The sequence below is a fragment of the Metapseudomonas otitidis genome (assembly GCF_900111835.1).
Classification (GTDB): domain Bacteria; phylum Pseudomonadota; class Gammaproteobacteria; order Pseudomonadales; family Pseudomonadaceae; genus Metapseudomonas; species Metapseudomonas otitidis.
In genome coordinates this window covers 222,541-277,809 of record NZ_FOJP01000005.1, presented here as the reverse complement: position 1 = coordinate 277,809, position 55,269 = coordinate 222,541, and the positions used below count along the sequence as shown (strand labels likewise).

Here is a 55,269-nt window from a genome sequence, read left to right as displayed (position 1 = left end):
CTGGCGGTGGCCTGACGGTGCTGGCCAAGCCGGGCGAGGTGATCTTCCCGCAGGTCAACCAGCTCATCCACCAGCGCGGCTGGCGGGTCAAGGAGCTGGACGTGGAGCGCGGCCGCCTCGACGAAGTCTTCCGCAGCCTGACCCGGGGGGAAGCGGCATGAAGCAGTTGCCGGTCATCTTCAAGCGCGAGCTGGCGAGCTATTTCGCCACCCCGCTGGCCTATGTGTTCATCGTGATCTTCCTGGTGCTGTCCGGGGTCTTCACCTTCTACCTGGGCGGTTTCTTCGAAAGCGGCCAGGCCAGCCTGGCGCCCTTCTTCAACTTCCACCCCTGGCTCTACCTGTTCCTGGTGCCGGCCATCGCCATGCGCCTGTGGGCGGAGGAGCGCAAGTCCGGCTCCATTGAACTGCTGATGACCCTGCCGGTCACCCGCTTCGAGGCGGTCACCGGCAAGTTCCTCGCCGCCTGGGCCTTCGCCGGCCTGGCGCTGCTGCTGACCTTCCCCATGGTCATCACCGTCAACTACCTGGGCGAGCCGGACAACGGCGCCATCGTCACCGGCTACATCGGCAGCTGGCTGCTGGCCGGCTCCTACCTGGCGGTGGGCTCGTGCATGTCGGCGCTGGCCAAGAACCAGGTGATCGCCTTCATCCTCGCCGTGGTGGTGTGCTTCCTGTTCATCGTCAGCGGCTTCCCGCTGGTGCTCGACGCCTTCAGCGCCTGGGCCCCGCAATGGCTGCTGGACGCGGTCGCCTCGCTGAGCTTCCTGACCCGTTTCGATGCCATCAGCAAGGGCGTGATCGACCTCCGCGACCTGCTCTACTTCCTCTCCCTGATCGCCGCGTGGCTCGCCGCCACCGCCGTGGTGGTCGATCTGAAGAAGGCCGACTGACATGAAGAAACTGATGTATTCCAGCGCCGGCCTGCTGCTCATCGCCCTGGCCTTCCTGGCGTTCAACATGGTCTCGGGCCTGGCGCTGACCAACGCCCGCCTCGACCTCACCGAGCAGAAGCTCTACACCATCTCCGACGGCACCCGGCAGATCCTCGGGGAGCTGGACGAGCCCATCAACCTGTACTTCTTCTACTCCGACAAGTCCGCCAAGGACCTGGTGGTGCTGCGCAACTACGCCCGCCGCGTGGAGGAGATGCTCAAGGCCTACGCCCAGGCGGCGGACGGCAAGATCAAGCTGCACATCGTCGACCCCGAGCCCTTCTCCGAGGACGAGGACAAGGCCGCCGAGTTCGGCCTCCAGGCGGTGCCGGCCCAGCAGGGTGGCGACGCCATCTACTTCGGCCTGGCCGGCACCAACAGCGTCGACGACCACCAGGTGATCCCGTTCTTCCCGCTGGACCAGGAAGAGTTCCTCGAATACGAGGTCAGCCGCCTGGTGCAGAGCCTGGCGCATCCCCAGCGTCCGGTGGTCGGCGTGCTCTCCGGGCTGCCGCTCAACGGCGGCTTCGACATGCAGACCCAGCAGCCCAGCTCGCCGTGGATGGTGATGGAGGAAATCCGCCAGCTGTTCCAGATCGAGAGCCTCAAGCCCGACGTCGACCAGATCCCCGACAAGGTCTCGGTGCTGCTGCTGGTGCACCCGAAGAACCTGTCCGAGCAGACCCAGTACGCCATCGACCAGTTCGTCCTGCGGGGCGGCAAGCTGCTGGCCTTCGTCGACCCCTGGAGCGAGGCCGACCATGCCATGCCGATGCCCGGCGAGATGGGCGGCGAGGGCAAGAGCTCCGACCTGCCGGCGCTGTTCAAGGCCTGGGGCTTCGAGATGCTGCCCGGCAAGGTACTGGGCGACGGTGCCTACGCCATGTCGGTGAGCATGGGCCAGGGCGAGCGCCCGGCCCGTCATCCGGCCTGGCTGACCCTGCCGCGCCAGGCGCTGGACCCGAGCGACGTGGCCACCGCCAACCTGGAGACCCTGACGGTCGCCACCGCCGGCATCCTGCGCCCGCTGGAGGGTGCCAAGACCCACTTCGTGCCGCTGATCCACAGCTCCGAGTACGCCATGCCGTTCGACGCCCAGCGCTTCGCCATGCTGCGCAACCCGCAGGAGCTGATGGGCGAGCTGAACCCCAGCGGTGACCGCTACACCGTCGCGGCCCGTATCAGCGGGCCGGCACAGAGCGCCTTCCCCGACGGCATCGAAGGGCGCAAGGACGGGCTGAAGTCGGCCGACAACATCAACATCATCGTGGTCGCCGACACCGACATGCTCAGCGACCGCATGTGGGTGCAGGTGCAGGACTTCTTCGGCCAGCGCGTGCCGCAGCCCTGGGCGGACAACTCGGCCTTCGCCATCAACGCCCTGGACAACCTCTCCGGCTCCGAGGCACTGATCAGCGTGCGCTCCCGCGGTCGCTTCACCCGCCCCTTCACCGTGGTGGAAGACCTCCAGCGCCAGGCCGAAGCGCGTTTCCGCGAGCAGGAGCAGGCCCTCAAGCAGCGCCTGTCCGAGACCGAGGAGAAGCTGGCCAGCCTGCAGAACCAGGACCCGGCCAAGGCCCTGGAACTGACCCCCGAGCAGCAGGCCACCCTGCAGCAGTTCATGCAGGAGAAGCTGCGCATCCGCAAGGAGCTGCGCGAGGTCAACTACCAGCTCAACGCCGACATCGAGAAGCTCGGTCGCACGCTCAAGTTCATCAACATCGCCCTGGTGCCGCTGGTGCTGACCCTGGGCGTGCTGCTGCTGTGGGCCTGGCGCCGCCGCCGCGCCTGAGGAGAGGACATGGGACGCAAGGCTTTCATCTTCCTGTTCATCCTGGCCGTCGCACTGGGCGGCACCTACCTGGCGCTGCAGCGCCAGGCGGGCCCGACGCCGGGGACGCAGGCCCAGGCCTGGCTGCCGGCCCTGGAGGGCCGGCTGGCCGACATCGACGCCATCGAGGTGCAGCGGCCCGGTCAACCGCCGGTGCACCTGGCGCGTCGTGACTCCACCTGGGTGGTAGCGGACAAGGCCGGCTACCCGGCCGATGCCCGCGCCGTGGCCGACCTGCTGCGGGCCCTGGGCGAGGCGCGTCGGGTCGAGGCACGCACCGCCAAGCCGGAGCTGCACGCCCAGCTGGGCCTGGCCGAGAAGCCCGGGGAAGGCCAGGCCCTGCGCCTGGTGGTGCGCGGGCAGAACGGCCTGCCGCAGCAGGACCTGCTGATCGGCAAGCCCGGCCAGCAGGGCAAGGGGCAACTGGTGCGCCTGCCCGGCGACGACCAGAGCTGGCTGATCGACCGGCGCATCGAGCTGCCCGAGACCGAGCTGGCCTGGCTTGACCGGCGCATCGCCGCCATTCCCTTCTCCAGCGTGCGCCAGGTCGCAGTCCGCTACCCCCAGGGCAAGGAACTGACGGTGTACCGCGACGCCGAGAACGAGCCGAACATGAAGGTCCGCCAGCTGCCGGCCGGTCGCAAGCTGGCCTACGAGGCGGCGGCCAACGGCATGGCGGCGGTGTTCGCCGGCCTGCAGTTCGCCGACGCCGCGCCGCTGGACCAGGTCCAGTTCAAGGACAAGCCGCTGCTCAGCTTCGAACTGCAGACCTTCGCCGGCGGCCGCCTCACTGGCGAACTGCTGGGGCAGGGCGAGCAGTACTGGCTGCGCCTGACCGGCCAGGAGAAGCTCGACGACCAGGTGCCGGGTCGTACCGATTGGGCCTACCTGATCGAGCCCTTCCAGTACCAGGCACTGGCCCGAAAGCTCGAGGACCTGCTCTCGGCGAAGTGAGCCTCAGGGCGTTTCCGGGCCCTGCCCAGGGGCCCGGAGCGCCTTCGCCGAAATGCCCCATTTTGTGACGCGAAAGCCCCGGAAAAGGGCGTGAACACCTAGTCTCACGGCGTTTTCCGCATGCCGGAAAAAAGTGCTTTTCTGTAGCATTTCCTGTCGTATACTCCGGGCGCGGTGGTTAAAAGAACGCCTTTCGGAGTACCCGCCCACGCCTCGTCAGACCGCGGTCGGATATCGAGAAAAATACGTCTTTACCAACCCGTCTAAGTCCCAGGATTGGGGCCAACAACAAAATTGCGAGTTTGGAGAGAGTAGTAATGGCTGATCGTGAGGTCGGAACCGTCAAGTGGTTCAATGACGCTAAAGGCTATGGATTCATCCAGCGTGAAAGCGGTCCGGATGTATTCGTTCACTACCGCGCTATCCGCGGCGAAGGTCACCGTTCCCTGGTCGAAGGCCAGAAGGTCGAGTTCTCGGTGATCCAGGGCCAGAAAGGCCTGCAGGCGGAAGACGTCGCCCGCGTCTGAGTCTCCAAGCGAAAGGCCCGTCCAAGCGACGGGCCTTTTGTTTGTCCCCTTCTTGCCGCTGTCCTGCGGCGCCCCTTCGTGACCTGCCGTTCTCGCCCGCTCGCTGACTGCTGGCGAAGGCGTTTGCGAGCTGCCGCTCCAGCGCCCGACTGCACGGCATGAATGCTCTGCGCACCTTTTTGCAACGCTTCAGCGCCTTGCAACCGTCCTGCTGCAACGCGCGGCTGGCGGTGCACAGCCAACAAAAAGCCCCGCAGGTGCGGGGCTCTTTCAGGCGCTGTCGATCACAGGTCGAAGTCGTAGTCGTTCAGCTGCTTCTGCAGGCGACGCTCTTCGAGGTAGTTGTCGATGATGCGCCGCTTGGTCAGGTTGGTCTTGGCCACTTCGGCAGGCGCCTCGGCTTCTTCCGCTTCCTCGGCGATGAAGTCTTCCTCGATCTCGATCTCTTCTTTGACAGTGCTCATTCAGGTCACTCCACGATGCGGGGCGGTGATGGCGCACCTTATAGCGACAAAGAATCGGCCGGTAAAAAAGATTTTTTCAATTGAAAACCAGGACTTTGCAGGGTCCGCTCAATCGTCCGAAGTCTTCGCCTTGTACTCGCACAAGTCCTCGATCCGGCAGGCTCCGCAGCGCGGCTTCCGGGCGACGCACACATAGCGCCCATGGAGGATCAGCCAATGGTGGGCGTCGAGCAGGTAGTCCTTCGGCACGAACTTCACCAGCTTCTTCTCCACCTCCAGCACGGTCTTGCCCGGGGCGATGCCGGTGCGGTTGCTGACGCGGAAGATGTGGGTGTCCACCGCCATCACCGGCTGGCGGAAGGCGGTGTTGAGCACCACGTTCGCCGTCTTGCGGCCCACGCCGGGCAGGGCCTCCAGGTCCTCGCGGTTGTCCGGCACCTGGCTGCCGTGCTTCTCCATGAGGATGCGGCAGGTCTCGATGACGTTCTTCGCCTTGCTGTTGTACAGGCCGATGGTCTTGATGTACTCCGACAGGCCCTCCACCCCCAGCGCGTGGATGGCTTCGGGGGTATTGGCCACCGGGTACAGCCGGGCGGTGGCCTTGTTGACGCTGACGTCGGTGGCCTGGGCGGAGAGGATCACCGCGATCAGCAGTTCGAAGGGCGTGGTGTAGGCCAGCTCGGTCTTGGGATAGGGGTTGTCTTCGTGCAGGCGACGGAAGATTTCCAGGCGTTTGGCAGCGTTCATGGCATTCGGCTTTTCACGGTGGATTCAGGGTGGGGCGCGAACCGCGCTCAGGGCAAGGCGCGACGCAGCGGCACCCACAGCAGGGCGAGCAGGATAAGCCCTCCCGGCGCCGAGGCGAAGAGCGGGACGCCATGGCCGGCGAACGTGAGGCTCAGTGCGCCCAGGCCCAGCCAGTCGCCGTGGGCCAGCAGGCTGGCATGGCCGATGCCCTCGCGCAGCGCGCCGAGCAGCAGGGCCAGCAGGCTGAACGCCAGGCCTGCCCTGAGGCCATCGCTGGCCCGGCCCGGTGCCTCCAGCGCCAGGTGCAGGCACGGCAGGGCCAGCAGCAACAGCCAGGGGCCCAGGGCCTGGTGCAGGTCGTAGGCGAAGGCCCGCAGGAGCTGGTCGGCCAGCGCCACGCCGCAGCCAGCCAGCATCAGCGTCCCGAGCCAGAAGGCCCGGCCCGCCAGGTGGCGATGCAGCCAAGGCAGCAGGGCCCCGACTCCGGCCAGCAAGGGCAGGGCGACCAGGGCCAGGCCCAGGGCTTTCACCAGCAGGTCGCTGGCCCCCAGCAGCGGTGCCAGGCCGAGCAATGCAGCGGTGCGTGTAGGCGTGCTCATGGCGTGGCCCCCAGCAAGGCAACGCGGTGGGTGTCGAAGTAGCGCAGGCCCGCCTGGACGCCCGCCACCACGGCGCGGGAGGTGATGGTGGCGCCGGCGATCTGGTCGACATCGCCACCATCCGCGCGGACCCGCCATTCCCCCGGCTGCTCCGCCAGGTTCCGACCTGCCAGGCCGCCCAGCCAGGGGCAGCGGGTGGCCTCGATGCGATCGCCGATACCCGGTGTTTCCCGGTGCGCCAGGACCTTGCTGTGCAGCAGCCGGCCATCCGGCGCGATGGCCAGCAACAGGTCGATGGACCCTTCATAGCCCCGCGCCCGTACCGGCAGCAGCACGGCCACCAGGCGTTCGCCCTGGCGCGCGCGCCAGGCGGTGGCCGGTGAGGGGCTGCCCAGGTCGTCAGCCCCGGTCAGGGGCACGGCGTCCTGCAGGGGGTGGTTGTCATAGCTGCCGGTGGGCAGCAGGTCGAGCAGGGCACGCTCGGCGGAGGCCTCGGCGGCCGCCTGCTGGCGAGGGGCGAGCACGGCGTGCAGCGCCGTGAGCAAGCCCACCGCCAGAGCGGCGGCGGCCAGCAGGCACGCGAGGCTGCGCCCGTTCATGGGGCGGGCCTCGCGCGTTGGGCCCAGCGCTCCAGCGCCGGCACCGCCAGGTTCATCAGCAGCACGGCGAAGGCCATGCCGTCGGCATAGCCGCCCCAGGTGCGGATCACGTAGACCAGCACGCCAACGCCCAGGCCGAATGCCAGCCGCGCCCGGTCGGCACTGGGGCCGGAGACCGGCTCGGTGACGATGAAGAAGGCGCCGAGCATGGTGGCGCCGGAGAACAGGTGCAGCAGCGGCGAGCCGTTGGAGTCCGAGCCGCTGCCGTTCCAGCCCAGCAGGCTGGCGACGAACAGCCCGGCGATCAGCCCCACCGGGGCGTGCCAGCGGATCACCCGGCGCTGCAGCAGCCACAGGCCGCCGGCGAGGAAGGCCAGGTTGACCCATTCCACACCGCGCCCGCCGAGGTGGCCGAAGGCGGCGTTGCGGGCGAACAGTTCGTCGATGGTCAGGCGGTCGTTGTGGCGCAGGCTGTCCAGCACCGTGGCCTGGCTCCAGCCGTCCACCAGGCCGCTGCCCAGGCCCAGCACTTGCTGCAGCGCGGCCAGCAGGCCGTGGGGTTGGCCGGCAACGGGCCATTGGGCCATCTGCGCCGGGAAGGCCAGCAGGGCCAGGGCGAAGCCGAGCATGGCGGGGTTGAAGGGGTTGCGGCCGAAACCGCCGAAGACCGACTTGCCCAACAGGATGGCCGCCGCGCAGGCCATCAGGGTCAGCCAGGCGGGGCCATAGGGCGGCAGGGCCAGGGCCAGCAGGGTGGCCGTCACCAGGGCGCTGCCCTCGGCCAGCCAGGGGCGGCCGAACAGGGCCTCGTCCGGGGCGACGTGCTGCCCGCGCAGGCGCCGCACCAGCGCCTCGCAGGCCAGGGCGCAGGGGATGGCCAGTGCCAGTTGCAGCAAGGTGCCGAACCCGTAGTGCCAGAGCTGGACCAGCAGGCCCGGCAGGCACGCCAGCAGCACCAGGCTCATGGCCGGGCGCGGGTCGAAACCGGGAGCGCTGGCCATGGCCGGCTCAGGCCTCGGGGTGTTCGCCGAGGCGGCGTTCGGCTTCGGCCAGGCGGGCCTGGGCGCGGCCGATGGCAGCCTCGTCGCGGGGTTGGCGGCGCTCCAGGCGGCTGACCTCGGCACGGGCCATGGCCAGCTCGGTCTTCAGCGCGCGCAGGGCCGGGTCCACCGGGCGCTTGTCGATGCGCTGCAGTTCGGGCGGCGCCTTGCCGCAGGCATCCTCGGCGGCATGCAGGGCGGCCTCGGCGTCGGCCAGGGCTTGGCGCAGCGGCGCCAGCTCGGCTTCGTCCGCGCCACGGGCCTCGGCGCTGCGCAACGCGCCCCGACGGGTCACCAGGGCGACCTTGGCCTGCTTGAGCGCGGCCTCGCCCGGGCTGGGCGGCGTGACCGGCTGTGCTGCCTGCAGGCGCGCCAGGGCGGCCTCGGCGTCATCCACCGCCTGTTGCAGGGCGGCCAGCTGGGCCTGCTGCCCGGCATCCGGTTCGGCGCCATAGGCCTTCTGCGCCTTGGCCAACTGGGCGCGGCTCATGGCGGCTTCGATCTTGGCCTTCTTCAGCGCCGCCTCGTCCGTGACCGGCGCGGGGGCGGCGCTGGCTTGGGCCAGGGCGGCTTCCGCCCGCTCGCTGGCGGCCTTGAGCTCGGCCACCTGGGCGGCGAGGTCGGAGGTGCCGTAGGTGGCGTACTGCTTCTCCGCGCGGGACAGCGCCACCCGGGCCATGGCTGCCTCCACCTTGAGGCGCTTCTGTTCGTCGCTGAGGGTGCCGGCGGCGGCCTTCTGGGCCTTGACCCGTTCGATGGCGGCCTGCACCGGGTCGATGCTGGTGGCGGCTTCGTTGCGGGCCTTTTCCTGGGCGTGGGCCTGGCGCTGCGCGCGAGCCTCGCGCTCGGCCTGGCGGCGGGCTTCGTCACGGGCCAGGCGGGCATTGCGCTGCTCGAAGCGCTGGCGGAACTGGTCGGCCCGCTCGCGCTGGGCGCTGGCGTCCGGCTCGGCCAGGGGCAGGATGTCGATGCAGTCCACCGGGCAGGGCGCGACGCAGAGTTCGCAGCCGGTGCACTCGTCGCGGATGACCGTGTGCATCTGCCGCGCGGCCCCGACGATGGCGTCGGTCGGGCAAGCCTGGATGCACTTGGTGCAGCCGATGCACTCGGCCTCGCGGATGAAGGCGACCTGCGGCGGGACCGGGCCATTGGGCGCCTCCAGCGGCAGGACCGGCACCTGCAGCAGGTCGGCCAGGGCGATGATGGTCACCTGGCCGCCGGGCGGGCACTTGTTGATGGCCTCGCCCTTGGTGATGCCTTCGGCATAGGGGCGGCAGCCGGGGTGGCCGCACTTGCCGCACTGGGTCTGCGGCAGCAGGGCGTCGATGCGCTGGACAAGGGCCTGGCTCATGGCGCCACCAGGCCGTTGAAGCCCATCAGCACGACGCCCATGAGGCCGGCGCAGAGCAGGGTGATCGGCGTACCGCGCAGGGGTGCGGGTACATCGGCGGCGTCGACCCGTTGCATCAGGTCGGCGAACAGCCCCAGTGCCAGCCAGAAGCCGAGGCCACCTGCCAGGCCGAGGCCCAGCGCGTGGACGAAACCACTGCTGGCGGCCAGATACAGGCCACCGAGTACCGCACCATTGCCCAGCAGCAGCGGGAACAGGCCGTTCGGTACGTCGGCGGTGCCGGGCAGGTGCTTGAGCAGCGCCAGCGCGGCCCAGGCCAGGGGCGCCAGCAGGGGGAGCAGCACCAGCGGGCGCAGGTGGTCGAGGGCCAGGGGCGCCAGCAGAAGGCGGTCGAGCAGCCAGGCCAGGGGCAGTCCCAGGGCCAGCATCAGGCCGCCGGCACGGGCCAGAGCCTGCAGACGGGGCTGGGCGTCGCCACCCGCTGCCTGTGCCAGCAGCAGGTTGTTGACCAGGGCGGCGCCCAACAGCGCGATGAGGAGATCGGTCATGGATTCGGGACGGGCCGGATCGTTCACAAAGGGCCGCGTATTATCCGGGATGGCGCCGGGCGGGTACAGGGCCGCCCCGGGGCGACCCTGGTCCCAGCCCTTGTTCAGTCTTGGGCAGCGGCCTTGTTGCGGCCCGTGGCGCGGCGCCACAGCCCGCGCACCAGCAGCGCCAGGGGGAAGAGGATGACCACGAAGGGAATGCCGTAGCCGAGCATCTCCAGGGCCTGGGCGGTGCCTTCGGTGGCGTTGTCCAGCAGGCCGGCGGCAGCCTCGCCGATGCGCGACAGGCGGCTCGGGCGCTGCTGGTCGGTGGTGAAGTCCAGGGTCAGCAGGTTGGTGGCGATGCGCCATTGCTGCTGGGCGGACTCCTGGGCATTGGCGGCCAGCTGCACCTCCAGCTCGGCCATCTCCCGGGCCAGGGCCAGCAGGTCGGCGACGGCCAGGTCCTTGCGCTCCTGGAAGGCTTGCAGGGTCTTGTACTGGCGCTCCAGGCGCTCGCGGGTGCGGGCGTTGTCGCCCACCGCCTGGGCCAGGTCTTCGGCGCGGGTGGTGCGGCTTTGCAGCTCGCCACCCTCGGCGGCCAGGGCCACGATCTTCTCCACGCCTTCGGGCACGATGCGCAGCACCAGCTGGCCGGCGCGGTAGCCGCCCTGGTTCTGCTCGATGGCCAGCAGCTCGCAGCTGCCGAAGCGGCCGTCGTTGCAGGCTTCGCGGGTGGCGGCCAGGCGCGGGGCAACGGCCTCGGCGGCGAGGTGGATGGAGACCTGGTGCTCGTAGGCGAGGAAGGCGCCGGGCTTGGAGGCTTCGCCCTGGAGGGCGGCACCGCCGCTCGCCTCGCGGTCCGACGGGGAGCAGCCGGCCAGGGCGGTGAGGGCCAGTAGGAAGGGGAGGGTCCAGTGCTTGATCATGGGCGTTCCTTGCAGGGTGTTCGTGGGGCTGAAACGACGAAGCGCCTGGCCGGTGACCGGGCAGGCGCTTCGCGAAGACGGCGCGGCTTACTTGACGCGCTGGCCCGGCTTGGCACCGTTGTCGGGGCTGAGCAGGTAGATCTCCTCGCCACCTGGGCCGGCGGCCAGGACCATGCCTTCGGAGACGCCGAACTTCATCTTGCGCGCGGCCAGGTTGGCCACGTACAGGGTCAGGCGGCCTTCCAGCTTGCTCGGGTCCGGGTAGGCGCTCTTGATGCCGGAGAACACGTTGCGCTTGGCGTCACCGATGTCCAGGGTCAGGCGCAGCAGCTTGTCGGCACCCTCGACGAACTCGGCCTTCTCGATCAGGGCGATGCGCAGGTCCACGGCGGCGAAGGCGTCGAAGGCGATTTCCGGAGCCAGCGGCTCCTTGGTCAGCTCGCCGTTGCCGGCGGGGGCCGGGGCGGCGTTCTGGGCGGCGAGGTCTTCCTTGGAGGCAGCGATCATGGCGTCGATCTTCACGGGGTCGATCCGGGTCATCAGCGGGTTGAAGGGGTTCAGGTCGTGGTCGGCCAGCAGCACCTGGTGGTCGTTCCAGCTCAGCGGGGCGACGTTGAGGAACTGCTCGGCGGCGGCGGCCAGGTTCGGCAGCACCGGCTTGAGGAAGATCACCAGCTGGCGGAACAGGTTCACGCCCACGGCGCAGATGGCCTGCACCTCGGCCTGCTTGCCGTCCTGCTTGTTCAGGGCCCAGGGCGCCTTGTCGGCGATCCAGGCGTTGGCGCGGTCGGCCAGCGCCATGATCTCGCGCATGGCCCGGGCGAAGTCGCGGTTCTCATAGGCCTCGGCGATGCTCGGTGCGGCGCTGGCGAACTCGGCGAACAGCTCCGGCGCGGCATTCTCGGCCACCAGGCGGCCGCCGTTGCCCTTGTGGATGAAACCGGCGCAGCGGCTGGCAATGTTGACCACCTTGCCCACCAGGTCGGAGTTCACCTTCTGCACGAAATCCTCCAGGTTCAGGTCGAGGTCGTCGACGCTGCGGCTGAGCTTGGAGGCGTAGTAGTAGCGCAGGTATTCCGGGTCCAGGTGGTCCAGGTAGGTGCGGGCCTTGATGAAGGTGCCGCGGGACTTGGACATCTTCTGGCCGTTGACGGTCAGGTAGCCGTGCACGTTCAGCGCGGTGGGCTTGCGGAAGCCGGCGCCTTCGAGCATGGCGGGCCAGAACAGGGCGTGGAAGTTGACGATGTCCTTGCCGATGAAGTGGTACAGCTCGGCGCTGGAGTCCTTGGCCCAGTAGGCGTCGAAGTCCAGCTCCGGGCGGCGCGCACAGAGGTTCTGGAAGCTGGCCATGTAGCCGATGGGGGCATCCAGCCAGACGTAGAAGTACTTGCCCGGCGCGTCGGGGATCTCGAAGCCGAAGTAGGGCGCATCACGGCTGATGTCCCACTGCTGCAGGCCGGCGTCCAGCCATTCGGCGATCTTGTTGGCCACCGACTCCTGCAGGGCACCGCTGCGGGTCCACTGCTTCAGCATGGCGTCGAAGTCCGGCAGCTTGAAGAAGTAGTGCAGCGACTCCTTGAGCACCGGGGTGGCGCCGGAGATGGCCGACTTGGGGTTCTTCAGCTCGGTGGGGGCGTAGGTGGCGCCGCACACTTCGCAGTTGTCGCCGTACTGGTCCTCGGCCGCGCATTTCGGGCAGGTGCCCTTGATGAAGCGGTCGGCCAGGAACATCTGCTTGTCCGGGTCGAAGTACTGGGTCACCGGGCGGGTGGCGATGTGGCCGGCGTCGCGCAGGCGGGTGTAGATCAGGCTCGACAGCGCCTGGTTCTCCGGCGAGTGGGTGGAGTGGTAGTTGTCGAAGTCCACGAGGAAGTCGGCGAAGTCGGTGGTGTGCTCGGCACGCACGTTGTCGATCAGCTGCTCGGAGGTGATGCCCTCCTTCTCGGCGCGCAGCATGATGGCCGAACCGTGGGCGTCGTCGGCGCAGACGTAGATGGCCTGGTTGCCGCGCATCTTCTGGAAGCGCACCCAGATGTCGGTCTGGATGTACTCGACCATATGCCCCAGGTGGATGGAACCGTTGGCATAGGGGAGGGCGCTTGTCACAAGGATCTTGCGGGGCTCGGTCATGGTGCTGGGCTACCGGATACGGAACGAAGGGAAGTTGGCAACTATAAAGAGTCGCCGGCTTTTTTTCACGCCCGGAGGGCCCGGTGGCGGGAGGGCTCGGGTAGGATACCCGCCAGTTTTGCTCGGTCTTTATCTGGAGTCCCGCCATGAGCACCGTTTCCCGCGCCCAGGTCGAAGCGACCCTGCGCCAGTTCACCGATCCCCACCTCAACCAGGACCCGGTCAGCGCGGGTTGCCTGCGTGATGTCGACATCCAGGGCGGCAAGGTCAGCGTGCGCCTGGAGCTGGGCTACGCGGCCGGCCTGTTCAGGAGCGGCTGGGCGCAGACCCTGCAGATGGCCCTGGAGAACCTCGACGGCGTCGACCGCGCCGAGGTCCGCGTGGACTGCGTGATCCAGCCGCACAAGGCCCAGGAGCAGGTGCCGGCCCTGGCCAACGTGAAGAACATCATCGCCGTCGCCTCCGGCAAGGGCGGCGTCGGCAAGTCCACCACCGCCGCCAACCTGGCCCTGGCCCTGGCCCGCGAAGGCGCCCGCGTCGGCATCCTCGATGCGGACATCTACGGCCCCAGCCAGGGCATCATGTTCGGCATCCCCGAGGGCACCCGCCCGCAGGTGCGCGACCAGAAGTTCTTCGTGCCGCTGGAAGCCCACGGCGTGCAGGTCATGTCCATGGCCTTCCTCACCGACGACAACACCCCGGTGGTGTGGCGCGGGCCGATGGTCTCCGGCGCGCTGATCCAGCTGATCACCCAGACCGCCTGGGACGACCTCGACTACCTGGTGGTGGACATGCCCCCGGGCACCGGCGACATCCAGCTGACCCTGGCGCAGAAGGTGCCGGTGGCCGGCAGCGTGATCGTCACCACCCCGCAGGACCTGGCCCTGCTGGACGCCAAGAAGGGCGTGGAGATGTTCCGCAAGGTCAACATCCCGGTGCTGGGCGTGGTGGAGAACATGGCCGTGCACATCTGCTCCAACTGTGGCCATGCCGAGCACCTGTTCGGCGAAGGCGGTGGCGAGAAGCTGGCGGCCCAGTACGGCGTCGACCTGCTGGCCTCGCTGCCGCTGTCCATGGCCATCCGCATGCAGTCCGACGGCGGAAAGCCCACCACCGTGGCCGACCCCGAAAGCCAGATCGCCATGATCTACCAGCAGATGGCCCGCACCGTCGGCGCGCGCATCGCCCAGGCCGGCCTGGGTGCCACGGCGATGCCGAGCATCACCATCAGCGACGATTGACCGAGGGCGCCGCTGCGCGCTTGAGGGCCTCCGGGTCCGCTAGATCGCCAGCAGCGTGCCGCCCTCCGTGGGGAACTGCCGGGCCAGCAGTTCCTCGCGGGTCAGTTCCCGGCCGACCCACAGGTGCACCTTGCGGGCACCGGCGCTGCGGCCCAGTTCATACAGCCCACGGATTTCCACCTGGGTCAGCCCGCCCTCCAAGTGCTCCAGCGGGTGCAGGACCAGCACCGGCGCCGCGCTGGTGAAGGTCCGGGGCGCCAGTTGGCGGATGAACAGGCGCAGGGTGCTCTCCGCGAGGGTGAAATCCGCCAGCAGGGCGCGTGGGTGCTCGAAGCCGTTCACCAGCTCCACCTCGGGCTGGCCGAGCAGTTGCCGGGCTGCGTGCCCGGCCGCCAACACCGTGCGTTTGCCGTTGCGGGTCTGGATCGCCAGCACAGGCGGCTCGTCGAGCACCTGGCCCGATTTCGCATTCAGGCCGCGGAGCTGCTGCGCACGGAGCGTGATGTAGAGCAGTGGGGAGAAGGCGTCGATCATGGCGGCGTTCCAGGCGGGGAGGGCACCAGCCTAGCGGGCGTGCGACCCGCCGTCGGTCGACCGCCTCACAGGGCGCTCAGTCCCCGCCACCGCCACATCCGCCACTGTCGCCGCCGGAGTCCCCACCGCCGGAGTCCCCGTCCCAGCTGTAGCTGATGCTCGAAGAGCTGTCGCTTACGCCACGGCCATCGCCGAAGTCGCTGGAGTCGTAGCTGCTGTCGCTGCCGACGAAGTCGCCACCGCAGTAGATGACGGTGCTGCCCGAGTCGCCCCGGTCGTCACGGCGCACACCCCGGCAATCAGCCACATAGAGGAAGCCGCCGGCGATGCCCAGGCGCCGGTCCAGGTCGAACAGCAGCGGCACACGGCCCGGCGTATGCGGGTCGATGCGTTCCTGCTCGCAGGCGTACCACCAGCAGCGCCGCAGGCCGGCGTCGGCCTGCCGGGCCTTGCCGGACAGCGCCCAGGCCGGGCGGTGGTGGAGGAAGCGGCCGAAGGCGCGCTGGCAGAAGCGCCGGTATTCGCGGGTGTCGAGGATCAGCGCATGCCACAGGTCGTCCACCACCTGGGAGGGCATGGACACATAGCCGAAGCCGCTCTTCAGGTAGCAGAGGAAGAACTGCCGCAGCCCGGCGCAGACCAGCATGCAGTCCTCCAGGCTCAGCTGCGGGTGGCGTTTGCGCAGCTCGTCGAGCAGGCGCGGCGGCGGGCGGAACGCTCGGATCAGGCGTTCCCGGGCGGCGATACGGCGACGCTTCCACAGATTGAAGGCGAAGGCGGCCGCGCACAGGCTGGGGATGACGATCCAGATGGTCATGGTGGGTCCTTTCTCCACGAGGGCGGCCCACAGTGTCCCAGGCGGCCCGGGCGCTTCAAGCCCCTCGCGCTGCCGCTGGGCGGCAGGCCACGGAACCCGACGCTGCCCTTTGCCCGGAACGTGCGCGACCGGTAAGATTCGCGGTCAAATTTCGCCTCACAGGAACACCCGCCATGAGCATCAAATCGGACAAGTGGATTCGCCGCATGGCACTGGAACACGGCATGATCGAGCCCTTCGTCGAGCGCCAGGTGCGCGGCGCGGACGACAGCCGGGTGATCTCCTACGGGGTGTCCAGCTACGGCTACGACGTGCGTTGCGCTGCCGAGTTCAAGGTCTTCACCAACATCCACTCGGCCGTGGTGGACCCGAAGAACTTCGACGAGAAGAGCTTCGTCGACATCAACAGCGACGTCTGCATCATCCCGCCGAACTCCTTCGCCCTGGCCCGTACCGTCGAGTACTTCCGCATCCCCCGCGACGTGCTGACCATCTGCCTGGGCAAGAGCACCTATGCCCGCTGCGGCATCATCGTCAACGTCACCCCGCTGGAGCCGGAGTGGGAGGGCCACGTGACCCTGGAGTTCTCCAACACCACCAACCTGCCGGCGAAGATCTACGCCAACGAAGGCGTGGCGCAGATGCTCTTCCTGCAATCGGACGAGGCCTGCGAGGTGTCCTACAAGGACCGGGGCGGCAAGTACCAGGGCCAGGTCGGCGTGACATTGCCGAAAGCCTGACCCACACCTTCTGTCGGAAAAGCCGGGCATTGCCCGGCTTTTTCGTGAGTGGCGCCCCGCCAGCGCCTTTCCTTGAAGCCAGCCGCCCGCCGAGGGTTTCCCGTGTCCCGATTGCGCCTGTACCTGTTCCTCTGCCTGTCGCTGTGGCTGCCGGCCTGGGCCGCCCAGGCCGAACCGCTGAACGACCTGCGGGCCTGGGACCCGGCACAGGGCGCCCTGCACGTGCTCGACGGCACCTGGCGGCTGACCTGGCTGGAGCCGGCACGGGCAGAGCAGGAGGTGCCGCTGCCCTTCACCTGGAAGGACGGCACCCGCAAGCCCTGGGGCGAGGTGGGCTTCGGGCGCATCGAGCTGACCAGCGAGCTGCTGCTGCCCGATTATCCGGAACCCCTGGCGCTGTACTTCGACGACTTCAAGTCCGCAGCGCGGGTCTGGATCGACGGCGAGCTGGCCTTCGAGCGCGGCCAGCCGGGGGATGCCGAGCACGAGGTGCAGCGCCTGCAGTCGGCCATCGTGCCGCTGCCCGACGATGCCCGGCGGGTGACGGTGCGGATCGAGCTGTCCAACCACTTCCACCATGAAGGCGGCATCGACATGGAGGTGCGCGCCGGCACCCTGGCCGGCCTGGCGCTGGATGCCAGCCGCCAGCGCGCCCTGTACCTGCTGACCCTGGGCGGTGCGCTGATGATGGCGCTGTTCATGGCCCTGATGGACCGCAGCGCGGCGCGGGCGCTCGGTGGCCTGCCGTTCGCCGTGCTGCTGGTGCTGGCCGGGTTGCGCGCGGCGTCCAGCGGCGAGCTGCTGGATCACTACCTGCAATGGCCGTCGGTGTGGATCTACCGCATCGAATACCTCTCCGGGCATCTGTTCTCCCCGGTCTACGGCGTGTTGCTGCTGCGCCTGTTCCCCGACGAGTTGTCGCGGCGGGTGCAGCGCGTGCTGGTCGCGGTGGGCGTGCTGGGGGCGCTGGTCACCCTGGGGACACCGCCGGCCTTCTTCACCCTGACGCGGGACCCCTGTGCCATCTGGCTGCTGCTCTGCGAGCTGTACTTCCTCGGCGCCCTGGTGCTGGCCGTGCGGCGTCGGCGGCCCGGGGCCCTGGTGGCGCTGGGCGGGATGCTGGTGATGGATGTCACCATCGTCAACGACCTGCTGCTCTACTCACTCAGCGTGCCGACCCTGAACCTGATCCCGCTGGGCATCCTCTTCTTCATGCTCTCCCACGGCGTGGTGGTGGGCAGCCGGGTGATCGACGCCCTGCAGCGCAGCAAGCAACTGAGCCGGGACCTGCAGCGCCTCAACGCCTCCCTGGAAGCCCGCGTGGAGGAGCGCACCCAGGCCTTGGCGGTGGCCCGCGACCAGGCCCTGCACGAGGCCCAGCAGTCCCTGGAGCGTCAGGCCATGCTCAGCCACGAGCTGCGCACCCCGCTGGTGGCCATCCAGGGGCACCTGCACCTGCTGCAGGGCGACGGCCTGGACGAGCAGCAGCGCCATCGCCTGGACACCGTGCGCGTCGCCGCCCAGAGCCTCACCGACGTGCTCGACGGGCTGATGCTGCTGTCCCGCGCCGAGAAGCTCGAACTGCCGCCGGCCCAGGTGTTCTCCCCGGAGCGCCTGGTGGAGGAGTGCGCCGCCATCTTCCGGCCCCAGGCCGAGGCTCGCGGCCTGCGCCTGCTCACCCGCTGTGCCGACGACCTGCCCGCCTACGTGCTGGGGCACCCCCAGCCGTTGCGCCAGGTGCTCTACAACCTGCTGGGCAACGCCCTCAAGTTCACCGACCAGGGCCAGGTGCTGGTGATCCTCGAACGCAGCAGCCAGGGCCTGGCCCTGCGGGTGGCCGACACCGGCCCCGGCATCCGCCACGAACTGCAGCCGACCCTGTTCGAGGCCTTCGTCCGCGACCCCGAAGCGGGCCAGCCCGGCATCGGCCTGGGGCTCTACATCAGCGCCCGCCTGGCCGCGCTGATGGGCGCCCGCCTGGCGCTGGACAGCGCCCCCGGCCAGGGCACGCGCATCGACCTCTGGCTGCCCTGGCAGCCGGCCGAAGCCCCGGCAGCGGAGGAGGAAGACGAAGCCGCCGCGTTGCTGCAGGGCCTGCGGGTGCTGCTGGTGGAAGACGTGGAGGTGAACCGCCTGGTGACCGCCGAACTGCTGGAGCGCTGGGGCTGCCAGGTGAGCACCGCCCGGGATGGTCGCGAGGGCGTCGAGGCCTGCGCCACGGGCACCTTCGACCTGGTGCTGATGGACCTGCGCCTGCCGGACATCGACGGCCTCACCGCCAGCCGGCTGATCCTCCAGCAGGCCCGCTCGACACCGCCCCTGCTGGTGGCCCTGACCGCCAACGCGCGGGACCTGGACCCGCGCCAGTGGCGCGAGGCCGGCTTGCGCGCGGTGCTCGGCAAGCCCCTGCGGCGCGAGGCCCTGCTGGCCGTGCTGGAGGACTGGGACCTCCCCGGCGAAGCCCCGCCCACCCAGGCCGAGGAGTTCTCCGAGGCGCGCCTGGAGGCGCTGCGCGGTTGGCTCGGCCACGCCCTGTTCGATCGCCTGCTGCCCACCCTGGTGGCGTCCCTGGAGGAGGTGCGCGACGCCCTGGCGCACCTGCCCGAGGCCCCCGAGGCAGCCCGCCTGGAGCTGAGTGCCCTGTGCCACCGCCTGCGCGGCAGCACCCTGAACTTCGGGCTCGACAGCCTGGCCCAGGCCGCCGAGCGCACCGAACGGCCGGAGCAGGTGCCCGAGCTGCTGGCGATCCTGGAGCGCCACCTGCTGCTGCTCAGGGAACGCCTGCAGCGTGAAGCGGGTCGCGCAATCCCTTGATCCAGGTGGTGGCAACGCGCCTTGGGTTTGCGCCAGAATCCGCCGCCTGACGAAGAGGGGCTGTGGATGGTCGACAAGCTGCTGGTGGTCGAAGACGCGCCGGAAATCCGCGAGATGCTGGCGCTGTACCTGCGCGAAGCCGGGTTCGAGGTGCACGCCACCGACTCCGGGCGGGCCTGCCTGGAGCTGGTCCAGCAACTGCGCCCGGCCCTGGTGCTGCTGGACATCGGCCTGCCCGACCTGGACGGCCTGACCATCACCGCCCAGCTGCGCCGCAGCCAGCCGCAGCTCGGCATCATCCTGGTCACCGTGCGGGACGAGGACTACGACCGCGTGGTGGGTCTGGAGGCCGGTGCCGACGGCTACCTGACCAAGCCGCTGAACCTGCGCATCCTCCTCGCCCAGGTGCGCAGCCTGCTGCGCCGCTGTGGCCAGGGTGAGCGCGAGGCCGACTTCTCCGTACGCCTCGGGCGCTTCCGCGTCGACCTGCTGCGCCGCCGCATCAGCGACGCCGCCGGCCAGGACGTGGTGCTCACCCCCGGCGAGTTCGCCCTGCTGATCGGCCTCATCGAGCGCCGGGGCAGCGCGGTCAACCGCCACGACCTCATGCAGTGCCTGCGCCGGGGCCAGGACGACGACGAGGAAGTCGACGCCCGTACCGTGGACGCCCTGATCGTGCGCCTGCGCCGCAAGCTGGAGGTCAACGCCAACCGCCCGCAACTGATCCAGACCGTCTACGGCAAGGGCTACCGCCTGGCCGCCGAGGACGAGGCCAGCCTGGCCACCCCCTGAACCCACGGACCCGGGAGCTTCACCGATGAAACGCCTCTTCGCCCTTGGCCTCGCCTTGTGCCTGTCCCTGCCCCTGGCCCACGCCCGGACCCTCTCGGTAATCGGTGATCGCGAGGTGTTCGGCCTGCCCGCGGATGCCTCGCCGGAGCGCTTCGTTGAGGCCCTGGGCGAGCCCACTGTCCGGCTGCCCATGAGCGGCAACAGCCAGGGTCTGCTCTACGGCAACAGCCTGCTGCTGGTGTTCCAGGACGGGCGCCTGGCCGAGGTGCGCTGCTGGCGCCTCGACCGCTTCACCGACGAGCTCGGCCTGGGCTGGCTGCGGCGGGTGGCGCCCGGCGCGGCGACCTGGGACTTCGTGGTGGACAAGCAACTGGCCCTCGGCATGGACCGGGAGCGGGCCCTCACCCTGATGCAGGGGCTGGAAGGCGATGGCGACGAGTATTCGGACGTGCGCCAGCGTGGCAGCAGCACCCTCTGGTTGGGCTATGGGCAGTCCGGGAACTACGGCCTGGAAGGGCCGGATCGCCAGGTGGTCACCTCCCTCACCGTTACCTACGACGCCCCCGGCGACGAATGACCCGGAATCCCACGGGCTGCGTGGCGTCCCACAAGGACAACCCCTCCGTGGAGAACCTCGCCATGCCCATCGCCGTACACGAACTCCCGGCCACCCGGCCCTGGCCCTTCTTCGCCCAGCACGTGCCTGGCGATCCCGGCGAGCCGGGTGAACCCACCCCGTCCCGCGAGCCGGGCGAGCCGACCCTGCCGGACGAACCGCCGCCCGACCCAGTCGCCTGAACTCAGTCGGCTGAACCCAGATAGCAGAACGCCCGGCATTGCCGGGCGTTTTGCATCAAGCGCTGGTGCTCCAGAGCTTCAGGGCGCCAGCGGCAGCTCGCGCTTGTGACGGGTGTTGTCGTAGGTGCGGACGATGGCGTCATAGGCCGCCTGGCTGACTGGCTGGCCGTGCAGGAAGGCGTCGATCTCGGTGTAGCTCACGCCGTGGGCCTCTTCGTCCGGCTTGCCGGGGCGCAGCTCTTCCAGGTCGGCGGTCGGCACCTTGTTCACGGCGCTGTTTGGCGCCCCCAGGTAGGCGGCGATGGCACGCACCTGGCCTTTCACCAGGCCGGAGAGCGGAGCCAGGTCGCAGGCGCCGTCGCCGAACTTGGTGAAGAAGCCCATCACCGCTTCGGCGGCGTGGTCGGTGCCGATCACCAGGCCGTTGTTGGCGTTGGCGATGGCGAACTGCGCCACCATGCGGATGCGCGCCTTGATGTTGCCGGTGACGAAGTCGCGGCGGGCGTCGGTCAGGTGGTTGAGGTGGGTGACCTGCTCGGCCAGGCCGACCACGCTGTCGGCGATGTTGACCGTCTCTTCCTCGTCGGCGCGGATGAAGTTCATCGCCACCTGGGCGTCGGCTTCGTCGTGCTGCACGTTGTAGGGCAGGCGCACCGCGATGAAGCGATAGCCGTCATCGCCGGTCTCGGCGCGCAGCTCTTCCACCGAGAGCTGCGCCAGGCGACCGGCGGTGGTGGAGTCGACGCCGCCGCTGATGCCCAGCACCAGCACCTTGAGGCCGGAGGTGCGCAGGCAGTCCTTGATGAAGGCCTTGCGCCGCTCGACTTCCGCCACCAGGGCGGCCTGGTCGGCGAAGGGCGGGACCACGGCGAGGGCTTGGGCGATTTCTTGCTGGCGGTTGCTCATGGGGTGTCTCCTCAGCGTGCGTCCACGCGGAATACATGTTTCAGGTAGGTCACGAAGTTCTCGTCGCGGCACTGGGTCTTGCCCGGCGTGTCGGAGAGCTTCGCCACCGGCTGGCCGTTGCAGGCGGTCATCTTGATGACGATGTTCATCGGTTCGACCCCGGGGATGTCGCAGGTCAGCCGCGTGCCGATGCCGAAGCTGACATGGATGCGCTCATGCAGGGCGCGGTACAGCTCCAGCGCCTTGGGCAGGTCGAGACCGTCGGAGAATACGAGGGTCTTGGAGAGCGGGTCTATACCGAGCTTCTCGTAGTGGCGGATGCATTTTTCGGCCCACTCCAGCGGGTCCCCGGAGTCGTGCCGCAGGCCATCGAAGAGCTTGGCGAAGTACAGGTCGAAGTCCCGCAGGAAGGCATCGGTGGTGATGCAGTCGGTCAGCGCGATGCCGAGCAGGCCCCGGTACTCGCGGACCCAGCAGTCCAGCGCAGCGATCTGGCTGTCGATCAGGCGCGGGCCCAGTTGCTGGTGGGCCATCAGCCATTCGTGGGCCATGGTGCCGATGGGCTTGATGCCGAACTCGCGGGCCAGGTGCACGTTGCTGGTGCCGACGAAGCGCCCGGGGAAGTCGCGCTTGAGGATGTGCACCATCTCCTCCTGCACCCGGTAGGAGAAGCGCCGGCGGGTGCCGAAGTCGGCCACCTGGAAACCCTCCAGCTCGCTCGGGCTGGCCTCGCGCTTGAGCCAGTCGAGCTTCTCGTAGAGGCGCTCGCTGGCCTGCTCGATCACCACCTCGCGGTAGCGGTAGCGGTTGCGCACCTCGCTGACGATGGCCAGCAGCGGGATCTCGAAGAGGATCACGTGCAGCCAGGGGCCGCGCAGGCGGATGCACAGCTGGCCGTCTTCGACCCCGGCCTGGACGTAGCGCATGTTGAAGCGGAACAGGCTGAGGAAGCGGATGAAGTCCGGCTTGATGAAGGGGATGCGTTCGAGGAAGGCCAGCTGGTCAGCGGTGACGCTGATCTCGGCCAGGCGCTCGATCTGGTAGCGGATCTCCGCCAGGTAGGGCGTCAGGTCCTCGGCGTTGCGGCAGCGGAACTCCCATTCCACCTCGGCGTTGGGGTAGTTGTGCAGGACCGCCTGCATCATCGTCAGCTTGTAGAAATCGGTGTCCAGCAGGTTCTGCACGATGCGGTCGGAAAACACGCTCTCGGCCATCTTCAGCACTCCCAGGTGGTGCGGTTGAGCAGGGCATCCAGCTCGGCTTCGCCGGCGCACAGGACGATGCCCGCTGCGTTCATCTCGAGCCGAGCAGTCTCGGCGGTGGCCTCGGCAATGGCACGGCAGGCGGGGAGGTAGACGATAACCTCAAAGCCGGCGCGGCGCAGTTGCAGGGCCGTGGTTTTCACGCAGTAGTCCAGCGCCAGGCCGCCGACCAGCACATGGCTGACCGCGTTCTGCCGGAGGAATTCGATCACCCCGGTGCTGCGGCGTTCCGCCAGGTCGTGGTAGCAGGCGCCGTAGGGGTGCAGGTCGGGCTCCACGCCCTTCCACACGAAGTAGTCGTACTCCAGCGGGCGGGGCAGTTCATCCAGCAGCTCGAAGCCGGCGGTGCCGGGCACGCAGTGGCTGACCCAGGTGATGTCGGCATTGGCCAGGGGCAGCGGTGCGAGCATCTCCGCGTGGCTGCCCACCACCCAGGGGGCGCTAGGGCTGTGGGCGTCCTTGCTGCCGATGCGCAGGGTGGCGCGGCGGGCCAGCAGGTTCAGGTGCGCCGCGATCTCGTCGCCGCCGGGCACCGGCAGTTCGTCCGGGCAGAGCGGGGTGAAGCCCTTCTGGGCGTCGACATCGAAGCTGGCGATCTTCATGGCTGCGTTCCTTTCTCGGTGACGGCTGGCTACATATTCCATCTCGTGTAATATGTCGTCAAGCGTTTTTCAGGAAGGAGTGGAAAAGTGAGCAGCCATCCGCATTCGAATCCCTCGGCAAGCCTGGCCGCCTACGCCGCCGGCAGCCAACGGGCCGGCACCCTGCGTTTTCGCCTGGCGGTCTACGGCGGCGCCTTCGACCCGCCGCACCCGGGGCACGAGACGGTGGTCCGCCGTGCCCTGGCGGTGGCCGACCGGGTGCTGCTGGTGCCCAGCCACCGCCACGCCCACGGCAAGCGCATGGTGGACTTCGCCCTGCGCTGCGCCTGGCTGGAGCGCCTGGCCCAGCGCATCGACCCGCAGCGGGTGCTGTGCGAGCCCATCGAGGCGCGCCTGTCGCCGGGGCAGGGGGCGGTGTACAGCTACGACCTCATGCACGCCCTGGCTGAGGCCCATGGCGTGGTGCCGGAGGCCATGGCGCTGGTGATCGGCGAGGACAACCTCGAACACCTGCCGGGCTTCCACCGGGGTGCCGAGTTGCGCCGGGATTTCGGCCTGCTGGTGGCGAAGGAGACGCGGGTGCTGCACAGTTCCGCCATTCGCCTGCACCTGCGGGAAGGACGACCACTGCCGGCCGCCTGGTGCCTGCCGGAAGTGGCCGGTGATCTGGTTGTCTACAGGACACCCCTGGAAACGTAGGCGAGGCCGTCAGCGCAAGGCAAAAACAGGCGAAAAAGCGCAGTTTACGTGCTGTAAATGAGCATTTTGAGCGTGTTTTTAACGCCGCGATGACAACGCAGGTAGTTTCTAGGGGTGTCCTACAGGGAGATGCAATGAGTTCCGCACAGGTACTGGCCAGCGTCGACATCGTCGCACTGCGCCTCGATCCGGCCCAAGGCCTTGACGTGCTGCTGATCCGCCGGGCCCAGGGGCCCTTCGAAGGGGAATGGGCGCTGCCCGGTGTGCTGGTCAACGGCCGTTGCGCCGACGACGACCTCGACGCCGCCGCCAAGCGCGCCCTGAGCGGCAAGGCGCGGGTCGAGCCGCAGCACCTGGAACAGGTGGCCACGGTGGGTAACGCCCGGCGCGACCCCCGGGGCTGGTCGCTGTCCACCTTCTACCTGGCGCTCCTGGCGCCGGACACCGAAGTGACCGCCGACGACCTGCGCTTCGCCCCCCTGGAGGGGCTGGCGGGCCTGCCCTTCGACCACGACCAACTGGTGGCCCAGGCCCGCGAGCGGCTGTCGAGCAAGTCGGTCTACACCTCGCTGCCGCTGCACCTGCTGGCGCCGCGCTTCACCGTCACCGAAGCCCTCGGTGCCTTCCAGGCCTGCCTCGGCCAGCCGGTGCAGCACACCACCCTGCGCGGGCGGCTGGAGAAGATGAAGGGGCAGGGCTGGATCGTCGACACCGGCGAGCACAACCACCCGAAGATGGGCCGTCCGCAGAAGGTGCTGGAGCACCGACCCGGCGCGGGTGGGCTGTTCACCTTCGACCGCAGCGTCCTGTCCTGAGGAGTGTGCCCCCTGCCCGGCCGGGCAGGGGGCGTGGCGTCAGCCGGCGGCCAGCGCGTTGCGGGCCTGGGCGGCGCGGCTGAGCTTGAGGCGGTAGCAGCCGCCCATCACCAGCAGCCACACGGGGATGGCATAGACCGAGACGTTGATGCCGGGGGTCAGCAGCATCACCCCGAGGATGAACGCCACGAAGGCCAGGCACAGCCAGTTGCCGAAGGGCGACCAGAAGGCGCGGAAGGCGGTGCGCACGCCCTCGCGGTCCTTGTGCTGGCGGAACTTGAGGTGGGCGTAGCTGATCATCGCCCAGTTGATCACCAGGGTGGCCACCACCAGGGACATCAGCAGTTCCAGGGCGTTGTGCGGCAGCACGTAGTTCACCAGCACCGCCAGCCCGGTCACCAGGGCCGACACCACCAGTGCCGGCACCGGCACGCCGCGCTTGTCCACACGGGCCAGGGCGCGGGGGGCGTCGCCCTGTTCGGCCAGGCCCACCAGCATGCGACCGTTGCAGTAGGTGCCGCTGTTGTAGACCGACAGCGCGGCGGTCAGCACCACGAAGTTCAGCAGGTGGGCGGCGGTGTCGCTGCCGATCAGCGCGAAGATCTTCACGAAGGGGCTGCCGCTGTACGGATCGCCGGCGCTGCTGATGCTGGCCAGCAGGGCATCCCAGGGGCTGAGGGCGAGCAGCACCACCAAGGCGCCGACGTAGAAGATCAGAATGCGCCAGATCACCTGGTTGATCGCCTTGGGGATCACCTGGCCGGGTTTCTCCGCCTCGGCGGCGGTGAAGCCGAGCATCTCCAGCCCGCCGAACGAGAACATGATGAAGGCCATGGCCATCACCAGCCCGCTGATGCCGTTGGGGAAGAAGCCGCCGTGGGCCCAGAGGTTGGTGACGCTGGCCTGCTCGCCGCCGTTGCCGCTGAACAGCAGCCAGCAGCCGAGGACGATCATGCCGACGATGGCCACCACCTTGATCATGGCGAACCAGAACTCGGCCTCGCCGAACAGCTTCACGTTGGCCAGGTTGATGGCGTTGACCAGCACGAAGAAGGCTGCGGCTGTGGCCCAGGTGGGCACGTCGGGCCACCAGAAGTGGATGTACTTGCCCACCGCCGTGAGTTCGGACATGCCCACCAGGATGTACAGCACCCAGCAGTTCCAGCCCGAGAGGAAGCCGGCGAAGCCGCCCCAGTACTTGTGCGCGAAGTGGCTGAAGGAGCCGGCGACCGGCTCGTCGACGATCATCTCGCCGAGCTGGCGCATGATCAGGAAGGCGATGAAACCGCAGATGGCGTAGCCGAGGATCATCGACGGCCCGGCGGACTTGAGCACCCCGGCGGAGCCGAGGAACAGGCCGGTGCCGATGGCGCCACCGAGGGCGATGAGCTGGATGTGGCGGTTCTTCAGGCCGCGCTTGAGCGATCCGGTGTGTTGCGCGTCGTGCATGGCGTCACCTTTTCTTGTTGTCGTGACGGAAATCGAACCCGCTGCGCTTGTGGCGCGGCGGCGTGGGCAAGGCGGTTGACCTTTAGTGGCCGTGCATGGGCACGTCCCCGAGTGGGGGCCGCGATTGTACAGGCGCAGGTGGGAGGATGCGCGCCGGCACCACCGGGTCACAGGCGGGCAGGGCGAGGGCGGGGAGGCGCACGCGGGCGCCGGGCAGCAAGGCTGGGGTCACGGTGACCTCCGGTTGTTGTTCTTGTCGGTCGAGCGCGGCCATCTGACCCCGCCGCACCGGCGCGAAACAAGGCACAGTCGCGCACCGGAACTGTGCTGGCCGGCGCTGGGCGCGGCAGCTTTTCCTGACAGCACCGCCCCGCGCCCCGGCAATGCCGGGTGCGGGCGTAACGTTTGCTTGACAGGCTGGTGCGCCGACGTGACGCAGGGGGCGGCTCAGTGCTGCAGGTGGCCGTAGAGGCGGGCGTAGAGGCCGCCGTGGTCGATCAGACGCTGGTGGTCGCCGTCCTCGGCGATGCGCCCGCCGTCGAACACCAATACCCGGTCGGCCTGCTTCACCGCCGACAGGCGATGGGCGATGACCAGGGTGGTACGGCCGGCGAGGAAGCGTGCCAGGGCCTGGTGCAGGGCGTACTCGGTGGCCGCGTCCAGGGCCGAGGTGGCCTCGTCGAGGATCACCACCTTTGGCTCGGCCAGCACCATCCGGGCGATGGCCAGGCGCTGGCGCTGGCCGCCGGACAGGCGCACGCCGGAGCGCCCGACGATGCTGTCCAGGCCCTTGGGCAGGGCGCGGATGGTCTCGGCCAGCTGGGCGATCTCCAGGGCCTGCCAGCAGGCCTCGTCGCTGCGCTCGCGGCCCATGGTCAGGTTGGCGCGCACGCTGTCGTTGAACAGCGCCGGGTGCTGCAGCACCACCGCGACGTGTTCGCGCACCCGTTCCAGGCCGATCTCCTCCAGGCTGGCGCCGCCGAAGCGGATGCTGCCGGCCTGGGGCGTGTAGAGGCCCAGCAACAGCTGCACCAGGGTGCTCTTGCCACCGCCGCTGGCGCCGACGATGGCGACCTTCTCGCCAGGGGCGATGGTCAGGTCGAGGCCGTCCAGCACCGGCTCCTCGCCGTAGGCGAAGCGCAGGCCGCGCACCTCGACGCCCACGGTGCGGTGCTCGGCGAAGGGGTCGATGCGCGGCGGATACTGCGGCTCGTCGGCCCGTGCCAGCAGCTCGTTGAGGCGGCTCAGTGCGCCGCCGGCGGCGTAGAAGGCGTACTGCAGGCCGAGCAGTTGCTCCACCGGGCCGATCATGAACCAGAGGTAGCTGAACACCGCCAGCATCTGGCCGATGGACAGGTCGGAGAACAGCACGGTGAGCATCGCTGCGCCACGGAACACGTCGATACCGAACTGGAACAGCAGGCCGCTGGTGCGCCCGGCGGCGTCGCTCTTCCATTGCGAGGCCACCGCGTAGTCGCGCACTTCCCGCGCCCGTTCGCCGAGGCGGCCGAGGAAGAAGCCCTGGCGGTTGCCGGCGCGGATCTCCTGGATGGCCTCCAGGGTCTCGGTCAGGGCCTGGGTGAAGCGGGCGGTGCTGTCGTTCTCCAGCTTCTTCAGGTGCTTCACGCGCTTGCCCAGCTGCACCGTGGCGTAGATCACCAGCGGGTTGAACAGCAGGATCAGCAGCGCCAGCTTCCAGTGCATCCACATCAGGATGCCGGCGGTGCCCACCAGGCTGAGCATGGCCACCAGAAAGCGGCTGAGGGTCTCGCCGATGAATTTGTCCAGGGTGTCCAGGTCGGTCACCAGGTGGGCCGAGACGGTGCCGCCGCCGAGGCTTTCGTACTCGCCGAGGGAGATGCGCTTGAGGCGTTCGATCAGGCGCACCCGCAGGCGGTACACCACGTCCTTGGAGAGGCGGGCGAACAGGCGCGCCTGCAGCACGTTGAACACCAGGGCGCAGCTGCGCAGCACCAGGGTGACGGCCAGCATCAGGCCGATGTAGCCCACCGGCCCCTGCCAGGCATCGGGCAGGAAACCGTCCATGAAGCGCAGGGCGGCGTCGCCCTTGCCCAGCAGCACTTCGTCCACCAGCAGCGGCAGCAGCAGCGGGATCGGCACGGCGCAGAGCGCGGCGAGGATGGCCACGCCGTTGGCCAGCCAGAGGGCCTTGCGGTGGCGCAGGGCGAGGCGGCGGATCTCCGCCCAGCTCAGCTGGTCAACCATGGGCGATGCGCTCCAGCCAGCGGCCCAGCAGCGGTTGCAGGTCACTCAGCGGCTGGTAGCCGTTGGTCAGCAGGGCCAGCTGGCCATCGCGTTCGGCCAGCAGGGTGGGGAAGCCGGCGATGCCCAGGTCCTGCACCCAGGTGAAGTCCTCGGCGGTGGCCTGGCGGGTGGCCGGGTCATCGAAGGCCTCGGCGAACTCGATGCGCGGGATGCCGGCGGTTTCGGCCAGGGCCACCAGTTGCTGGGCCTGGGTCACGTCCTGGCCTTGTGCATAGAAGGCGTGCTGGATGCCGCGGGCCAGCGCCCAGGTGGCGTCCTCGTCGAGTCCGCGCGCGGCCACCAGGGCCCGGCACGCCGGCTCGGTGTCGTAGACGAAGCCGTCGGGCAGCGCGCCGTCGAAGCGGAACGGCTGGCCGGTGGCCTGCTCGACGGCGTGCCAGTGTTCGAGGATGTAGCGCCGCGTGGTCGGCTCCAGCGCCGCGCCCTGGCCGGTGCGCAGGCCGCCGACCACCAGGCGCAGCGGCACGCCGGCGTCACGCGCCTGCTCGATCAGCGCTCCGGCCACCGGGGCGAACCCCCAGCACCAGGAGCACATGGGGTCCATCACGTAGAGCAGGCGTGCGTTGGCCATGGCGATCCCTCGTCGTCGGTCAGTGTTCCGGATTCTGCCGCGGGTCGCGGCCGATGGGGTGGGGCTGGTTACGCTGCTTGGCCAGCTCGATCTGCTTCTGCCGTTCACGGGCGCTGGCGCGGGTCTTCTCCGAGAGGCTGTCCCAGCAGTGGGGGCAGCTGATGCCGGGGGCGTAGTGCGGGGACTGGCGGTCTTCCACGGAGATCGGGTTGCGGCAGGCGTGGCACTGGTCGTAGTCGCCTTCGCTGAGGTCGTGGCGCACGGTCACGCGGTTGTCGAAGACGAAGCAGTCGCCGCGCCACAGGCTCTGCTCCTGGGGCACGTCCTCCAGGTACTTGAGGATGCCGCCCTTGAGGTGGAAGACCTCTTCGAAGCCCTGGTTGAGCATGTAGCTGGAGGCCTTCTCGCAACGGATGCCGCCGGTGCAGAACATCGCCACCTTCTTGTGCACCGCCGGGTCGTAGTGGGCCTTGATGTATTCGGGGAACTCGCGGAAGGACTTGGTCTTCGGGTCCACCGCGCCTTCGAAGGTGCCGATGGCCACTTCGTAGTCGTTGCGGGTGTCGATCAGCAGCACCTCGGGGTCGCTGATCAGGGCGTTCCAGTCCTGCGGCTCGACGTAGGTGCCCACCTGCTGGTTCGGGTCCACGCCCGGCACGCCGAGGGTGACGATCTCTTTCTTCAGCTTGACCTTGGTGCGGTAGAAGGGCTGCTCGTCGCAGTAGGACTCCTTGTGATCCAGGTCGACGAATCGCGGGTCGACCTTGAGCCAGGCCAGCAGGGCGTCGATGCCCTCGCGGGTGCCGGAGACGGTGCCGTTGATGCCTTCCTCGGCGAGCAGCAGGGTGCCCTTGATGCCGTGCTCGGTCATGGTCTTGAGCAGGGGCTCGCGCAGGGCGACGTAGTCTTTCAGGGATACGAACTTGTAGAGCGCCGCGACAACGATGCGGGACATGAATACCTCCAGTGGTCGCCCACGCAAAGGGCGGACCGGGTGACAGAAACGACAGCGCCGGCTGGGCCGGCGCTGGGGGCGGAGTCTATCAAAAACCGCTGGGTCACGGATGTGGGGGAATGTCTCAGTCGTCGGGTGGGGAGGTCATGAGCGGTGGATTGCTCGAGGTCTGGCTGTATATCGAGTTCTGCGGATGTTCTTTGTTTCGCCTTCCCAGGCGAGTTTCTTTTTTCAGTCGTCGGAATGCCGCCCACAAAAAAGAAACCAAAAAGGCTCGCCCCTGCATCCGGATCCCGCTTCGCGGGACTCCCCTCGCTCCATCGTTACTTCGGGGGCCGGCGCGATGGGCCATCCATGGCCTGGCGCGCCTCTCGCGGCATCCATGCCGCTCGTCCCCCTGCGCAACAACTGCGCTCGGCCTCCTGAAGGGGCAGGTTCCCTGCCTCAACGTCTCAGCCACATGCAATTTCGGAGTGCGCTTCAGATGGACTGCTCCCCAAAAAAAGCAGGCGCCACGAGGGCGCCACAGGGAGCAATGAACAATGCCCTTGTTCTGACCCCCTCGGGGCCGACACGTTCAGTCGTTGGCCCGGATCGGTGGTTTCAGGCCGCCGGCACGGGCCAGACGCCGCCGTCGCCGCAGAGGTAGAGGCGGGTGCCCGGGGTGCCCGGTTGTTCCAGCCCGCCGGTGAATTCGCCGAAGGCCGGCAGCAGGCTGACGCTGCGGCCGAGGGCGAAGCAGGGCAGGCGCAGGCTCTGCCGGCCGGGGCCGCGCAGGCGGTGGCAGGGGTGCAGGTGGCCGGCCAGGACGTGGCGCTCGGGGTGGGGTTCGGGCTCGTGGCGCAGGGCAAAGGGGCCGAGCAGCAGTTCGGCCTCGTGCAGGTCGAAGCCGAGGCTGGCGGGTGGGTCGCCGGCGTGGCGGTCGTGGTTGCCGCGCACCAGGTCGATGTGCAGCGTGGGATGCCGTTCGCGCCAGTCGGCCAGGGCCTGCCAGAGGCCGTCGTGGCGCCCGTGGCGGGCGTGCAGGAAGTCGCCGAGGAAGACCAGGCGCCGGGTGTCGTGGCTGTGCAGCAGGCGGTCCAGCCGTGCCAGGTTGGCGGCGGTGGTGCCGGCGGGCACCGGTTGGCCGAGGCGGCGGAAGCTGGCGGCCTTGCCGAAGTGGATGTCGGCGATCAGCAGGCAGTGCTGTTCCGGCCAGTAGAGGGCGCGGTCCCCCAGCAGGCGCAGGCGGGTGCCGGCCAGGTCCACGTCGAGGTGGGTGTTCACGGGCGGCGCCTCCGCCTGGGCGGGGCGTCGGCGGCTTTTTCCAGTTGCGCCACCATGCGGGCGATGCGGTCGGCGAGCTTCTCGGTGCTCAGGCCCTCGCGCAGGCGCTCCACCAGCAGGGGGAAGGCCAGCGGGGTGGCGCGTTCGACGTCCTTCACCACCAGGCGCCGCTGGCGCAGGCGGGCGAGGGCGTCGGCCAGGCGTGGCAGGTCCAGCTCCTGGCGCAGGGCTTCGTCGCGGGCCTGGTGCAGCAGGCGGTTGTCCGGGTCGTACTGGCGGAACACGTCGAAGAACAGGCTGCTGGAGGCCTGCAGCTGGCGGGTGCTTTTGTGCGCCCCCGGCGGGCCGCTGTAGAGCAGGCCGGCGATCTGGGCGATCTCGCGGAAGCGGCGGCGGGTCAGCTCGCTGGCGTTGAGGCTGTCCAGCAGTTCGCTGAGCAGGTCGCCGTCCTCCAGCAGGGCGGGCAGGCGGGCGTCGTCCCAGTCGGGGGCTTCGGCGGCCAGCAGCTCCAGGCCGTAGTCGTTGACGGCGATGGAGAAGGTGCCGGGGCGCTGGCGGGCCAGTCGCCAGGCCAGGAGGCTGGCGAGGCCCAGGTGCACGTGGCGGCCGGCGAAGGGGTAGAGGAACAGGTGCCAGCCCTCCCGCGAGTGCAGGCGCTCCACCAGCAGGTTGTCGTCCTCGGGCAGGGCGGACCAGGCGGCCTGCAGGCTCAGCAACGGGCGCACGAGCTGCAGTTCGGGGCTGTCGTAGCGGCCCTGGGCGGCCTCGCCGAGCTGGTGCACAAGGGCGGCGGCCAGTTCGCTGGAGAGCGGCATGCGCCCGCCGTTCCAGCGCGGGATGGCGGCCTTACGGGCGCTGGAGCGGCGTACGTAGGCGGTCATGCCTTCCACCCGCACCAGTTCCAGGTGGCGGCCGGCGAAGAGGAACACCTCGCCGGGGCGCAGGCGGGCGATGAAGCTCTCTTCGATGCTGCCGAGGTGGCCGGCGGCTCCGCCCTTGCCCCAGAAGCGCACCTGCAGGCTGGCGTCGCCGACGATGGTGCCGACGCTCTGCCGGTGGCGCCGGGCCAGGGCGCGGTTGGGCACCCGCCAGAGGCCCTGCTCGTCGGGCTCCACCCGCTGGTAGTCGGGGTAGGCGCTGAGGGAGCTGCCGCCGTGGCGGACGAAGGTCAGGCACCAGGCCCAGTCGGCGGCGTCGAGGTGGCGGTAGGCCCAGGCGCCGCGCACTTCCGCCAGCAGTGCGTCGGGCTGGAAACCACCCCCCAGGGCCATGCTGACCAGGTGCTGCACCAGGACGTCGAGGGGCTTTTCCGGGCTCTGCCGGGCTTCGATGCGGCGTTCGGCCACGGCCTGGCGGGCGGCGACGGCCTCCACCAGTTCCAGGCTGTGGGTGGGCACCAGGGTGACCCGCGAGGTGCGGCCGGGGGCGTGCCCGGAGCGGCCGGCACGCTGCATGAGGCGGGCGATGCCCTTGGCGGTGCCGATCTGCAGGACCCGTTCGACGGGCAGGAAGTCCACCCCCAGGTCGAGGCTGGAGGTGCAGACCACGGCCTTGAGCCGGCCGTGCTTGAGGGCGTCCTCGACCCATTCGCGCACCTCGCGGGACAGCGAGGCGTGGTGCAGGGCGATCAGCCCGGCCCAGTCGGGCCGCGCCTCCAGCAGGGCCTGGTACCAGAGTTCGGCCTGGGAGCGGGTGTTGGTGAACACCAGGCTGCTGGGGCTGGCCTCCAGTTCGGCGACCACCTTGGGCAGCATGCGCAGGCCCATGTGGCCGGCCCAGGGGAAGCGTTCGACGCTGTCGGGGAGCAGGGTGTCCACCGCCAGGGCCTTGTCCTGGCGGCCTTCGAGCAGCAGGCCCTGGCCGTCGGGTACCAGCACCTCCAGGGCGTGGTCGAGGTTGCCGAGGGTGGCGGAGAGGCCCCAGGTCACCAGGTGCGGGTGCCAGCGGCGCAGGCGTGCGAGGGCCAGCTGCAGTTGCACGCCGCGCTTGCTGCCGAGCAGTTCGTGCCATTCGTCCACCACCACCATCTGCAGGTGGGCGAAGGCCTCGGCGGCGTCGGCGCGGGTCAGCAGCAGGGTCAGGCTTTCCGGGGTGGTGACCAGGGCGCTGGGCAGGCGCCGGGCCTGGCGGGCGCGCTCGCTGCTGCCAGTGTCGCCGGTGCGCAGGCCGAGGCTCCAGGGCAGGCCGAGGGCGTCCAGGGGCGCCTGCAGGGCGCGGGCGGTGTCGGCGGCCAGGGCACGCATGGGGGTGATCCACAGCACCGAGAGGGGCAGCGGCTTGGCGGGGCTGGCGGTGCCGGGGGCGATGGCGTCGAGGGCGGCGAACCAGGCGGCGTAGGTCTTGCCGGAGCCGGTGGTGGCGTGGAGCAGGCCGGAGCGGCGCTGGCGGGCGGCGTCCCAGAGCTGGCGCTGGAAGGGGAAGGGCGTCCAGCCCTGGGCGTCGAACCAGGCGTCGGAGGGGCGGCTCATGCATCGTCCTCTGCCGGGGCAGCGCCCAGCAGGGCGTGCAGGCTGGCCAGGGTGTCGGCGTCCTCCACGGGTTTGTCGCGGCGCCAGCGCAGCATGCGCGGGAAGCGCACGGCGACGCCGCTCTTGTGCCGGCGCGAGCGGGCGATGCCTTCGAAGCCCAGTTCGAACACCAGGCTGGGGGTGACGCTGCGCACCGGGCCGAACTTCTCCACGGTGGTGCGGCGGATGATGGCGTCCACCTGGCGCATCTCCTCGTCGGTGAGCCCGGAGTAGGCCTTGGCGAAGGGCACCAGGCTGCGCGGGGCGTCGCCTTCGCCCTCGGCCCAGACGGCGAAGGTGAAGTCGGTGTAGAGGCTGGCGCGGCGGCCGTGGCCGCGCTGGGCGTAGATGAGCACGGCGTCGACGCTGTAGGGGTCGAGCTTCCATTTCCACCAGGTGCCGTCCTCGCGGGTGCGGCCGACGCCGTAGCGGGCGTCGCGGGCCTTGAGCATCAGGCCTTCCACGCCCTGTTCGCGGGCGCGCTGGCGTTCGGCGGCCAGGGCCTCCCAGGTGGCGCCGGTGACTTCCGGGGACAGCCCCAGCAACGGGGTGTCCAGCCCCGCCAGCAGCTGTTCGAGCTGGGCGCGGCGGGCCTGTTGCGGGCGGCTGCGCCAGTCTTCGCCCTGCCATTCCAGCAGGTCGTAGGCCAGCACCCGCACGGGGGCGTCTTCCAGCACCTGGCGGGTCAGGCGCTTGCGGCCGATGCGCTGTTGCAGCAGGGCGAAGGGCTGGGCGCGGCCGTCCTTCCAGACCAGCAGTTCGCCGTCGATCACGCAGCCGTCGGGCAATTGCCGGCAGAGGGCGTGCAGCTCGGGGAAGCGCTCGGTGACCAGCTCTTCGCCCCGGGACCAGATCCACAGCTGGCCGTCGCGGCGTACCAGTTGCGCGCGGATGCCGTCCCATTTCCATTCCGCCAGCCAGTCGCTGGGCGGGCCGAGGCGTTCGTCGAAGGCCTCGGGCTCCAGCTGCAGCGGGTGGGCGAGGAAGAAGGGGTAGGGCTGGCCGCCACGTTCGCGGTGCTCGTCGGGGCTTTCGGCGGCGATCAGCCGGCGGTAGCCGTCGGCGCTGGGGACGCGGCTGATGTCGGTGTAGCCGACCATGCGCTGGGCGATGCGCTTGGGGTCCAGGCCGCTGAGGCTGGCCAGGGCGCGGGTCACCAGCAGGCGCGAGACGCCGACGCGGAAGGCGCCGGTGATGAGTTTGTTGAACACCAGCAGGCCGTCGCGATCGAGCCGCGCCCAGAGCCGCGACAGGCGCTCGGTGAGTTCGGCCGGCGGCAGGCCGCGCAGGGGCAGCAGGTGCTCTTCCAGCCACTGGGCGAGGCCCTCCTGGCTGTCGCTGGCGGCGGGGGGCAACAGCAGGGCGATGGTTTCGGCGAGGTCGCCGACGCTCTGGTAGCTCTCTTCGAAGAGCCATTCGGGCAGGCCGGTGACGGCCAGGGTACTGGCCTTGAGCTGGCGCACCGGCACCAGTTGGCGCGGTTTGCCGCCGCTGAGGAAGTACACGGCCCAGGCGGCGTCTTCGGCGCTGGCCTGGCGGAAGTAGTCCTCCAGGGCGGCGAGCTTGGCGTTGCTGGAGGTGCTGGCGTCGAGGCGCATGTAGAGGTCGGCGAAGGCCTTCATGCGGGGGCCTCCGGGGTGGCGTCGGCGCTGTCGGGGGTGTCGTCCTCGTCGCCGTATTCGGTGCTGAAGCCCTGGGCGTCGAGGCCCTGTTCGCGCAGGTAGCGCACCAGCACGGGGACCGAGCCGTGGGTGACGAAGACCCGCTCCGCGCCGCTCTGCTGCACGGCCCAGAGCAGGCCGGGCCAGTCGGCGTGGTCGGAGAGCACGAAGCCGCGGTCCACGCCCCGGCGGCGACGGGCACCGCGCAGGAGCATCCAGCCGCTGGCGAAGGCGTCGCTGTAGTCGCCGAAGCGGCGCATCCAGGTGCTGCCGGCGGCGGAGGGCGGGGCGATCACCAGGGCTTCGCGCAGCAGCGGGTCGTTGCGCTTGAGTTCGCCGGCGTAGCGGGTGGCGGCCAGGCGCACGCCGGCTTCGCGGTAGACGCGGTTGAGGGGCTCCACGGCGCCGTGGACGAGGATCGGGCCGGGTTCGTCCGCCAGGCCGTGGAGCAGCCGCTGGGCCTTGCCGAAGGCATAGCTGAACAGCACGCTGGCGCGCCCGGCGGCACGGTTGGCCTGCCACCACTGGCGCACCTGGTCCATGACCTGGGCCTGGGGCTGCCAGCGGTAGATGGGCAGGCCGAAGGTGGATTCGGTGATGAAGCAGTGGCAGCGCACCGGCTCGAAGGGGGCGCAGGTGCCGTCGGCTTCGGTCTTGTAGTCACCGGAGGCGACCCAGACCTGGCCCTGGTGTTCCAGGCGCACCTGGGCGGAGCCGAGCACGTGGCCGGCGGGGTGCAGGCTGATGCGCACGCCGTTGTGCAGCAGGGCTTCGCCGTAGTCCAGGGTCTGCAGGGGCACGTCGCCGAGGCGGGCGCGCAACACGCCGGCACCGGGGGTGGCGGTGAGGTAGTGGCCGTTGCCGCTGCGGGCATGGTCGCCGTGGCCGTGGGTGATGACGGCGCGGGCGACGGGTTTCCAGGGATCGATGTAGAAATCGCCGGGCGGGCAGTAGAGGCCCTCCGGCCGGGCGACGACCAGGTCCATGGGATGCCTTGCTGTGGGTTCGTGTCTGCTGACCCTGCCGTGCGCCGGTTGGTTCGCCCTCAACGCGATGGACGTCGCAGTTGGACGCGGCATTCGTCGCCGGAGGTGGCCTGGAGCGCGGCAGGTGCGTCAAGATCGTGAACGGCCAGAAGGCCGGTTTCAAGGAGGATGTCCGATGGAGGCTCTCAAAGCCTATTTCCAGCGCCATGGCCACGCCCCGTTCCGGGTCGGGGAAGGGCGCATCAGTGGTTACCTGTCTGCGGCACTGGGCCTGTTGAGCCTCTGCGCGGTGCTGTGTTTCCTGTTTCCCGAGTGGCTGACCTTCGCGGAGTTCCGCAAGGTCTACAGCGAGCAGTTCGCCCGTACGGTGCTGCTGGTGGGCCTGGTGCTGTCGTTCAGCCTGGGCACGCTGAACATCCTGCTTAACCGGCGCAAGCGCCTGGGCTTCACCGGCATCGCGGCCTCGGGGCTGGCGGTGTTCCTGGGGGGGACCAACATCCAGTTCGAGACCATCGGCGAGACGCCCTATTCCCTGGGGCTGGACTGGTTCGTGCTGGCGCTGCTGGTGTCGGCCATCGTCTTCATCCCGCTGGAGAAGCTGTACGCGAAGGACCCGGAGCAGAACATCCTGCGGCCGCACTGGCGCACGGACCTGGCGTACTTCTTCGTCAGCCACATGCTGGTGCAGTTCATCCTGATCTTCGTCACCGCGTCCTCCACCCTGCTGGGGGGCTGGGCGGTCTCGGCGACCTTCCAGGCCGGCGTGCAGTCCATGCCGATCTGGCTGCAGTTCATCCTCGCGGTGCTGGTGGCGGACCTCGGCCAGTACTGGCTGCACCGCCTGTACCACGTGGTGCCCTGGCTGTGGCGCTTCCATGCGGTGCACCACTCCAGCACGTCGATGGACTGGCTGGCGGGCTCGCGCATCCACTTCGTGGAGATCCTGCTGACCCGTACCGGGGTGCTGGTGCCGCTGATGCTGATGGGCTTCTCGCCCCAGGCGATGAACGCCTACGTGATCCTGGTGGGCGTGCAGGCGGTGCTGGCCCACGCCAACGTGCGCATCGATGGCGGCTGGCTGAACTACCTGCTGGTGCTGCCGCGCTACCACCACTGGCACCACGCCCGGCACCCGGACTACATCTACAAGAACTATGCGATCCACCTGCCGATCGTCGACATGGTGTTCGGCACCTTCAAGCTGCCGCCGAAGGAGTGGCCGACCCGCTACGGGGTGTTCGGCAAGCCGCTGCCGGACGGCATCCTGCGCCAGCACCTGTATCCCTTCCTGAAGCCGGAGCCCAAGGCGCCGGTGAAGCCCAAGGCGTCCTGAACCCGGGCGGCCCCTGTGCAATGCAGGGGCCGCTTTCCCTGGCTTTTCCCTTCTTGCCGATTTCCCGGGCTGAAGCCCGGGCTACGTCCGTGCATTTTTCCGCAGGTTGGCGCCGAGCTCGCGATGCCCGGCGTTGGGCGTCTGGATCGGCCGTGAGGCTTTTCACGGGCAAAAGAAAGGGCGCCGGTGAGGGCGCCCTGAAGATGTGATCTATGGAGTAAGTCCGTTTACATAGACAGCCACCGCGCGGGGAGTTCCGCGTGGTGGTGATCATTTTTGCGGGGTGAGCATCAGCCGCTTGGTGCCGTAGACGCCGTCGAGGTTCTGCGACTGGAACGGGAAGCTCAGGTAGCGGGCCTTGAGCCAGGCGTCGATGCCGTCGGCGTAGTGCGGGCTGGCGGGGTTGCCGGACTGGCCGGAGCTGTTGAGGCCGATCATGGGTTCCGGCTGGCCGAAGTCGACGATGATGCGCATGGCCGGGATCAGCCAGGTGTCGAAGTCGTTGCCCCAGTTGTAGCCGGAGACGTTGAGGGTGTTCATGTCGCCGCCGGCGGGGTAGGGGCCGCGGTCCAGGTAACCCTTGATGGCGTTGATGCTGGTGCGCTGGCTGGCGCTCATGTAGGGCGCGAGGCGGGTGGTGTCGGTGGCCCAGGTGTAGGTGTGCAGCTTGCCCCACTGCCAGCTGCGGCGGTCGGCGCCGAGCTTGCCTTCGGCGAAGCTGACGGCGGCGGCGAGGCTGCGGGCGAGGATGGCGGGCTTGTCTTCCTTCTGCGGGGTGCGCACGTCGTCCCAGAAGGGGCTGTCGGCGCGGCCCAGCAGGTGGTCGGCCTGGGCGGAGTAGGAGAGGTTGGCGGTCTCCACCAGGGCCTGCCAGGCGGGGCTGGTGTCCGGGCCCAGTTCGTCGAGGAAGATCTGCCGCGCACTCTCGTGGAGGAAGGCTTCGTAGTAGACGGCGTCGGCTGAGGTGGGGGCGAGGTTGCCGTCTAAGGCCAGCAGGCGGCTCAGGGCTTCGCGGGCACGGTCACGCTCGGCGCCGGGCAGGGCGTCGATGGCCTGCTTGAGCGGCTGGGCCATGGCCGGGTCTTCGAACATGGCCTTGAGCTTGGCGGCGAAGGGAGTGGTCTGGTCGTACTGCATGGCGATCATGCTGCGGGTGTCGTGCTTGCCGCTGCCGGCCAGCTGGGCGATCCGCTCGGCCCGCTCGGGGTAGAACCAGGAGTTGGACAGCTGCACGCCATAGCCGCCCTGGACGGTGCGCTGGTTGGCGGTGCCGAGCCAGCCCTGGGGCGGGTCCTGGTCGTAGGGGTGGAGCATCGGGTCGGCGTAGCCGTCCCAGTCGTAGCGGCTGTCCCAGCCGGGAGAGGGCATCAGGCCCCGGCCTTCACGGCGGTTCGGGTAGCGGCCGGTGACCTGCCAGGCGATGTGCTGGGCGTCGGCGGTGAGCAGGTTGAGGCCGATGGCGCGGATGGCGCGGGTGGCTTCGGCGGCCTGCTCCACGGACTGGGCGCGGGACAGGTCGAAGAAGGCGTCGAGGGTGGTGTCCTGCTCGAACTGGGCGGTCTTCAGGGCGATGCCCAGGCCGCTCTTCAGCTCCACCGGCTGCAGCGGGTGCTTGCGCTGGCCGAGCACGGAATTGAGCAGCGGGCCGTGGCGGGTTTCGTAGAGGGTCTCGCGGATCGGGCGCTCGCCCTTGATGAAGAAGGTCTCGTTGCGCTCGATGGCCGGCTGCCACTTGCCGTCGGCCAGGTAGTAGAGGCGGTTGCCTTCGCGCTTGACCTTCTCCAGGTAGAGGTCCTGGTTGTCGGCCATGACCATGGTCATGCCCCAGGCGAGCTTGCCGTTGAAGCCGGCGACGATGGCCGGGACACCCGCCACCGAGACGCCGGCGGCCTGGAATTTCGGCGAGCGGATCTGCACGAAGTTCCAGATGGAGGGCATGGACAGCGGCAGGTGGGTGTCGTTGGCGAGGATGCTCTTGCCATTGCGCGCGCGCTGCGGGGCGATGGCCCAGTTGTTGGAGGCGGCGACGCCGAGCATGCCGAGGCCGGCCACCTGGCCGGCGGCCTGGTCGATGCTGGCCAGGCCGGGGATCTGCCCGCCGAGGTTGAGGCCCTTGAGCTTTTCGGCTTCGTCGAAGGGCAGGTTCTCGTCGGGGTAGATCGGCAGCAGCCAGGCCACCTTGTCGGCACCGACCTTCTGCGCCATGACCAGGGAGGCGATTTCTTCCTGCAGGTTCACCGCCAGGCCGAAGTTGAGCAGGGTGAAGACCAGCACCGAGTCCTCGGGCTTCCAGTAGGCGGGCCGGTAGCCGGATTCGGCCAGGTCCATCGGCAGCTTGTCGCGGTAGCGGTAGAGGTAGGCGTTGACGCCCCGGGCGTAGACCTCGAAGAAGGACTTCAGGCGCGGGGAGGCGTTCTTGTAGAGGAGGTCGGCGCTCTTGCGCAGGTTGGCCGCGCGCATGAAGCGGTCGATCTCCAGCACACCCGGGCCGGCCATCTCCGCCAGGCGGCCTTCGGCCATGAGGCGCAGGCCGACCATCTGGCTGAGGCGGTCGGAGGCATGCACGTAGCCCATGGCGAAGAGGGCGTCGTGGAAGGTGGTGGTTTCGATCAGCGGCATGCCCAGCGGGTTGCGGCGGATCGAGACGCTCTGCGCCAGGCCCTTGACCGGCTGGAAGCCGGAGGTGGGTGGCAGGCTGTCGGCGTAGCGGCTGTCCAGCCAGGACTGGCAGCCGGTGAGGCCGACCATGGCGCTGAGGGCGGCGCCCAGGCAGAAAGTGGAGATGAGGCGCTTGGGCGCAGGCGAAGCCATGGGGCGGTGTCTCCCGGGGAAGGCGGCGGTTCGAAACGCGCTACGTTAGAGAGCGTCTTCGGACTGCGCAAGGGCCGGATGACCGGCCTTCCGACGGGGGCGCCCGGGCAGTGCCCGACGCCCGTTGCATCACGGGTGCCGGGCGCTGTGCAGGGGTTACTTCCGGACGGCTGCGGCGGGGTTGATGCGTTCCACCAGGTCGTAGGCGCGGACGGTGGCCGGGCGCGCCTGGATGGCCTGGAACCAGCGCTTGACGTGGGGGAAGTCGTCCAGGTCCTGCTCCTGGTAGGCGTGGGGCACGATCCAGGGGTAGATGGCCATGTCGGCGATGCTGTAGTCGTCGCCGGCGACGAAGGCGCGGTCGGCCAGGCGGCGGTCGAGCACGCCGTAGAGGCGGGCGGTTTCCTTGACGTAGCGCTGAATGGCGTAGGGCACCTTCTCCGGGGCGAAGCGGTTGAAGTGGTGGTTCTGCCCGGCCATCGGGCCGAGGCCGCCCATCTGCCAGAACAGCCACTGCAGGGCTTCCTGGCGGCCGCGCAGGTCCTGGGGGATGAAGCGCCCGGTCTTCTCGGCGAGGTAGAGCAGGATGGCCCCGGACTCGAACAGCGAGAGCGGTTCGCCGCCGTCCGCCGGCTCGTTGTCGACTATGGCGGGGATGCGGTTGTTGGGGGCGATCTTGAGGAAATGCGGCTGGAACTGTTCGTCCTTGCCGATGTTGATGGGGTGGATCCGGTAGGGGAGGCCGGTCTCCTCGAGGAACAGGGTGATCTTGTGGCCGTTGGGGGTGGTCCAGTAATACAGGTCGATCATGGCGGGACTCCTCGGAACAGCGCTGGAATGGGGCGGTCAGCCTAAAGGAAACCCGGCAGATACGAAAAGGCCCGTACTAGACGGGCCTCGTTGTGCGGATGCGGATCAGGCACCGTGGCACTTCTTGAACTTCTTCTGGCTGCCGCAGGGGCAGGGGTCGTTGCGGCCCACTTCCTTCAGCGGGTTGCGCACGGGCTCCTGGTGACCGTGGTTGCAGTGCGGGCCGTGGACGTGGTGGTGATCGTGGTCATGGTCGTGGTTGCAGTCGGGACCATGGACGTGTTCGTGCTGGCTCATGGGGTGGATCACTCCGGGATGTAGTTGCCCGGGATTATCTCGCCATTGCGGGCGAGGTGCACGCTCTTGCCGAACATGAGGCCTGTCTTCACTTCGCCTTCGAGGCGGTAGCGGATGACCTCGTTGGGCTTCTCCAGCAGCTTGACGATGTACTTCATGTGGCGCCACAGGTTGGTGCGCACCGGCACTTCGAAGGTCTCGCGGCCCAGGGCGGGGACGGTGAACCAGGTGTCGGACTCGCCGGTGGCGAGCTTCACGTCGTTGAGGTAGACGGTGTAGGCCAGGCCACGGATGGGCAGGCTGACGTCGTTGGGGTTGTCCACGCGAAAGCGCAGCAGAAACTGTTGTTCGAGGAGACGGGCCTTGATCACGTCGACCTTGACCAGTTGCACGTCGGGATCGCGAAAGCCCCCGGTCAGCCAGGTGGAACAACCGGAAAGGCCCGAGGCAGAGAGGGTCAGCAAAACCAGTAGGCTGAGAATTCTTATCGTTTGCGCCTGATAAAACATCGCGATACTCCGAAGACGCTCAAGTGTAACAAGCAACTGCTCGGCTGCAACTTGTTGTTGGCAGAAAAAAACCTGCGCCATACTGCGGGCTGTTTTGGACAGGAGTGTGACCGATGAGCCGCTACGAGATCGCCTTCTCCGGCCAACTGGTTCCCGGTGCGGATGCCGACCAGGTGAAGGCCAACCTCGCCAAGCTGTTCCAGGCCGACGCACAGCGCATAGCCTTGCTGTTTTCCGGCCGGCGCATCGTGATCAAGAACAATCTTGATGCGGCCGGGGCGGAAAAATACCGGGTGACGCTGGAGCGGGCCGGGGCGCGGGTGGATGTGCGCGACATGGACGTGGAGATCGAGGAGGTGGAGCTGGCGCCCCCGCCACCCGCCGAGCCGGCGGCGCCTGGCGTGGCACCGGTGCCCGCTGCTGCGGCCCCCGCAGCCGCACCGGCCGGACGCCTCAAGGTGGCGCCGCGGGACGAGTACATGGCGGCCTTCATGGACGTCGACGCGCCGGACTTCGGCATCGCGCCGGTGGGGGCGGACCTGCAGGACGCCAAGGCCGAGCCGGTGGCGCCGAAGGTGGACCTCAGCCAGTTCAGCCTGGCGCCGGTGGGCAGTGACATGGGCCAGGCCAAGGCGGTGCCGGCAGGCCCGCCGCCGGACATCTCGCACCTGAAGCTGCAGGAATGAATGAAAGAGCCCGCCGATCTGGCGGGCTCTTTCGTTCCGGCCGTTGCGCCCTGCCTCAGCCTTGCGGGGCGGTGCAGGTCTGCTTGGCCTTGTCGGCGTCGTATTTGCGGATGGAGGTGTAGAACAGCTCGCAGGTCTGCACCTTGTTGGTCACCTGCCAGGTCTGCTTGCAGCTGGAAAGTGTGGTGGACGGGTCGGCACTGGGGTTGCTGCCCAGCTTGGCCTGCCAGCAGGCGGCGCTGAGGTCCTGGCCCATCACCTTGAGGCCGGCGGCGTTCGCCTTGGCTTCGTCGCCGTCGTAGTTGTCCGGGTTGGCGGCGTACCAGATGTAGCTCGGGTGGTTGCTGCCCAGCACCGGGACCTTCTGGTCCTTGCCGAGATCGATCTGCCCGAGGCCGAGCACGCCGATGCTGACGTTGTACTGCTTCTTCACCCAGTCCCGGACCGGCTTGCCGAACGCCACCATGGGCAGCGCCGGCTTGCCGGCGGTGAGCTCCTGGACCATCCGCGTCTGGTAGGGGGTGAAGTAGTCGTAGACGGTTTCCAGGGTGCTGCCCGCGTCGGCCGGGGCGGCGATGGGGGCGATGTCGAGGATGGTCTGGTAGCCCGGAGTCGCGTCGGCGGCCACGCCGTTGACCACCAGCAGGCTGGCCCAGCGGTTGGTGGTGGACGACTCGAGGTAGTCCTGCGCCTTGGTCAGGGAGTAGTCCGGCGGGAAGTGCAGCAGCTCGACGCTGCGGCGGTTTTCCAGGGCCATGCCCAGCGGCAGGAAGAAGTACCAGTTGTACTGCCACTGCTTGTCATGGTTCAGGCGCTTGGCGCCTTCGTAGGCGCTGTCGCCGGCATCCAGCAGCTTCATCAGCGGCTTGCCGTAGTCGGCCGGCACGCCGGAGAAGTTGGCGTAGACGCCGTCCTTGTCGCGGTGGACCTTCACCGAGGCCTTGGCCAGGCCGTCGCGGGCCAGGCTCTGCTTGAGGTAGTGCTCGACCGTCTGCTCCAGGCTCCAGTCGCGGTAGCAGATGACGTTGCAGTTGTTGGGGTAGGCGAACAGGCGGGTGACCCGCTCGGCGCTGCCGAGTCCGAGGTGGACTTCGGCGGCCTGGCTGGCGCAGGCCATGGCGGCGAGCAGGGGGATGAGCAAATGGCGCTTGGCCATGGGTGTCTCCTTCTTGGGTTGGCGTGGATTCCTTTCGCTGCGCAGCCGTGTCTAGAGATACCCCGCGCAGCATTTCTTGAATTTCTGCCCGCTGCCACAGATGCAGGGGTCGTTGCGGCCCGCCTTCACCGGCACGGTGGGGTCGATGAAGTACCAGCGCCCATCGCGTTGGACGAAGGACGAGCGCTCGCGGTGAGCGTGCTCACCCTGGCTGTCGTGCCAGCGGGCGGTGAAGGTGACGCGGGCGTGTTCGGGGGCGCCGCCGAGGACTTCGCTGGCCTCCACCTCCAGGCCCAGCCACGTACTGCCCAGGCTCCAGGCCTTGATCGACTCCTGGTCCAGGCCCGCCTGCTGGCTCGGCAGGGTGGTGGCGACCAGGTAGTCCACCCGGCCCAGTACGTAGGCGCAGTAGCGCGAGCGCATCAGCGCCTCGGCGCTGGGGGCCGGCTGGCCGGCGTGGTAGCGGCCGCAGCATTGGTCGAGAAGGTTGCCGCTGCCGCAGGCACAAGGGGTTGCGCTCATGGTCACCACCAGTATTTGCCGAAGTTTTCCGGGTTGGCCCAGAACTTCGCGTTCAGCCAGTCGGGCACCTGCTTGTATTCGTGCAGGTCGTAGGTGAACAGGTGCAGCACCTGGCCTTCGCGCTGGAAGGTTTCGGTGGCCTGGAGGGCCAGGGCGAAGAAGTCGGTGTCCTGCCAGTCGCAGGCCGCGAGGTCCACCAGCACGGCGATGCGGCTGGCGTTCAGGTTGCGGATGCCGCCCAGCAGTTCCAGGCCGGTGCGCTTGGGCAGGTGCTCCAGGCAGTCGGCCAGCAGGGCCAGGTCATAGCGCTGGGCTGCCTGGGCGCTGGGCAGCGGGGCGGCGGGGGCATGTTCCACCTGGCTGTCGGGGTGGGCGGCGGCAAAGGCTTCGGCCGCCGGCAGCGGGGTATTGCCCACCAGCAGCAGGCGGGCCGGGGCATAGCGGTCGAGCAGGGCGGCGACGGCCTGCTGCGGAGTGCGGGTGGAAAAGCTCTGGGTCATCGTGGTTCCTCGGACAGGTGTGCGAAGACTAGCTTGCCCGTGGGGCCAGGCCTAGTTCTGCCGGGTGCCTGGCTGGCAGTTTGCAGGGGCCGCGTCTTTACTCCCCAGGGATCGGCTTTCCGGGCCGACAACCACGAGGAGACAGGCATATGAGCATCACAAGGACAGCAATACCCTTGCTACTTGTGTCGACTCTGCTGACCGGCTGCGCCGGCCTGCAGAAGACCGACTGGCCCAAGTGCGCAGCAGTAGGCGGTGTAGGCGGTGCGGCGTTGGGTGCGATCGAGAGCAGTTCCTGGGCGGGTTGGGGGGCGTTGCTCGGTGGCGGCCTGGCGGCCGGCTACTGCTGGTCGCACGGCGACGGCGACGAGGATGGCGACGGTGTACCGGACAGCCGCGACAAGTGCCCCGGCACGCCGCCCGGTACCGTGGTGGACGCCAACGGCTGCCCGCCGGCGGCCCCGGTGGTGGAGCAGGTGGAAGAGGTGGTGGTGGTCAAGGAAGAAACCATCGTGGTCCGTGACCTGCTGTTCGCCTTCGATTCGGCCAAGCTCGATCCGGCCGACAAGATCAAGCTGGACACCATCGTCGCGCGGCTGCGCAACGAGGCCCCCAGCGCTCGCCTGAGCGTGACCGGGCACACCGACAGCGTCGGCAGCGATGCATACAACCTCAAACTGTCGGAGAAGCGCGCCCAGTCGGTGGCGGACTACCTGGTGGCCTCGGGGATTCCGGCGGACAGCGTGCAGTCGGTCGGCGGGGCGGGCGAGAGCGAGCCGGTGGCCGACAACAAGACTGCTGAAGGCCGTGCGCTGAACCGCCGCGTGGAGATCGTCATCCACCGCTAGGCCACGGCCCACGTGGCCTGCGGCTTGGCAAGCGCAGCGCCGGGGTCTTTACTCCTGTGTTGCCGGCATTCGGTCGGTGACACAGGAGAACTTCATCATGAGTACCTTTCCACGGGTGGCTCTCTTTCTTCTGGTCGGCAGTGTTCTTTCCGGTTGCGCCTCGACGTCCAGTACGGGCGACGCGCCGCTCAACCAGGGGAACTGGCCAATCTGCAGTGCGATCGGTGCCCTGGCCGGCGGTGGGCTGGGGGCGATCGAGAGTTCAGCCTGGGCTGGGGGCGGGGCCGTCGCGGGTGCGGTGGTCGGCGGCCTCATCTGCTATGCCCAGGACGGTGACGCGGACGGTGACGGTGTCTTCGACCGCCGCGATACCTGCCCCAACACCCCGGCCGGCATGAAGGTCAACCACAACGGTTGCCCGCAGCCGAGCTACCCCGACACGGTGCGCAACGAGCCGCCACCACCCCCGCCGCCCGCCGAGGACGAAGTCATCGTGCTGAGCGACCAGGGCAAGGTGCTGTTCGCCTTCGACTCGGCCGAGCTCACGGCGGCCGCCAAGCAGGAGCTGGCCACCATCGCGACCCGCCTGAACGGCGCCTCGATGGTGTCGGTGAAGGTGGTCGGGCATACCGACAGCGTGGGTGCCGATGGCTACAACCAGCGGCTTTCCGAGCGCCGGGCCCGCAGCGCGGCGGACTACCTGATCAGCCAGGGCGTGCCCTCGGGCAAGGTCACCACCGAAGGGTTCGGCGAAAGCCAGCCGGTGGCGGACAACGGCACCGACGCAGGCCGTGCGCAGAACCGGCGGGTGGAGATCCACGTCGACCGTTGAAACATGTCAGACCATCGAAGGGGCCGGCAGGCCCCTTCTTTTTGCCTGTTATCAACCGCCGGTATCTGGCTTATGAAGGGAGGCGCAAAGGTCGCCAGGACAGGAGGTCCGTCGCTGCAACTTTATTTCGGCGGGGGTATTTGGCTGCGGCGACGTTAGGGGTAAGGTCGCCCCACTAGAAAAACAAAGGGGGTGACATGAAATTATTCCTGGGGGTGGGCAAGTCCGTTGCCCTGCTGTTCTGGCTGGCGGTGCTGGCCAATCTGTTCGAACCCTTCGCTCGACCCTTCTCCACACTGCTCAATGGCCTCGCCCTGCTGGTGCTCGGGCTGCATGTGCTGGAAGCGCTGCTCTACAACGCCCAGCTCCGGGCACGGCCGCACCCCTGGCGGGACCGCCTGCAACTGATGCTCTTCGGCGTGTTCCACCTGGCCGGACTGCCGAAGCAGGAGGCCAGCCATGCGTAGACTCTGTCTCCTCGCCCTGCTGGCCAGCCCGCTGGCCCTCGCTGAAACCAGCGTGACCGTCGACACCAACAGCTTCATCAAGCTGCCGGCCCTGACCGGCACCCTCAGCCTCGATCGCGTGGTGATTGCCGACCACGGCACCCTCGTGGTGCCCGCCAGCATCACCGAACTCAAGGTGGGCGAGTTGCGCATGGGGCGTGATGCGCGCATCGGCATTGCCTCGGCTGATCAGCCCTTCCGCCTGGAAGTCACCCAGGGCGAGATCGCCACCGGCGGCCACATCACCGCCTCCGGCGCAGCCGGCAGCATGAAGAAGCCGGCCAGCGACGGCCGCGACCTGACCCTGCGCCTCGGCACCGTCGCCGTCGACGAGCTCACCGTGGATGTACGCGGCGGCATCGGTGCACCGGGCTACAGCGGCCTGGCCGGTGCCGATGGCAAGCCCGGTGGCTGCCTCTGGGGCCAGGCCAGCCGGGGCCACGATGGCCAGAACGGCGGCAACGGCGGGGAAGGGGGCAAGGGCGGGCACATTCGCCTGGAAGTGGCCCAGGACTTCCCGCTGGAGCAGGTGCGGGCCCGGGTCGAGGGCGGTGCCGGTGGGCCGGCCGGTGAGGCCGGTGCCCCCGGTGCGGGTGGTGCCGCCAAGGGCTGCCTGGTCTACAGCACCGACCGTGGCCAGAAAGGCCGCGCCGGCCAGCCGGGGCAGGCAGGCCCGGCCGGCACGAACGGTCGCATGGACGTGGTGCGCTACTGACCTCAGAAGCTGGGGCGGGCGGCGGCGATGGCCACCAGCAGCAGCCCCAGCAGCAGGTTGATCCCCACCAGCCGACGGATGCGCCCCAGGGCTGCGCCGCCGGCTGGCCAGTCTTCCGCCGCCACGGCGCGCTTCAGTTCCGGTAGCTGCAGCAGGCTGACCCGCAGGAACAGCGCCAGCATCGCCAGGTACAGGCCCACCATGATGTGCACGTAGCGCGGCGAGCCGTCGAAGCCGGCGAAGCGCAGGTGCATCATCCCCACTCCGCTCAGCGGCAGCGCCAGCACGGCGACCCAGACCCAGACGAAGAATCGGCGGAACACCTCGATCCACAGCTTCAGGCGCTCTGGCGGTTGCAGCGTGGTCACGGCCGCCGGGCGCAGCACCATCCAGGCGAAGAACATGCCGCCGACCCACACCAGGGCGGCGAGGACGTGGGCAGCGTAGAGCGCGGCGAAGGGCGTCATCGGGTTTCTCCAGTCGGAAACAGGGCGCGGTATGATAGCCGCCCTGTTAAAGTACTGAAAATTTATCCAGCTCTCCGGCGTCCGCAACCTCCCCATGCTCAGCACCGAACTCAAGTCCCAGATCCAGGGGGCCTACTCCCGTTTCCTCGAAGCCAAGGGGCTCAAGGCCCGCTATGGGCAGCGCCTGATGATCGCCGAGGTGGCCAAGGTGCTCGGCGCCATCCCCCAGGATGACGAAGGGCACCGCCAGGGCGAGCCGGCGGTGGTGGCGGTGGAGGCCGGCACCGGTACCGGCAAGACCGTGGCCTACAGCCTGGCGGCGATTCCCTCGGCCAAGGCGGCGGGCAAGCGGCTGGTGATCGCCACGGCCACCGTGGCCCTGCAGGAGCAGATCGTCCACAAGGACCTGCCCGACCTGATCCGCAACAGCGGGCTGAATTTCAGCTTCGCCCTGGCCAAGGGGCGCGGCCGCTACCTGTGCTTGTCCAAGCTCGACATGCTGCTGCAGGACGGCCAGGCGCAGAGCGCCACCGCGCAGCTGTTCGCCGAGGAAGGCTTCCGCATCGACGTCGACGAGAGCAGCCAGAAGCTGCTCAACCAGATGATCGAGCGCCTGGCCGGCAACCGCTGGGACGGCGACCGTGATTCCTGGCCCGAGGCCATCGAGGACCAGGACTGGGCCCGCGTCACCACCGACCACAGCCAGTGCACCAAGCGCCATTGCCCCAACTTCCAGCAATGTGCCTTCTACAAGGCGCGCGAGGGCATGACCAAGGTGGACGTGATCGTCACCAACCACGACATGGTCCTGGCCGACCTCGCCCTGGGCGGTGGCGCTGTGCTGCCCGACCCGCGCGAAACCCTCTACGTGTTCGACGAGGGCCACCACCTTCCGGACAAGGCCATCGGCCACTTCGCCCACTACACCCGCCTGCGCTCCACCGCCGACTGGCTGGAGACGGTGGCCAAGAACCTCACCAAGCTGCTGGCCCAGCACCCGCTGCCGGGGGACATGGGCCGCCTGATCGAGAACGTGCCCGAGCTGGCGCGGGAGATCCGGGCCCAGCAGCAATTCATGTTCACCGCTTGCGAAGAGCTGGCCGACTTCCGGGCCGGCGAAGACATGGAAGGCCGCGAGCGCCCGCGCCACCGCTTCGAGGGCGGCGTGGTGCCGGAGCACCTGGTGGAGATGGGCATCGAGCTGAAGAAAGGCTTCGCCAAGCTCAACGACCTGTTCACCCGCCTGGCCGAACTGCTCAAGGAAGCCATGGACGGGGAGGGTGCCAACGGCCTCTCCAGCCAGCAGGCCGAGGAGTGGTACCCGCTGTTCGGCAGCCTGCAGACCCGCGCCCAGAACAACTGGGAGCTGTGGACCGCCTTCACCACCGAGGACCCGGAGGAAAGCCCGCCCATGGCGCGCTGGCTGACCCTCGCCGAGTTCGGCGCGGCCTACGACATCGAGGTCAACGCCAGCCCGATCCTCGCCGCCGAGACCCTGCGGCGGAACCTGTGGAACGTTGCCCACGGCGCCCTGGTGACCTCGGCGACCCTCACCGCGCTCGGCACCTTCGACCGCTATCGCATGCGCGCCGGCCTGCCGCGGCAGTCGGTCACGGCCGTGGTGCCCAGCCCCTTCCACCATGCCGATGCCGGCCTGCTGCGAGTGCCGGACCTCAAGGCCGACCCCCGTGACGCCGCCGCCCACACCGCCGCCATCACCCGCGAGCTGCCACGCCTGGTGGACGGCGCCCGGGGCACCCTGGTGCTGTTCGCCTCGCGCCGGCAGATGCAGGACGTGTTCGACGGGCTGGAGCGCGACTGGCGCAAGCGGGTGCTGATCCAGGGCAACCTGTCCAAGCAGGAGACCCTCAACAAGCACAAGGCCCGGGTGGACGACGGCGAGCCCAGCGTGCTGTTCGGTCTGGCGTCCTTCGCCGAGGGTGTGGACCTGCCGGGTGCCTACTGCGAGCACGTGGTGATCGCCAAGATCCCCTTCGCGGTGCCGGATGACCCGGTGGAAGCGGCCCTGGCCGAGTGGATCGAGGCCCGTGGCGGCAACCCCTTCATGGAGATCGCCGTGCCCGATGCCTCCCTGCGCCTGGTGCAGGCCTGTGGTCGCCTGCTGCGTACTGAAAGCGACCGCGGCACCATCACCCTGCTGGATCGCCGGGTGGTCACCCAGCGTTATGGCAAGGCCATCCTCAACGCGCTCCCCCCCTTCCGACGCGAGATCGAATGACCGGACGGTCCCCGGCGCTTGACGCCGGGCTTGCCTCTGCGATCATTGCCCGCTCGCGCGGACACGGATCGCTCGATCAGCGGCAACATTCGCCGGATCCGTTGTCTATGCACTGACTTTTCTTGGGGATCGGCTTGATGTTCTCGACACCAAAATCGGCACGCCTGCTGCCCATCGTGCTGGCCCTGGCCGGCATGAGCGCCTCCGTCCAGGCCGACACGCTGTTCAATTTCGTGCGTCCGCTGGACGCTGTCACCGTCACCACCCAGGACGCTGCCCTGCCCAGCGTCACCGCGGAAACCACGCCCGAGGGCGAGGTGCTACGTCGCCTGACCTTCAACCCGGCCGAGAAGCCCAGCCTGCGCCTGGCGCCGCAGAACGGCACCTGGGACTGGAGCCAGGCCGGTGTCATGAGCCTGCGCCTGCAAAGTGCCCAGGACTGGGCCATCACCCTCGACGTCACCGTCGAAAGCGCCGACGGCAAGACCTTGCGCAGCCGCATCGCCCTGCCGGCCGGCCCTGCCCAGACCCTGCTGCTGCCCCTGGCCGCCACCTCGCCCCGTGCCCAGGGCATGCGCGCCGCGCCGCCCCAGCCCTGGGTGAAGGATGGCAAGCGCTACCTGCTGGCCACCGAGGTGGAAGGCGAGCTGGACCTGTCCAAGGTCACCGCCGTGACCCTTTCCCTGGAGCACCCGGACGCGGCGCAGAACATCCTGCTGGGCCGCTTCGGCACCGAGGACAAGAACCCCCAGGCTGATTTCTACGCCGGCCTGATCGATGCCTACGGCCAGTACACCCGCGCCGACTGGCCGGAGAAGGTCAAGAGCGACGAGCAGCTCAAGGCGGCCGCCGAGAAGGAGCGCAAGCAACTGGAGGAATGGAAGGCCAAGCTGCCCGAGCAGGACGCCTACGGTGGTTGGCTCGGTGGCCCGAGCTTCGAGGCCAGCGGGTTCTTCCGCACCGAGAAGCGTGAGGGGCGCTGGTACCTGGTCTCTCCCGAAGGCCACCCGTTCTTCTCCCTGGGTGTCAACACCGTCACCCCGGACAACAGCCAGACCTACGTCGAAGGCCGCGAGGGCATGTTCACCGCGCTGCCCAAGGACGGTGAACCCCTCGCCAACTGGTACGGCAACGGCGACAGCCGCCGCGAGACCGGCTCCAACAAGGGGCGGGCCTTCGACCATGGTCGCTGGTACGACTTCTACCGGGCCAACCTGGAGCGCACCTACGGCCCGCAGGAGCCTGCGCGCTGGGTCGAACACAGCCTGGATCGCCTGAAAGCCTGGGGCTTCAACACCGTGGGCAACTGGAGCGCCGGCGAATTCGGCACCGCCCAGCGCATGCCCTACACCCTGCCGCTGTCGATCCATGGCGATTTCGCCACCATCAGCACCGGCCTCGACTGGTGGGGCGGCATGCCCGACCCGTTCGACCCGCGCTTCGCCATGGCGGCCGAGCGGGCGATTGCCATTGCCGCCCGTGACCACCGCGACGACCCCTGGCTGATCGGCTACTTCGCCGACAACGAGCTGGCCTGGGCCGGCCCCGGCAGCGATCCCAAGTCCCGCTACGCCCTGGCCTACGGCACCCTGCGCCTGACCACCGACGTGCCGGCCAAGCGTGCCTTCCTCAAGCAGCTGCGCGACAAGTACCGCAACCAGCAGGGCCTGTCCCAGGCCTGGGGCATCGAGCTGCCGGCCTGGGAGCTGATGGAGGACCCGGGCTTCGAGGCACCGCTGCCCAATCCCGAGCACCCGGCCATCGAGGAAGACCTCAAGCGCTTCCAGCGCTTCTTCGCCGACACCTACTTCAAGACCATCGCCGAGTCGATGAAGTGGCACGCACCGAACCACCTGCTGCTGGGCGGACGCTTCGCCGCCACCGTGCCGGAGGCCGTGGAGTCATGCGCCCAGTATTGCGACGTGCTCAGCTTCAACTTCTACACCCGCGAGCCGCAGCAGGGGCATGACTTCGAGTTCCTGCGCAAGCTGGACAAGCCGCTGCTGGTCACCGAGTTCCACTTCGGTTCCCGCGACCGGGGCCCGTTCTGGGGCGGTGTCTCCGAGGTCTACAAGGAAGAGGAGCGTGGCCCGGCCTACGCCAACTTCCTGAAGAAGGCCCTGGAGGAACCGCTGATCGTCGGTGCCCACTGGTTCCAGTACCTCGACCAGCCCGCCAGCGGCCGCCTGCTGGATGGCGAGAACGGCCACCTCGGCCTGGTGGCCATTACTGACCGCCCCTACGAGGGCTTCGTCAAGTCGGTGCGCAAGACCAACCTCGACATCGCCGCGCAACTGGCCGCTCCCGCTCCGGCAGCGAACGAGTCGGCCAAGCAGCCGGCCAGCGCACCGAAGGCAGCGCCCGCCAAGCCCGAGACGCCGAAGGCCCAGGCACCCAAGCCTGAAGCCGCCAAGCCGGAAGCCCCGAAGCCCGAGGCGCCGAAAGCCGAGGCACCCAAGGCCGAGCCTGAGGCCAGCGAAGCGCCGAAGCCCGAGGCGTCCAGCCCTGCGCCGACCCAGCCTGCACCCGAAGCCAAGGATGCAGCGCCGGCACAACCCGCTGCGAACTGAGGCCACCCGCGCCGAACTTCAGCGGGGTTCACAGCAGACGGCGGCATGGCAACAATGCCGCCGTCGTCTTTTTTGAAGGAGAGTGATGGTGCAGATCCAGGGTTACTTCGACTTGCGTTTCGAAGCGGTGCGCGACCAGTTCGCCGCCCTGTTCGAGGGCTCCCAGGAGCGCGGGGCCGCGCTGTGCGTGCAGGTGGGCGGGGAGACCGTGCTCGACCTGTGGGCCGGCACCGCCGACAAGGACGGCCAGCAGGCCTGGCACAGCGACACCCTGCTGAACCTCTTCTCCTGCACCAAGACCTATGCCGCCGTCACCGCCCTGCAGCTGGTGGGGGAGGGCAAGCTCGACCTCGATGCGCCGGTCGCCCGCCTGTGGCCGGAGTTCGCTGCCGCCGGCAAGGAGCGCATCACCCTGCGCCACCTGCTCAGCCATCGTGCCGGCTTGCCGGCGATCCGCGAGCCATTGCCGGCCGAGGCGCTCTACGACTGGGACGCCATGACGACCGCCCTGGCCGCCGAGCAGCCCTGGTGGACGCCGGGCGAGGGCCATGGCTACGCGCCCATCACCTACGGCTGGCTGGTGGGCGAACTGATCCGCCGTGCCGATGGTCGTGGCCCCGGTGAATCCATCGTGGCCCGCGTGGCCCGGCCCCTGGGGCTGGACTTCCACGTCGGCCTGGACGATGCCGAATTCCACCGTGTCGCCCACATCGCCCGGGGCAAGGGCAACCTGGGGGATGCGGCGGCCCAGCGCTTGCTCAAGTGCATGATGAGCGAGCCCACCGCCCTCAGTACCCGTGCCTTCACCAACCCGCCGTCGATCATGACCAGCACCAACAAGCCCGAATGGCGGCGCATGCAACAGCCGGCTGCCAACGGCCACGGCAATGCCCGCAGCCTGGCCGGCTTCTATGCCGGCCTGCTGGATGGCAGCCTGCTGGACTCGGCACTGCTGGCCGAGCTGACCCGCGAACACAGCCTGGGTGACGACCGCACCCTGCTCACCCAGACCCGTTTCGGCCTGGGCTGCATGCTGGAGCAGCCCGATGTGCCCAATGCCACCTACGGCATGGGGCGCCTGGCGTTCGGCCATCCGGGTGCGGGCGGTTCCATCGGTTTCGCCGATCCGGAGCGCGACGTGGCCTTCGGCTTCGTCACCAACACCCTCGGTCCCTACGTGCTGATGGACCCCCGCGCCCAGCACCTGGCACGCACCCTGGCCAGCTGCCTGTAGCGCCACTCGTCAGCTGGAACGAATATCCCTTTTCGGATTAATGGGTTGCGTCCAGAATTTCAGCCTGAATCTGAGATTGATGCGCCATCACGCGATGGCGCATCGGCTTTCTTCACCCCTCCTGTCACGGGTCCTTTCCATGAAGCTGTTCAAGTACTCCACCTTGATCCTCTGCATGACCGTTGCTGGTTGCAGCACCTTCAGCCATGACAAGCAGCCGGCGGAGGCCCAGGCGCAGAACAGCGGCACCCACCACTGGTGGTGGCCGTTCGGTGGGGGCGAGCAGAAGGCCGAGCCGGCCAAGGTCGCCAAGATCGACACCCAGGCCACCCAGGCCTGGCTCGACCAGTACGAGCCGCGCCTGCGTGAAGCGGTGAAGGGCTCGCGCATGGAAGTGGAGCGCCGCGACAACGTGCTGGTGGTCACCGCGCCGGTGGACGGTTCCTTCAACCCGGACCGCCCGAGCATGCTGCTGCCGATCTCCCTCGGGCCGGTGTCCCGCGTTGCCAAGCTGGTGGAGGGTGATGCCAAGACCGGCGTGCTGGTGCTCGGCCATGCCGATCCGTCCGGCGACGACGCCAAGAACCGCCAGCTCAGCCAGGAACGGGCCCAGGCCGTGGCTGCCATCTTCCGCCTCAGCGGGCTGCAGCGTGACCGCCTGTCGCTGAAGGGCGTGGGCTCCGACATGCCGCGCGCCGCCAACGACAGCAAGGACGGCCGCGCCCTGAACCGCCGTGTGGAAATCGTCCTCACCCCGCAGGACACCCTGGTGGCCCTGCTGGCGCGTTACAACCAGCCGCCCAAGGTCGCCCAGCAGGCGGTTGCGGCAGATCAAGGCAAGTGAGCGATCCTCGGATAGGCTAGCGTTTTCCCTTTCCGGAGAGCCCCCATGACCCAGACC

Annotated in this window: 52 protein-coding genes and 2 pseudogenes (2 of these 54 cut by a window edge); 24 read left to right on the top strand and 30 right to left on the bottom strand. The window is 68.9% G+C overall.

Translation table 11 applies throughout. The features are described from left to right. The 5 genes from BM198_RS08555 to BM198_RS08535 all read left to right on the top strand — a co-directional run. Positions 1–161, top strand: partial view of an ABC transporter ATP-binding protein gene (locus BM198_RS08555; RefSeq protein WP_074969236.1) — the end only. Its footprint begins 763 nt before the window's first position; only the last 161 of its 924 coding nucleotides appear in the window; its start codon lies off the left edge, out of view; its stop codon occupies positions 159–161. After that, positions 158–892, top strand: coding sequence for an ABC transporter permease subunit (locus BM198_RS08550; RefSeq protein ID WP_044413238.1), 735 nt, complete (start codon positions 158–160; stop codon positions 890–892). The genes BM198_RS08555 and BM198_RS08550 overlap by 4 nt, the downstream gene beginning before the upstream one ends. A 1-nt stretch (position 893) precedes the next feature. Continuing rightward, positions 894–2,726, top strand: a complete 1,833-nt coding sequence (locus BM198_RS08545; RefSeq protein ID WP_074969234.1) for a GldG family protein — start codon at positions 894–896, stop codon at positions 2,724–2,726. A 9-nt stretch (positions 2,727–2,735) separates the two neighbouring features. Continuing rightward, positions 2,736–3,719: a DUF4340 domain-containing protein gene (locus BM198_RS08540; protein WP_074969232.1), complete on the top strand. Its 984-nt coding sequence runs from the start codon at positions 2,736–2,738 to the stop codon at positions 3,717–3,719. A 317-nt stretch (positions 3,720–4,036) separates the two neighbouring features. Continuing rightward, complete coding sequence (locus tag BM198_RS08535; RefSeq protein ID WP_044413245.1) at positions 4,037–4,246, top strand: cold-shock protein; 210 nt, start codon at positions 4,037–4,039, stop codon at positions 4,244–4,246. A gap of 284 nt (positions 4,247–4,530) precedes the next feature. Here the strand turns inward: BM198_RS08535 and BM198_RS08530 are convergent, their stop codons facing one another. From BM198_RS08530 to metG, 9 genes are all read right to left on the bottom strand, one after another. Further along, entirely contained in the window at positions 4,531–4,710 is a 180-nt protein-coding gene (locus BM198_RS08530) for a PA3496 family putative envelope integrity protein (RefSeq protein ID WP_044413248.1), read from the bottom strand. Positions 4,711–4,818: 108 nt separating this feature from the next. Next, a complete protein-coding gene (nth, locus tag BM198_RS08525; protein WP_074969230.1) occupies positions 4,819–5,457 on the bottom strand; it encodes an endonuclease III in 639 nt (212 codons plus the stop codon). Positions 5,458–5,504: 47 nt separating this feature from the next. After that, the gene (locus tag BM198_RS08520; RefSeq protein ID WP_074969228.1) at positions 5,505–6,056 is read right to left on the bottom strand and encodes an Rnf-Nqr domain containing protein; all 552 of its coding nucleotides are present in this window, start codon (positions 6,054–6,056) and stop codon (positions 5,505–5,507) included. Continuing rightward, positions 6,053–6,655: an RnfABCDGE type electron transport complex subunit G gene (locus tag BM198_RS08515; RefSeq protein WP_074969226.1), complete on the bottom strand. Its 603-nt coding sequence runs from the start codon at positions 6,653–6,655 to the stop codon at positions 6,053–6,055. The genes BM198_RS08520 and BM198_RS08515 overlap by 4 nt, the downstream gene beginning before the upstream one ends. Beyond that, the gene (locus tag BM198_RS08510; protein WP_074969224.1) at positions 6,652–7,656 is read right to left on the bottom strand and encodes an RnfABCDGE type electron transport complex subunit D; all 1,005 of its coding nucleotides are present in this window, start codon (positions 7,654–7,656) and stop codon (positions 6,652–6,654) included. Before BM198_RS08510 ends, BM198_RS08515 begins: the two co-directional genes overlap by 4 nt. Positions 7,657–7,663: 7 nt before the next feature. Next, complete coding sequence (gene rsxB / locus BM198_RS08505) at positions 7,664–9,046, bottom strand: electron transport complex subunit RsxB (protein WP_074969222.1); 1,383 nt, start codon at positions 9,044–9,046, stop codon at positions 7,664–7,666. Next, a complete protein-coding gene (locus tag BM198_RS08500) occupies positions 9,043–9,594 on the bottom strand; it encodes an Rnf-Nqr domain containing protein (protein ID WP_074969220.1) in 552 nt (183 codons plus the stop codon). The genes rsxB and BM198_RS08500 overlap by 4 nt, the downstream gene beginning before the upstream one ends. Before the next feature lie 104 nt (positions 9,595–9,698). Continuing rightward, positions 9,699–10,502: a DUF4349 domain-containing protein gene (locus BM198_RS08495; RefSeq protein ID WP_074969218.1), complete on the bottom strand. Its 804-nt coding sequence runs from the start codon at positions 10,500–10,502 to the stop codon at positions 9,699–9,701. An 87-nt stretch (positions 10,503–10,589) separates the two neighbouring features. Beyond that, on the bottom strand, positions 10,590–12,632 hold the full coding sequence (gene metG, locus BM198_RS08490) for a methionine--tRNA ligase (protein ID WP_074969216.1): 2,043 nt from the start codon (positions 12,630–12,632) through the stop codon (positions 10,590–10,592). 146 nt (positions 12,633–12,778) lie between these two features. Between metG and apbC the strand changes: the two genes are divergently transcribed. Beyond that, positions 12,779–13,873, top strand: coding sequence for an iron-sulfur cluster carrier protein ApbC (apbC, locus tag BM198_RS08485; RefSeq protein ID WP_044413269.1), 1,095 nt, complete (start codon positions 12,779–12,781; stop codon positions 13,871–13,873). Between the two features lie 39 nt (positions 13,874–13,912). On the opposite strand, the gene BM198_RS08480 is transcribed toward apbC, so the two are convergent. Then, on the bottom strand, positions 13,913–14,407 hold the full coding sequence (locus BM198_RS08480; protein ID WP_074969214.1) for a rod shape-determining protein: 495 nt from the start codon (positions 14,405–14,407) through the stop codon (positions 13,913–13,915). A gap of 76 nt (positions 14,408–14,483) precedes the next feature. Then, entirely contained in the window at positions 14,484–15,224 is a 741-nt protein-coding gene (locus BM198_RS08475) for a glycine-rich domain-containing protein (RefSeq protein ID WP_244165683.1), read from the bottom strand. Between the two features lie 173 nt (positions 15,225–15,397). On the opposite strand from BM198_RS08475, the gene dcd reads away from it, so the two are divergent. From dcd to BM198_RS29555, 5 genes are all read left to right on the top strand, one after another. Beyond that, a complete protein-coding gene (gene dcd / locus BM198_RS08470) occupies positions 15,398–15,964 on the top strand; it encodes a dCTP deaminase (RefSeq protein WP_044413278.1) in 567 nt (188 codons plus the stop codon). A 102-nt stretch (positions 15,965–16,066) separates the two neighbouring features. Beyond that, positions 16,067–18,778, top strand: a complete 2,712-nt coding sequence (locus BM198_RS08465; RefSeq protein WP_139233587.1) for an ATP-binding protein — start codon at positions 16,067–16,069, stop codon at positions 18,776–18,778. A 66-nt stretch (positions 18,779–18,844) separates the two neighbouring features. After that, a complete protein-coding gene (locus BM198_RS08460) occupies positions 18,845–19,570 on the top strand; it encodes a response regulator transcription factor (RefSeq protein WP_074969210.1) in 726 nt (241 codons plus the stop codon). A 25-nt stretch (positions 19,571–19,595) separates the two neighbouring features. Beyond that, a complete protein-coding gene (locus tag BM198_RS08455; protein ID WP_083422355.1) occupies positions 19,596–20,147 on the top strand; it encodes a hypothetical protein in 552 nt (183 codons plus the stop codon). Beyond that, entirely contained in the window at positions 20,144–20,368 is a 225-nt protein-coding gene (locus tag BM198_RS29555) for a hypothetical protein (protein WP_139233586.1), read from the top strand. Before BM198_RS08455 ends, BM198_RS29555 begins: the two co-directional genes overlap by 4 nt. A gap of 78 nt (positions 20,369–20,446) precedes the next feature. Here BM198_RS29555 and nadE read toward each other — a convergent pair whose 3' ends face one another. From nadE to BM198_RS08440, 3 genes are read right to left on the bottom strand one after another with little or no spacing between them, the layout of a single operon-like run. Further along, positions 20,447–21,274, bottom strand: coding sequence for an ammonia-dependent NAD(+) synthetase (gene nadE, locus BM198_RS08450; RefSeq protein WP_074969208.1), 828 nt, complete (start codon positions 21,272–21,274; stop codon positions 20,447–20,449). Between the two features lie 11 nt (positions 21,275–21,285). After that, positions 21,286–22,488, bottom strand: a complete 1,203-nt coding sequence (gene pncB, locus BM198_RS08445) for a nicotinate phosphoribosyltransferase (protein ID WP_074969206.1) — start codon at positions 22,486–22,488, stop codon at positions 21,286–21,288. Between the two features lie 2 nt (positions 22,489–22,490). Next, positions 22,491–23,180 (bottom strand): nicotinamidase, encoded by a 690-nt coding sequence (locus BM198_RS08440; protein ID WP_373466867.1) that lies wholly within the window; start codon positions 23,178–23,180, stop codon positions 22,491–22,493. A gap of 45 nt (positions 23,181–23,225) precedes the next feature. Here BM198_RS08440 and BM198_RS08435 point away from each other — a divergent pair, with 45 nt between their 5' ends. Together BM198_RS08435 and BM198_RS08430 are read left to right on the top strand one after the other, a co-directional pair. Beyond that, positions 23,226–23,837: an adenylyltransferase/cytidyltransferase family protein gene (locus BM198_RS08435; protein WP_394328339.1), complete on the top strand. Its 612-nt coding sequence runs from the start codon at positions 23,226–23,228 to the stop codon at positions 23,835–23,837. 134 nt (positions 23,838–23,971) lie between these two features. Next, positions 23,972–24,652 carry an NUDIX domain-containing protein gene (locus BM198_RS08430; RefSeq protein WP_074969204.1) on the top strand — a complete coding sequence of 227 codons (681 nt, stop codon included), beginning with the start codon at positions 23,972–23,974 and terminating at the stop codon, positions 24,650–24,652. Positions 24,653–24,687: 35 nt separating this feature from the next. On the opposite strand, the pseudogene BM198_RS08425 reads toward BM198_RS08430, so the two are convergent. The 8 genes and pseudogenes from BM198_RS08425 to BM198_RS08390 form a co-directional block, all read right to left on the bottom strand. After that, positions 24,688–26,101 (bottom strand): annotated as a pseudogene (locus BM198_RS08425) (amino acid permease); the annotation flags it as partial. A 447-nt stretch (positions 26,102–26,548) separates the two neighbouring features. Further along, positions 26,549–28,327 (bottom strand): ABC transporter ATP-binding protein, encoded by a 1,779-nt coding sequence (locus BM198_RS08420; protein WP_074969200.1) that lies wholly within the window; start codon positions 28,325–28,327, stop codon positions 26,549–26,551. Further along, entirely contained in the window at positions 28,320–28,958 is a 639-nt protein-coding gene (locus BM198_RS08415; RefSeq protein ID WP_074969198.1) for a DsbA family protein, read from the bottom strand. The genes BM198_RS08420 and BM198_RS08415 overlap by 8 nt, the downstream gene beginning before the upstream one ends. A gap of 19 nt (positions 28,959–28,977) precedes the next feature. Continuing rightward, the gene (gene trhO / locus BM198_RS08410; protein WP_044413306.1) at positions 28,978–29,913 is read right to left on the bottom strand and encodes an oxygen-dependent tRNA uridine(34) hydroxylase TrhO; all 936 of its coding nucleotides are present in this window, start codon (positions 29,911–29,913) and stop codon (positions 28,978–28,980) included. A 603-nt stretch (positions 29,914–30,516) separates the two neighbouring features. Further along, on the bottom strand, positions 30,517–31,179 hold the full coding sequence (gene pdeM, locus BM198_RS29550) for a ligase-associated DNA damage response endonuclease PdeM (protein ID WP_074969196.1): 663 nt from the start codon (positions 31,177–31,179) through the stop codon (positions 30,517–30,519). Beyond that, positions 31,176–33,647 (bottom strand): ligase-associated DNA damage response DEXH box helicase, encoded by a 2,472-nt coding sequence (locus BM198_RS08400; protein WP_074969194.1) that lies wholly within the window; start codon positions 33,645–33,647, stop codon positions 31,176–31,178. The genes pdeM and BM198_RS08400 overlap by 4 nt, the downstream gene beginning before the upstream one ends. After that, the gene (locus tag BM198_RS08395; protein ID WP_074969193.1) at positions 33,644–35,308 is read right to left on the bottom strand and encodes an ATP-dependent DNA ligase; all 1,665 of its coding nucleotides are present in this window, start codon (positions 35,306–35,308) and stop codon (positions 33,644–33,646) included. Before BM198_RS08395 ends, BM198_RS08400 begins: the two co-directional genes overlap by 4 nt. Continuing rightward, entirely contained in the window at positions 35,305–36,333 is a 1,029-nt protein-coding gene (locus tag BM198_RS08390; RefSeq protein ID WP_074969191.1) for a ligase-associated DNA damage response exonuclease, read from the bottom strand. Before BM198_RS08390 ends, BM198_RS08395 begins: the two co-directional genes overlap by 4 nt. A gap of 175 nt (positions 36,334–36,508) precedes the next feature. Between BM198_RS08390 and BM198_RS08385 the strand changes: the two genes are divergently transcribed. Further along, a complete protein-coding gene (locus BM198_RS08385; protein ID WP_044413317.1) occupies positions 36,509–37,666 on the top strand; it encodes a sterol desaturase family protein in 1,158 nt (385 codons plus the stop codon). A 270-nt stretch (positions 37,667–37,936) separates the two neighbouring features. Here BM198_RS08385 and BM198_RS08380 read toward each other — a convergent pair whose 3' ends face one another. The 4 genes from BM198_RS08380 to BM198_RS08365 all read right to left on the bottom strand — a co-directional run bounded on the left by BM198_RS08380 (position 37,937) and on the right by BM198_RS08365 (position 42,093). Continuing rightward, complete coding sequence (locus BM198_RS08380; protein ID WP_074969189.1) at positions 37,937–40,477, bottom strand: penicillin acylase family protein; 2,541 nt, start codon at positions 40,475–40,477, stop codon at positions 37,937–37,939. Positions 40,478–40,633: 156 nt separating this feature from the next. Further along, entirely contained in the window at positions 40,634–41,287 is a 654-nt protein-coding gene (locus tag BM198_RS08375) for a glutathione binding-like protein (RefSeq protein ID WP_044413323.1), read from the bottom strand. A 105-nt stretch (positions 41,288–41,392) separates the two neighbouring features. Next, positions 41,393–41,584 (bottom strand): SEC-C metal-binding domain-containing protein, encoded by a 192-nt coding sequence (locus BM198_RS08370; RefSeq protein WP_069562382.1) that lies wholly within the window; start codon positions 41,582–41,584, stop codon positions 41,393–41,395. Between the two features lie 8 nt (positions 41,585–41,592). Then, the gene (locus BM198_RS08365; RefSeq protein ID WP_044413328.1) at positions 41,593–42,093 is read right to left on the bottom strand and encodes an LEA/WHy family protein; all 501 of its coding nucleotides are present in this window, start codon (positions 42,091–42,093) and stop codon (positions 41,593–41,595) included. 113 nt (positions 42,094–42,206) lie between these two features. Here BM198_RS08365 and BM198_RS08360 point away from each other — a divergent pair, with 113 nt between their 5' ends. Beyond that, a complete protein-coding gene (locus BM198_RS08360) occupies positions 42,207–42,779 on the top strand; it encodes a hypothetical protein (RefSeq protein WP_074969187.1) in 573 nt (190 codons plus the stop codon). A gap of 55 nt (positions 42,780–42,834) precedes the next feature. On the opposite strand, the gene BM198_RS08355 is transcribed toward BM198_RS08360, so the two are convergent. Genes BM198_RS08355 through BM198_RS08345 form a run of 3 tightly spaced genes read right to left on the bottom strand, consistent with a single transcriptional unit; the run spans position 42,835 to position 44,957 of the window. Further along, positions 42,835–43,935, bottom strand: coding sequence for a hypothetical protein (locus BM198_RS08355; RefSeq protein WP_074969185.1), 1,101 nt, complete (start codon positions 43,933–43,935; stop codon positions 42,835–42,837). 51 nt (positions 43,936–43,986) lie between these two features. Further along, positions 43,987–44,457, bottom strand: coding sequence for a YchJ family protein (locus BM198_RS08350; RefSeq protein ID WP_044413335.1), 471 nt, complete (start codon positions 44,455–44,457; stop codon positions 43,987–43,989). A 2-nt stretch (positions 44,458–44,459) separates the two neighbouring features. Beyond that, positions 44,460–44,957 (bottom strand): DUF6231 family protein, encoded by a 498-nt coding sequence (locus BM198_RS08345; RefSeq protein ID WP_074969183.1) that lies wholly within the window; start codon positions 44,955–44,957, stop codon positions 44,460–44,462. 149 nt (positions 44,958–45,106) lie between these two features. Between BM198_RS08345 and BM198_RS08340 the strand changes: the two genes are divergently transcribed. The 4 genes from BM198_RS08340 (at position 45,107) to BM198_RS08325 (ending at position 47,858) form a co-directional block, all read left to right on the top strand. Further along, positions 45,107–45,805: a PA1041 family peptidoglycan-binding anchor lipoprotein gene (locus BM198_RS08340; RefSeq protein ID WP_074969181.1), complete on the top strand. Its 699-nt coding sequence runs from the start codon at positions 45,107–45,109 to the stop codon at positions 45,803–45,805. A 97-nt stretch (positions 45,806–45,902) separates the two neighbouring features. Then, on the top strand, positions 45,903–46,637 hold the full coding sequence (locus BM198_RS08335) for a PA1041 family peptidoglycan-binding anchor lipoprotein (protein WP_074969179.1): 735 nt from the start codon (positions 45,903–45,905) through the stop codon (positions 46,635–46,637). Positions 46,638–46,834: 197 nt separating this feature from the next. Further along, the gene (locus BM198_RS08330) at positions 46,835–47,104 is read left to right on the top strand and encodes a DUF1145 domain-containing protein (protein ID WP_074969177.1); all 270 of its coding nucleotides are present in this window, start codon (positions 46,835–46,837) and stop codon (positions 47,102–47,104) included. After that, positions 47,097–47,858 carry a hypothetical protein gene (locus tag BM198_RS08325; protein WP_044413351.1) on the top strand — a complete coding sequence of 254 codons (762 nt, stop codon included), beginning with the start codon at positions 47,097–47,099 and terminating at the stop codon, positions 47,856–47,858. Before BM198_RS08330 ends, BM198_RS08325 begins: the two co-directional genes overlap by 8 nt. A gap of 2 nt (positions 47,859–47,860) precedes the next feature. On the opposite strand, the gene BM198_RS08320 is transcribed toward BM198_RS08325, so the two are convergent. Next, on the bottom strand, positions 47,861–48,325 hold the full coding sequence (locus tag BM198_RS08320; protein ID WP_044413353.1) for a CopD family protein: 465 nt from the start codon (positions 48,323–48,325) through the stop codon (positions 47,861–47,863). Positions 48,326–48,419: 94 nt separating this feature from the next. On the opposite strand from BM198_RS08320, the gene dinG reads away from it, so the two are divergent. The 5 genes and pseudogenes from dinG to pdxH form a co-directional block, all read left to right on the top strand. Then, positions 48,420–50,564, top strand: coding sequence for an ATP-dependent DNA helicase DinG (gene dinG, locus BM198_RS08315; protein WP_074969175.1), 2,145 nt, complete (start codon positions 48,420–48,422; stop codon positions 50,562–50,564). Positions 50,565–50,701: 137 nt separating this feature from the next. Beyond that, on the top strand, positions 50,702–53,134 hold the full coding sequence (locus BM198_RS08310) for a beta-agarase (protein ID WP_394328336.1): 2,433 nt from the start codon (positions 50,702–50,704) through the stop codon (positions 53,132–53,134). Positions 53,135–53,222: 88 nt separating this feature from the next. Then, positions 53,223–54,368, top strand: a complete 1,146-nt coding sequence (locus BM198_RS08305; RefSeq protein ID WP_074969257.1) for a serine hydrolase domain-containing protein — start codon at positions 53,223–53,225, stop codon at positions 54,366–54,368. Positions 54,369–54,507: 139 nt separating this feature from the next. After that, positions 54,508–55,209, top strand: a pseudogene (locus tag BM198_RS08300) (OmpA family protein); the annotation flags it as partial. Positions 55,210–55,257: 48 nt separating this feature from the next. Next, positions 55,258–55,269, top strand: partial view of a pyridoxamine 5'-phosphate oxidase gene (gene pdxH / locus BM198_RS08295; protein WP_044413361.1) — the start only. It continues 636 nt past the right edge of the window; only the first 12 of its 648 coding nucleotides appear in the window; the start codon lies at positions 55,258–55,260; its stop codon lies beyond the right edge, outside the window.

Excerpts from the sequence above, each read along its gene's own strand:
- BM198_RS08550 (WP_044413238.1), top strand. The coding sequence starts at position 158 with ATGAAGCAGTTGCCGGTCATCTTCAAGCGCGAGCTGGCGAGCTATTTC.
- BM198_RS08545 (WP_074969234.1), top strand. The coding sequence starts at position 894 with ATGAAGAAACTGATGTATTCCAGCGCCGGCCTGCTGCTCATCGCCCTG.
- BM198_RS08540 (WP_074969232.1), top strand. The coding sequence starts at position 2,736 with ATGGGACGCAAGGCTTTCATCTTCCTGTTCATCCTGGCCGTCGCACTG.
- BM198_RS08535 (WP_044413245.1), top strand. The coding sequence starts at position 4,037 with ATGGCTGATCGTGAGGTCGGAACCGTCAAGTGGTTCAATGACGCTAAA.
- BM198_RS08530 (WP_044413248.1), bottom strand. The coding sequence starts at position 4,710 with ATGAGCACTGTCAAAGAAGAGATCGAGATCGAGGAAGACTTCATCGCC.
- nth (WP_074969230.1), bottom strand. The coding sequence starts at position 5,457 with ATGAACGCTGCCAAACGCCTGGAAATCTTCCGTCGCCTGCACGAAGAC.
- BM198_RS08520 (WP_074969228.1), bottom strand. The coding sequence starts at position 6,056 with ATGAGCACGCCTACACGCACCGCTGCATTGCTCGGCCTGGCACCGCTG.
- BM198_RS08515 (WP_074969226.1), bottom strand. The coding sequence starts at position 6,655 with ATGAACGGGCGCAGCCTCGCGTGCCTGCTGGCCGCCGCCGCTCTGGCG.
- BM198_RS08510 (WP_074969224.1), bottom strand. The coding sequence starts at position 7,656 with ATGGCCAGCGCTCCCGGTTTCGACCCGCGCCCGGCCATGAGCCTGGTG.
- rsxB (WP_074969222.1), bottom strand. The coding sequence starts at position 9,046 with ATGAGCCAGGCCCTTGTCCAGCGCATCGACGCCCTGCTGCCGCAGACC.
- BM198_RS08500 (WP_074969220.1), bottom strand. The coding sequence starts at position 9,594 with ATGACCGATCTCCTCATCGCGCTGTTGGGCGCCGCCCTGGTCAACAAC.
- BM198_RS08495 (WP_074969218.1), bottom strand. The coding sequence starts at position 10,502 with ATGATCAAGCACTGGACCCTCCCCTTCCTACTGGCCCTCACCGCCCTG.
- metG (WP_074969216.1), bottom strand. The coding sequence starts at position 12,632 with ATGACCGAGCCCCGCAAGATCCTTGTGACAAGCGCCCTCCCCTATGCC.
- apbC (WP_044413269.1), top strand. The coding sequence starts at position 12,779 with ATGAGCACCGTTTCCCGCGCCCAGGTCGAAGCGACCCTGCGCCAGTTC.
- BM198_RS08480 (WP_074969214.1), bottom strand. The coding sequence starts at position 14,407 with ATGATCGACGCCTTCTCCCCACTGCTCTACATCACGCTCCGTGCGCAG.
- BM198_RS08475 (WP_244165683.1), bottom strand. The coding sequence starts at position 15,224 with ATGACCATCTGGATCGTCATCCCCAGCCTGTGCGCGGCCGCCTTCGCC.
- dcd (WP_044413278.1), top strand. The coding sequence starts at position 15,398 with ATGAGCATCAAATCGGACAAGTGGATTCGCCGCATGGCACTGGAACAC.
- BM198_RS08460 (WP_074969210.1), top strand. The coding sequence starts at position 18,845 with ATGGTCGACAAGCTGCTGGTGGTCGAAGACGCGCCGGAAATCCGCGAG.
- BM198_RS08455 (WP_083422355.1), top strand. The coding sequence starts at position 19,596 with ATGAAACGCCTCTTCGCCCTTGGCCTCGCCTTGTGCCTGTCCCTGCCC.
- BM198_RS29555 (WP_139233586.1), top strand. The coding sequence starts at position 20,144 with ATGACCCGGAATCCCACGGGCTGCGTGGCGTCCCACAAGGACAACCCC.
- nadE (WP_074969208.1), bottom strand. The coding sequence starts at position 21,274 with ATGAGCAACCGCCAGCAAGAAATCGCCCAAGCCCTCGCCGTGGTCCCG.
- pncB (WP_074969206.1), bottom strand. The coding sequence starts at position 22,488 with ATGGCCGAGAGCGTGTTTTCCGACCGCATCGTGCAGAACCTGCTGGAC.
- BM198_RS08440 (WP_373466867.1), bottom strand. The coding sequence starts at position 23,180 with ATGGAATATGTAGCCAGCCGTCACCGAGAAAGGAACGCAGCCATGAAG.
- BM198_RS08430 (WP_074969204.1), top strand. The coding sequence starts at position 23,972 with ATGAGTTCCGCACAGGTACTGGCCAGCGTCGACATCGTCGCACTGCGC.
- BM198_RS08420 (WP_074969200.1), bottom strand. The coding sequence starts at position 28,327 with ATGGTTGACCAGCTGAGCTGGGCGGAGATCCGCCGCCTCGCCCTGCGC.
- BM198_RS08415 (WP_074969198.1), bottom strand. The coding sequence starts at position 28,958 with ATGGCCAACGCACGCCTGCTCTACGTGATGGACCCCATGTGCTCCTGG.
- trhO (WP_044413306.1), bottom strand. The coding sequence starts at position 29,913 with ATGTCCCGCATCGTTGTCGCGGCGCTCTACAAGTTCGTATCCCTGAAA.
- BM198_RS08400 (WP_074969194.1), bottom strand. The coding sequence starts at position 33,647 with ATGAGCCGCCCCTCCGACGCCTGGTTCGACGCCCAGGGCTGGACGCCC.
- BM198_RS08395 (WP_074969193.1), bottom strand. The coding sequence starts at position 35,308 with ATGAAGGCCTTCGCCGACCTCTACATGCGCCTCGACGCCAGCACCTCC.
- BM198_RS08390 (WP_074969191.1), bottom strand. The coding sequence starts at position 36,333 with ATGGACCTGGTCGTCGCCCGGCCGGAGGGCCTCTACTGCCCGCCCGGC.
- BM198_RS08385 (WP_044413317.1), top strand. The coding sequence starts at position 36,509 with ATGGAGGCTCTCAAAGCCTATTTCCAGCGCCATGGCCACGCCCCGTTC.
- BM198_RS08380 (WP_074969189.1), bottom strand. The coding sequence starts at position 40,477 with ATGGCTTCGCCTGCGCCCAAGCGCCTCATCTCCACTTTCTGCCTGGGC.
- BM198_RS08375 (WP_044413323.1), bottom strand. The coding sequence starts at position 41,287 with ATGATCGACCTGTATTACTGGACCACCCCCAACGGCCACAAGATCACC.
- BM198_RS08370 (WP_069562382.1), bottom strand. The coding sequence starts at position 41,584 with ATGAGCCAGCACGAACACGTCCATGGTCCCGACTGCAACCACGACCAT.
- BM198_RS08365 (WP_044413328.1), bottom strand. The coding sequence starts at position 42,093 with ATGTTTTATCAGGCGCAAACGATAAGAATTCTCAGCCTACTGGTTTTG.
- BM198_RS08360 (WP_074969187.1), top strand. The coding sequence starts at position 42,207 with ATGAGCCGCTACGAGATCGCCTTCTCCGGCCAACTGGTTCCCGGTGCG.
- BM198_RS08355 (WP_074969185.1), bottom strand. The coding sequence starts at position 43,935 with ATGGCCAAGCGCCATTTGCTCATCCCCCTGCTCGCCGCCATGGCCTGC.
- BM198_RS08350 (WP_044413335.1), bottom strand. The coding sequence starts at position 44,457 with ATGAGCGCAACCCCTTGTGCCTGCGGCAGCGGCAACCTTCTCGACCAA.
- BM198_RS08345 (WP_074969183.1), bottom strand. The coding sequence starts at position 44,957 with ATGACCCAGAGCTTTTCCACCCGCACTCCGCAGCAGGCCGTCGCCGCC.
- BM198_RS08340 (WP_074969181.1), top strand. The coding sequence starts at position 45,107 with ATGAGCATCACAAGGACAGCAATACCCTTGCTACTTGTGTCGACTCTG.
- BM198_RS08335 (WP_074969179.1), top strand. The coding sequence starts at position 45,903 with ATGAGTACCTTTCCACGGGTGGCTCTCTTTCTTCTGGTCGGCAGTGTT.
- BM198_RS08330 (WP_074969177.1), top strand. The coding sequence starts at position 46,835 with ATGAAATTATTCCTGGGGGTGGGCAAGTCCGTTGCCCTGCTGTTCTGG.
- BM198_RS08325 (WP_044413351.1), top strand. The coding sequence starts at position 47,097 with ATGCGTAGACTCTGTCTCCTCGCCCTGCTGGCCAGCCCGCTGGCCCTC.
- BM198_RS08320 (WP_044413353.1), bottom strand. The coding sequence starts at position 48,325 with ATGACGCCCTTCGCCGCGCTCTACGCTGCCCACGTCCTCGCCGCCCTG.
- dinG (WP_074969175.1), top strand. The coding sequence starts at position 48,420 with ATGCTCAGCACCGAACTCAAGTCCCAGATCCAGGGGGCCTACTCCCGT.
- BM198_RS08310 (WP_394328336.1), top strand. The coding sequence starts at position 50,702 with ATGTTCTCGACACCAAAATCGGCACGCCTGCTGCCCATCGTGCTGGCC.